Annotated in this window: 52 protein-coding genes (2 of these 52 running past the window's edge); 39 read left to right on the top strand and 13 right to left on the bottom strand. The window is 58.5% G+C overall.

The annotated features are described in order from the left end of the window. The 9 genes from J0G10_RS22005 to J0G10_RS21965 all read left to right on the top strand — a co-directional run. Nucleotides 1-485 carry the 3' portion of an electron transfer flavoprotein subunit alpha/FixB family protein gene (locus J0G10_RS22005; protein WP_220556696.1) on the top strand. It extends 445 nt beyond the left edge of the window, so the window shows 485 of its 930 coding nt (coding positions 446-930); its start codon lies off the left edge, out of view; it ends in the stop codon at nucleotides 483-485. A gap of 79 nt (nucleotides 486-564) precedes the next feature. Continuing rightward, complete coding sequence (locus J0G10_RS22000; protein WP_095048587.1) at nucleotides 565-1,386, top strand: substrate-binding periplasmic protein; 822 nt, start codon at nucleotides 565-567, stop codon at nucleotides 1,384-1,386. 9 nt (nucleotides 1,387-1,395) lie between these two features. After that, entirely contained in the window at nucleotides 1,396-1,752 is a 357-nt protein-coding gene (locus J0G10_RS21995) for a DUF4398 domain-containing protein (protein ID WP_093435356.1), read from the top strand. Further along, nucleotides 1,749-2,561 (top strand): OmpA family protein, encoded by an 813-nt coding sequence (locus J0G10_RS21990; protein WP_034155321.1) that lies wholly within the window; start codon nucleotides 1,749-1,751, stop codon nucleotides 2,559-2,561. Before J0G10_RS21995 ends, J0G10_RS21990 begins: the two co-directional genes overlap by 4 nt. Before the next feature lie 201 nt (nucleotides 2,562-2,762). After that, a complete protein-coding gene (locus J0G10_RS21985) occupies nucleotides 2,763-4,202 on the top strand; it encodes an aminotransferase-like domain-containing protein (protein WP_016985994.1) in 1,440 nt (479 codons plus the stop codon). Between the two features lie 79 nt (nucleotides 4,203-4,281). Then, nucleotides 4,282-4,752 carry a translation initiation factor 2 gene (locus tag J0G10_RS21980; protein WP_220556695.1) on the top strand — a complete coding sequence of 157 codons (471 nt, stop codon included), beginning with the start codon at nucleotides 4,282-4,284 and terminating at the stop codon, nucleotides 4,750-4,752. 166 nt (nucleotides 4,753-4,918) lie between these two features. Continuing rightward, complete coding sequence (locus J0G10_RS21975; RefSeq protein ID WP_007908349.1) at nucleotides 4,919-5,173, top strand: YkgJ family cysteine cluster protein; 255 nt, start codon at nucleotides 4,919-4,921, stop codon at nucleotides 5,171-5,173. A 41-nt stretch (nucleotides 5,174-5,214) separates the two neighbouring features. Next, a complete protein-coding gene (locus tag J0G10_RS21970) occupies nucleotides 5,215-5,820 on the top strand; it encodes an START domain-containing protein (protein ID WP_095048585.1) in 606 nt (201 codons plus the stop codon). Nucleotides 5,821-6,120: 300 nt separating this feature from the next. Beyond that, nucleotides 6,121-8,214: an LTA synthase family protein gene (locus tag J0G10_RS21965; protein WP_095048584.1), complete on the top strand. Its 2,094-nt coding sequence runs from the start codon at nucleotides 6,121-6,123 to the stop codon at nucleotides 8,212-8,214. A gap of 74 nt (nucleotides 8,215-8,288) precedes the next feature. Here the strand turns inward: J0G10_RS21965 and J0G10_RS21960 are convergent, their stop codons facing one another. Further along, nucleotides 8,289-8,447, bottom strand: a complete 159-nt coding sequence (locus J0G10_RS21960) for a DUF3309 family protein (RefSeq protein ID WP_169432680.1) — start codon at nucleotides 8,445-8,447, stop codon at nucleotides 8,289-8,291. Nucleotides 8,448-8,770: 323 nt separating this feature from the next. Here J0G10_RS21960 and J0G10_RS21955 point away from each other — a divergent pair, with 323 nt between their 5' ends. The 3 genes from J0G10_RS21955 (at nucleotide 8,771) to csrA (ending at nucleotide 10,303) form a co-directional block, all read left to right on the top strand. Then, a complete protein-coding gene (locus J0G10_RS21955; protein ID WP_095048583.1) occupies nucleotides 8,771-9,586 on the top strand; it encodes an SDR family oxidoreductase in 816 nt (271 codons plus the stop codon). Between the two features lie 63 nt (nucleotides 9,587-9,649). Continuing rightward, nucleotides 9,650-9,982 (top strand): YnfA family protein, encoded by a 333-nt coding sequence (locus J0G10_RS21950; protein WP_008088571.1) that lies wholly within the window; start codon nucleotides 9,650-9,652, stop codon nucleotides 9,980-9,982. A gap of 135 nt (nucleotides 9,983-10,117) precedes the next feature. After that, the gene (gene csrA / locus J0G10_RS21945; RefSeq protein ID WP_016985988.1) at nucleotides 10,118-10,303 is read left to right on the top strand and encodes a carbon storage regulator CsrA; all 186 of its coding nucleotides are present in this window, start codon (nucleotides 10,118-10,120) and stop codon (nucleotides 10,301-10,303) included. A gap of 5 nt (nucleotides 10,304-10,308) precedes the next feature. Here the strand turns inward: csrA and J0G10_RS21940 are convergent, their stop codons facing one another. The 5 genes from J0G10_RS21940 to mnmC all read right to left on the bottom strand — a co-directional run bounded on the left by J0G10_RS21940 (nucleotide 10,309) and on the right by mnmC (nucleotide 17,745). Further along, nucleotides 10,309-10,536 carry a YheU family protein gene (locus tag J0G10_RS21940; RefSeq protein ID WP_003199186.1) on the bottom strand — a complete coding sequence of 76 codons (228 nt, stop codon included), beginning with the start codon at nucleotides 10,534-10,536 and terminating at the stop codon, nucleotides 10,309-10,311. A gap of 198 nt (nucleotides 10,537-10,734) precedes the next feature. Further along, entirely contained in the window at nucleotides 10,735-11,925 is a 1,191-nt protein-coding gene (locus J0G10_RS21935) for an osmoprotectant NAGGN system M42 family peptidase (protein ID WP_077574040.1), read from the bottom strand. A 156-nt stretch (nucleotides 11,926-12,081) separates the two neighbouring features. Further along, nucleotides 12,082-13,827: an N-acetylglutaminylglutamine synthetase gene (gene ngg, locus J0G10_RS21930; protein ID WP_220556694.1), complete on the bottom strand. Its 1,746-nt coding sequence runs from the start codon at nucleotides 13,825-13,827 to the stop codon at nucleotides 12,082-12,084. 3 nt (nucleotides 13,828-13,830) lie between these two features. Next, entirely contained in the window at nucleotides 13,831-15,603 is a 1,773-nt protein-coding gene (locus J0G10_RS21925) for an N-acetylglutaminylglutamine amidotransferase (RefSeq protein ID WP_220556693.1), read from the bottom strand. A gap of 162 nt (nucleotides 15,604-15,765) precedes the next feature. Continuing rightward, nucleotides 15,766-17,745, bottom strand: coding sequence for a bifunctional tRNA (5-methylaminomethyl-2-thiouridine)(34)-methyltransferase MnmD/FAD-dependent 5-carboxymethylaminomethyl-2-thiouridine(34) oxidoreductase MnmC (gene mnmC, locus J0G10_RS21920; RefSeq protein ID WP_220556692.1), 1,980 nt, complete (start codon nucleotides 17,743-17,745; stop codon nucleotides 15,766-15,768). A 172-nt stretch (nucleotides 17,746-17,917) separates the two neighbouring features. Between mnmC and pap the strand changes: the two genes are divergently transcribed. Then, entirely contained in the window at nucleotides 17,918-19,432 is a 1,515-nt protein-coding gene (gene pap, locus J0G10_RS21915) for a polyphosphate:AMP phosphotransferase (RefSeq protein ID WP_220556691.1), read from the top strand. Nucleotides 19,433-19,534: 102 nt separating this feature from the next. Then, a complete protein-coding gene (locus J0G10_RS21910) occupies nucleotides 19,535-20,719 on the top strand; it encodes a thiolase family protein (RefSeq protein WP_220556690.1) in 1,185 nt (394 codons plus the stop codon). A gap of 135 nt (nucleotides 20,720-20,854) precedes the next feature. Here the strand turns inward: J0G10_RS21910 and J0G10_RS21905 are convergent, their stop codons facing one another. Next, nucleotides 20,855-21,049 carry a DUF6316 family protein gene (locus J0G10_RS21905; RefSeq protein ID WP_095125185.1) on the bottom strand — a complete coding sequence of 65 codons (195 nt, stop codon included), beginning with the start codon at nucleotides 21,047-21,049 and terminating at the stop codon, nucleotides 20,855-20,857. Nucleotides 21,050-21,259: 210 nt separating this feature from the next. Here J0G10_RS21905 and J0G10_RS21900 point away from each other — a divergent pair, with 210 nt between their 5' ends. Further along, nucleotides 21,260-22,213: a DMT family transporter gene (locus tag J0G10_RS21900; protein WP_220556689.1), complete on the top strand. Its 954-nt coding sequence runs from the start codon at nucleotides 21,260-21,262 to the stop codon at nucleotides 22,211-22,213. Between the two features lie 85 nt (nucleotides 22,214-22,298). On the opposite strand, the gene J0G10_RS21895 is transcribed toward J0G10_RS21900, so the two are convergent. Continuing rightward, nucleotides 22,299-23,693, bottom strand: coding sequence for a class II fumarate hydratase (locus tag J0G10_RS21895; protein WP_007908383.1), 1,395 nt, complete (start codon nucleotides 23,691-23,693; stop codon nucleotides 22,299-22,301). Nucleotides 23,694-23,886: 193 nt separating this feature from the next. Between J0G10_RS21895 and J0G10_RS21890 the strand changes: the two genes are divergently transcribed. From J0G10_RS21890 to J0G10_RS21860, 7 genes are all read left to right on the top strand, one after another. Beyond that, nucleotides 23,887-24,408: a DUF2059 domain-containing protein gene (locus J0G10_RS21890; protein ID WP_095048575.1), complete on the top strand. Its 522-nt coding sequence runs from the start codon at nucleotides 23,887-23,889 to the stop codon at nucleotides 24,406-24,408. A gap of 12 nt (nucleotides 24,409-24,420) precedes the next feature. Next, a complete protein-coding gene (locus J0G10_RS21885) occupies nucleotides 24,421-24,720 on the top strand; it encodes a BolA family protein (protein WP_220556688.1) in 300 nt (99 codons plus the stop codon). A gap of 101 nt (nucleotides 24,721-24,821) precedes the next feature. After that, a complete protein-coding gene (trhO, locus tag J0G10_RS21880) occupies nucleotides 24,822-25,763 on the top strand; it encodes an oxygen-dependent tRNA uridine(34) hydroxylase TrhO (protein WP_220556687.1) in 942 nt (313 codons plus the stop codon). Nucleotides 25,764-25,798: 35 nt separating this feature from the next. Further along, nucleotides 25,799-26,401 (top strand): DsbA family protein, encoded by a 603-nt coding sequence (locus J0G10_RS21875; protein WP_177409247.1) that lies wholly within the window; start codon nucleotides 25,799-25,801, stop codon nucleotides 26,399-26,401. Then, nucleotides 26,394-28,220 (top strand): ABC transporter ATP-binding protein, encoded by a 1,827-nt coding sequence (locus J0G10_RS21870; protein WP_095048572.1) that lies wholly within the window; start codon nucleotides 26,394-26,396, stop codon nucleotides 28,218-28,220. Before J0G10_RS21875 ends, J0G10_RS21870 begins: the two co-directional genes overlap by 8 nt. A 201-nt stretch (nucleotides 28,221-28,421) precedes the next feature. Beyond that, a complete protein-coding gene (locus J0G10_RS21865) occupies nucleotides 28,422-30,881 on the top strand; it encodes an EAL domain-containing protein (RefSeq protein ID WP_220556686.1) in 2,460 nt (819 codons plus the stop codon). A 79-nt stretch (nucleotides 30,882-30,960) separates the two neighbouring features. Then, the gene (locus tag J0G10_RS21860) at nucleotides 30,961-31,722 is read left to right on the top strand and encodes a TenA family transcriptional regulator (RefSeq protein WP_371857736.1); all 762 of its coding nucleotides are present in this window, start codon (nucleotides 30,961-30,963) and stop codon (nucleotides 31,720-31,722) included. Between the two features lie 135 nt (nucleotides 31,723-31,857). Here the strand turns inward: J0G10_RS21860 and J0G10_RS21855 are convergent, their stop codons facing one another. From J0G10_RS21855 to J0G10_RS21835, 5 genes are all read right to left on the bottom strand, one after another. Next, nucleotides 31,858-32,784, bottom strand: coding sequence for a GGDEF domain-containing protein (locus J0G10_RS21855; RefSeq protein ID WP_220556685.1), 927 nt, complete (start codon nucleotides 32,782-32,784; stop codon nucleotides 31,858-31,860). A 363-nt stretch (nucleotides 32,785-33,147) separates the two neighbouring features. Continuing rightward, entirely contained in the window at nucleotides 33,148-33,888 is a 741-nt protein-coding gene (locus J0G10_RS21850) for a YciK family oxidoreductase (RefSeq protein WP_095125179.1), read from the bottom strand. A 72-nt stretch (nucleotides 33,889-33,960) separates the two neighbouring features. Continuing rightward, nucleotides 33,961-34,632: an N-acetylmuramic acid 6-phosphate phosphatase MupP gene (gene mupP / locus J0G10_RS21845; RefSeq protein WP_093435311.1), complete on the bottom strand. Its 672-nt coding sequence runs from the start codon at nucleotides 34,630-34,632 to the stop codon at nucleotides 33,961-33,963. Between the two features lie 4 nt (nucleotides 34,633-34,636). Next, entirely contained in the window at nucleotides 34,637-35,335 is a 699-nt protein-coding gene (ubiG, locus tag J0G10_RS21840; RefSeq protein WP_093435309.1) for a bifunctional 2-polyprenyl-6-hydroxyphenol methylase/3-demethylubiquinol 3-O-methyltransferase UbiG, read from the bottom strand. A 56-nt stretch (nucleotides 35,336-35,391) separates the two neighbouring features. Continuing rightward, nucleotides 35,392-36,726, bottom strand: a complete 1,335-nt coding sequence (locus J0G10_RS21835) for a TRZ/ATZ family hydrolase (RefSeq protein WP_220556684.1) — start codon at nucleotides 36,724-36,726, stop codon at nucleotides 35,392-35,394. A 108-nt stretch (nucleotides 36,727-36,834) separates the two neighbouring features. Between J0G10_RS21835 and mtnA the strand changes: the two genes are divergently transcribed. From mtnA to J0G10_RS21750, 17 genes are all read left to right on the top strand, one after another. Continuing rightward, nucleotides 36,835-37,911: an S-methyl-5-thioribose-1-phosphate isomerase gene (mtnA, locus tag J0G10_RS21830; RefSeq protein ID WP_095048565.1), complete on the top strand. Its 1,077-nt coding sequence runs from the start codon at nucleotides 36,835-36,837 to the stop codon at nucleotides 37,909-37,911. A 434-nt stretch (nucleotides 37,912-38,345) separates the two neighbouring features. Continuing rightward, nucleotides 38,346-41,120 carry a DNA gyrase subunit A gene (gene gyrA / locus J0G10_RS21825; RefSeq protein ID WP_093435302.1) on the top strand — a complete coding sequence of 925 codons (2,775 nt, stop codon included), beginning with the start codon at nucleotides 38,346-38,348 and terminating at the stop codon, nucleotides 41,118-41,120. 231 nt (nucleotides 41,121-41,351) lie between these two features. Further along, nucleotides 41,352-42,437 (top strand): 3-phosphoserine/phosphohydroxythreonine transaminase, encoded by a 1,086-nt coding sequence (gene serC / locus J0G10_RS21820; RefSeq protein ID WP_095048564.1) that lies wholly within the window; start codon nucleotides 41,352-41,354, stop codon nucleotides 42,435-42,437. Beyond that, nucleotides 42,437-43,531: a prephenate dehydratase gene (pheA, locus tag J0G10_RS21815; RefSeq protein WP_016770924.1), complete on the top strand. Its 1,095-nt coding sequence runs from the start codon at nucleotides 42,437-42,439 to the stop codon at nucleotides 43,529-43,531. The genes serC and pheA overlap by 1 nt, the downstream gene beginning before the upstream one ends. Before the next feature lie 12 nt (nucleotides 43,532-43,543). Continuing rightward, nucleotides 43,544-44,656 carry a histidinol-phosphate transaminase gene (hisC, locus tag J0G10_RS21810; protein ID WP_186620523.1) on the top strand — a complete coding sequence of 371 codons (1,113 nt, stop codon included), beginning with the start codon at nucleotides 43,544-43,546 and terminating at the stop codon, nucleotides 44,654-44,656. Between the two features lie 28 nt (nucleotides 44,657-44,684). Then, nucleotides 44,685-46,892, top strand: coding sequence for a bifunctional prephenate dehydrogenase/3-phosphoshikimate 1-carboxyvinyltransferase (locus J0G10_RS21805; RefSeq protein WP_245398060.1), 2,208 nt, complete (start codon nucleotides 44,685-44,687; stop codon nucleotides 46,890-46,892). Next, a complete protein-coding gene (cmk, locus tag J0G10_RS21800; RefSeq protein WP_064391442.1) occupies nucleotides 46,889-47,578 on the top strand; it encodes a (d)CMP kinase in 690 nt (229 codons plus the stop codon). The genes J0G10_RS21805 and cmk overlap by 4 nt, the downstream gene beginning before the upstream one ends. Nucleotides 47,579-47,697: 119 nt before the next feature. Further along, nucleotides 47,698-49,386 (top strand): 30S ribosomal protein S1, encoded by a 1,689-nt coding sequence (rpsA, locus tag J0G10_RS21795; RefSeq protein ID WP_122609279.1) that lies wholly within the window; start codon nucleotides 47,698-47,700, stop codon nucleotides 49,384-49,386. 205 nt (nucleotides 49,387-49,591) lie between these two features. After that, a complete protein-coding gene (locus J0G10_RS21790; RefSeq protein ID WP_220556682.1) occupies nucleotides 49,592-49,870 on the top strand; it encodes a hypothetical protein in 279 nt (92 codons plus the stop codon). A 152-nt stretch (nucleotides 49,871-50,022) separates the two neighbouring features. Further along, complete coding sequence (ihfB, locus tag J0G10_RS21785; protein ID WP_003189779.1) at nucleotides 50,023-50,319, top strand: integration host factor subunit beta; 297 nt, start codon at nucleotides 50,023-50,025, stop codon at nucleotides 50,317-50,319. 27 nt (nucleotides 50,320-50,346) lie between these two features. After that, complete coding sequence (locus J0G10_RS21780; RefSeq protein WP_095048560.1) at nucleotides 50,347-50,607, top strand: lipopolysaccharide assembly protein LapA domain-containing protein; 261 nt, start codon at nucleotides 50,347-50,349, stop codon at nucleotides 50,605-50,607. Between the two features lie 203 nt (nucleotides 50,608-50,810). After that, on the top strand, nucleotides 50,811-51,887 hold the full coding sequence (gene rfbB, locus J0G10_RS21775) for a dTDP-glucose 4,6-dehydratase (protein ID WP_095048559.1): 1,077 nt from the start codon (nucleotides 50,811-50,813) through the stop codon (nucleotides 51,885-51,887). Further along, a complete protein-coding gene (gene rfbD, locus J0G10_RS21770; protein WP_220556681.1) occupies nucleotides 51,884-52,777 on the top strand; it encodes a dTDP-4-dehydrorhamnose reductase in 894 nt (297 codons plus the stop codon). Before rfbB ends, rfbD begins: the two co-directional genes overlap by 4 nt. Further along, nucleotides 52,774-53,670, top strand: coding sequence for a glucose-1-phosphate thymidylyltransferase RfbA (gene rfbA, locus J0G10_RS21765; protein ID WP_220556680.1), 897 nt, complete (start codon nucleotides 52,774-52,776; stop codon nucleotides 53,668-53,670). Before rfbD ends, rfbA begins: the two co-directional genes overlap by 4 nt. Before the next feature lie 438 nt (nucleotides 53,671-54,108). Next, nucleotides 54,109-55,551, top strand: coding sequence for a mannose-1-phosphate guanylyltransferase/mannose-6-phosphate isomerase (locus tag J0G10_RS21760; RefSeq protein WP_220556679.1), 1,443 nt, complete (start codon nucleotides 54,109-54,111; stop codon nucleotides 55,549-55,551). Between the two features lie 126 nt (nucleotides 55,552-55,677). Further along, nucleotides 55,678-57,048 carry a phosphohexomutase domain-containing protein gene (locus J0G10_RS21755; RefSeq protein ID WP_281062961.1) on the top strand — a complete coding sequence of 457 codons (1,371 nt, stop codon included), beginning with the start codon at nucleotides 55,678-55,680 and terminating at the stop codon, nucleotides 57,046-57,048. Next, on the top strand, nucleotides 57,045-57,671 hold the 5' portion of the coding sequence (locus tag J0G10_RS21750; RefSeq protein ID WP_220556678.1) for an ABC transporter permease. 168 nt of this gene lie beyond the right edge of the window; the window shows 627 of its 795 coding nt (coding positions 1-627); the start codon lies at nucleotides 57,045-57,047; the stop codon falls past the right edge of the window. The genes J0G10_RS21755 and J0G10_RS21750 overlap by 4 nt, the downstream gene beginning before the upstream one ends.

Genomic DNA, 57,671 nt, shown 5'->3' with positions numbered 1-57,671 from the left:
CTACCGGTTTCGACCCGGTTGCCGCTGAAGGTGGTTCGGCTGCCGTTGAAGCAGTTGCTGCTGCGCACAACGCGGGCACTTCCAGCTTCGTCAACGAAGAACTGGCCAAGTCCGATCGTCCTGAGCTGACCGCTGCCAAGATCGTCGTTTCCGGCGGCCGCGGCATGCAGAACGGCGACAACTTCAAACACCTGTACGCTCTGGCCGACAAGCTGGGCGCTGCTGTCGGTGCTTCGCGCGCCGCGGTCGACGCAGGTTTCGTACCGAACGACATGCAGGTCGGTCAGACCGGCAAGATTGTTGCGCCACAGCTGTACATTGCCGTCGGTATCTCCGGCGCGATCCAGCACTTGGCCGGTATGAAAGACTCCAAAGTGATCGTTGCGATCAACAAGGACGAAGAAGCGCCGATCTTCCAGGTGGCCGATTACGGTCTCGTGGCTGATCTGTTCGAAGCCGTCCCTGAGCTGGAGAAGCTGGTCTAATCCAGCGGCTTCACTTATAAAGAGCCCGACCTTTTGGTCGGGCTTTTTTTGTCTCGGATTTGAGTGGGAGTGTGTTGCCATGGATCTGCGCTGCGGATGGTTGTTGGGGTTGGCCCTGTTGCCGGGGTTGGCGATGGCCGCTGGCAAATGCGAGCGCCTCGTCGTCACCGGTAGCCCGGATGCGCCGCCGTACCTGTGGCAGGACCCGCAGAATCCCAAGCAGTTGATCGGTGCCAGCGCTGATCTGCTGCAACAAGTCGCCAAAGACCTCGGCATCAAAGTCGAATTGCTCTACGCCGGCAAACGTTCGCAAGCCCTCGATGAAGTGCGCAGCGGGCGCATGGACATGCTCGCCGACGCGCCGCTGACCCTCAATGAGCTGGAAAACCTCGACTACATCCATCCGCCGTTGCTGGAAAACGACTATCTGGTGTGGACCCGCAAAGGCTCGACGCTGGTCTACAGCGAGGCCAAAGACCTGCACGGTCACGTCGGTGCGTTGTCGGAAAAGTCTCGTATGACCCAGGCATTTGGCACTTTCGCCGAGCAGAATCTGACCCTGACCCGGACAGCCAACCTCACTCAGGCGCTACAGAAACTGCTCTTGGGCGAAGTGGAATATGTACTCGCCGGCCGATACTCGGGCATGGCCGCCGCGCAGGCATTGGGTATGGCCAATGACCTGTTGGTGTTCGAGCAACCGGTCGACCGGCCGGGGCTGTTCCTCGCGGTTTCGCATAACTCGGCATGCAACGATCCGTGGTTGCGCGGACAGTTGGCCAAAAAGATGACAGAATTGCCCGCGTCCGGACTGACGGAAGCCGCGCTGCAACGCAATATCGAGCGCTGGAAGGCGCAGCAGCAACAGCCGCCACAACCTGTCAGTGCCCCAAAACAGTAGGGATTCTTAGTGAGTATTCGACCTCTTTTCGCGGCTGTGGCCGTTCTGGCCCTGGCCGGTTGCGCGACCGATCCGGCACCCAATGAACAAATGCGCCTGACCGAGCAAGCCATCACCCAGGCCAAGGCTGTTGGCGCCACCGCCGATGAAGTGCCGGAAATGAAACTGGCCGAAACCAAGTACAACCGCGCCAAAGGCAACATGGCTGACCAGTCCTACCGGAATGCGCGCATGCGCTCCGAACAGGCCGAGCTGGATGCACGTCTGGCCGAAGCCAAAGTGCTGACGCAAAAAAGTCAAGAACAGGTGAATGTGCTTAACACCCGCATCGTCCGTCTGCGCAAGCAACTGGGAGATGCCCAATGAGCCTCAAGTCGAAAGTTGTAGGCGGCCTGATCCTCGCCGGTTGCGTCAGCCTGTACGGCTGCGCCGGTCAGCACAGCGAATCCGCTCTGCAGGAAGCCAGCGCCGACTTTCAGAAGGTCAAGGAAGACTCCAACGTGCTGCGCATCGCGCCGAAAGACGTGATCCGCGCCGGTGAGTCCCTGGCTCGTGCCGATCGCCTGTCGACCTATTGGGGCAGCGGTTCCGATGTTGTGCACTACGCCTACCTGAGCCAGCGCTACAGCGAAATCGCCCGCGAGCATACCAATCAGGTGCTCAATGAGGAGCGCGCAGCCAAACTTGAGCTGGAGCGTCAGCGCCTGCAACTGGCCTTGCGTGAATCGAAGTTGCTCAGCGTGCAGCAACAGGGCAAATGGCTGGAAGAACAGATCGTAGCACTGGCCACCACGCAGACCGACCGTGGTCTGGTGATGACCCTCGGCGATGTGCTGTTCGACACCGGTGAAGCGGAGCTGAAAAACTCGGCCAACCGTGTTGTGCTGAAAATCGTCCAGTTCCTGCAACTGAACCCCAAACGTGTAGTGCGCATCGAGGGCTACACCGACAGCACCGGCGGCAAACAGGAGAACCTCAAGCTGTCCCGTGACCGCGCGCAATCGGTGGCGGACGTGCTGATGGACCTGGGCATCGACGACAAACGCATTCAGGTCGAAGGCTACGGCGACGAATACCCGGTGGACGCCAACGCTTCCGAGCGTGGGCGGGCACAGAATCGTCGGGTTGAAATTGTCTTCTCCGATGAAAAAGGCCAGCTCGGCGCCGCCCGTTAAGGGTTGCGTCTCTGGAAAGCCCGGGCTGTCATGCAGTGCCGGGCTTTTTTACGTCTGTCGATTGGCTCGCAATCCGTACAGTAGGGGGCAGACACCGCACTGTATGGTCGAGTAATGTGGCAACTGTCCCAGTACACTTCTAAACTGTTCCGGTATTGTTTCACACAAGAATAAAATGCCCGTGAAATCGAGTGCTGCGTCATGACCAATCTCTTGCTCTACCAACGTATTGCTCAGCAACTGGCCGAAGACATCCGCCGTGGGGTCTATCAACCGGGGGAGCGCGTGCCTTCGGTACGCAAGATGAGTTCGCAGCTCAACGTCAGCCATGCGACGGTGTTGCAGGCCTACGCCAATCTCGAAGATCAGGGGCTGATTCGCGCACGTCCGCAGTCCGGATATTACGTACACCAAACGCCTGCGCTGACTGCACCGACACCGGACATTGCGCGGGTTGAACGTCCCGGTCTGGTCACTCGCAGCAGCATCATTCAACAGGTGCTGGTCGAATCACGCCGTGAAGGTGTGTTCCCGCTCGGCGCTGCCGTGCCAAGTGTCGATTACTTGCCGGTGCGCGCCTTGCATCAGCAACTGGCCAAGGTCACGCGTTTTCATAGCCCACGCGCCTTCAGCTACATGTTCAGCCCCGGTTTCGAACCGCTGCGCCGGCAAGTGGCGATCCGCATGCGTGATGCCGGTGTAGTGGTCGATCCGTCGGAAGTCGTGATCACCCACGGTTGCGTCGATGCTCTGCAGATGTCGTTGCGTGTGCTGACCCGTCCGGGCGATCTGATCGCTGCCGAGTCGCCGACCTATTACGGTTTGCTGCAACTGGCCGATCTGCTCGGCCTGAAAGTCATCGAAATCCCCAGCGATCCTGCCACCGGCATGAGCCTCGAAGCCTTGCAACTGGCGGCCAACCAGTGGTCGATCAAAGCGCTGGTGCTGACCACGCGCCTGAGCAATCCACTGGGCGGCACCATGCCCGAAGAGCGGCAGAAACAGTTGCTGCGTCTGGCCTCGGACTTCGACATCCAGATTGTCGAAGACGACATCTATGGCGAGTTGATGTTCGAGCAGGGCAAAACCAAAGCGCTCAAGGCTTATGACCGACTGGATCGGGTGATCTACTGTTCGAGCTTCTCCAAAACCTTGTCACCCGGTGTGCGCATCGGCTGGATGATCGCTGGCAAGTACCAGCAGGAAATCCAGCGACTGCAGACCTTCAGCACCCATTCGGCGTGCAGCGTGACGCAGATGGCGATTGCCGCTTATCTGGAAAACGGCGGTTATGACCGGCATTTACGGTACATCCGCCAGGAATACCGAAAAAACCTCAGCGCGTTCCAGTTGGCGGTGCAGCAGTACTTCCCCGAAGGCACGCAAATGACCCGGCCTACGGGCGGTTTCATCCTCTGGGTGAGCTTGCCGGGTAGGGTGAATACTCAGGAATTGCATGTGCGCGCCCTGCAGCAGGGCATCAGCATTGCGCCGGGACTGATCTTCAGTAATACCGAGCAGTTCAACCACTGTATTCGCCTGAACTGCGGGATTCCGTGGAACCGCGAGGCGGAGCGGGCGTTGATGACCCTTGGGTTGCTGGCGACGCAACTGTGTCAGGAAACCGCTGGCGGATTCTGAACGAGCGGTGGGTGATGCTTGTCTTGTGGCGCCCAACAAGCGAGCATATGGCCATCTGCCGTTTGCCACTGTTGGGTTCATGAAAGCGATTGCTCCTGCCGCTTGGGTTTTGCTGGGTTTGCTGATGATCGGTCATGCGCCTGGCGTCGTGGCCGCTGCGGCTCAGGAAAAACTGGCGGCGACGAGCCCGGCAAAAAAATACACGCCAGCGCAAAAGGCAACTCCCGCGAAGAAACCTCAGCAAAAAGTCATCAAGAAGCGCAAGCCAGTCGCCTCGAAATCGAAACCCGCCAGTGAAGTGGTAAAAACCAAGTTGCCGTCGGCCAAACTCGATTTGAGCCTGCCCAAGGACATGGTCGAGGAATTGAAGCCCAAGGGCACAGTTGAATTGCCCAAGCGCGAGCCGATCCTGCCGCAGATGTTTGGCGAGAAAAACAACGGATTCCAGCTCAACGGCCGCTTGCTCAGCAACGAAATGCAGTTGCAACTGCGCAATGAAGAGCGCCGTGAAGTCGAAGGTGCGGCGCTGGACTTTGAATTCAAGCAGTAAACTCAGCTCATCTGTGACCCGCAGACCAGACGCTTTGTCGGAGACTGGTCAGTCACATTCAGTTATCGGTGAAAACCCCGGTTCCGGGAATTTGAAACAGCCGTTTTAGCGGTTACTCTGTTCCGCGTCCCTTTTACACATCGCCCGTCGCGAGGAATTGTTCGTCATGAAATGCCGTGAAGGCTGTGGCGCTTGCTGCATTGCCCCTTCCATCAGTTCGCCAATTCCCGGCATGCCTGATGGCAAACCTGCCGGCGAACGTTGCGTGCAACTCTCGGTCGAAAACCTGTGCAGCATTTTCGGCCGCCCCGAGCGCCCGGCAGTCTGTTCCGGCTTCGCGGCGGATGTCGAAGTCTGTGGCAGCAGCTCGGAAGAAGCGATCAGGCTGATTGGCTGGTGGGAGCAGATGACGGCGGCGTGATGTGTCAAACGAACGGAACTTCAACAATAAGGAATAAGACTATGGGTTCGCTGCATCGTATCGCTGTGTTGTGTGGTTTGACCGCTGTGCTGGCCACCTCCGTCGCTCAGGCTGAAGACTGGAAAGTCGCCAAGAACGAGGACGGTATCAAGGTGTCCCTGAGTGAAGTGCCAGGTTCGGACTACAAGTCCTACCAGGGTGTTGCGCTGATGAAAACCACCGTCGCCAAATTGCGCGCACTGCAGGAAGACGTCGCTGGCGCCTGCGCCTGGATTCACGAGTGCAAGACCCAGAAACTGCTCAAGCACGAGGGCGATCAGAGCTGGACCTACACCCAGTTCAACACCCCTTGGCCAGTCACCCCGCGTGACTCGGTGATCGAAGTCACCACCGTCGAAGGCGCCGACGGCAGCTTGACCCGCAACCTCAAAGGTCTGCCGACGTACGTTCCTGAAGAAAAAGGCTTTGTCCGCGTGCAGCAGGTCAAAGGCTTCTGGAAGTTCGTACCGAAGGGCGACCAGGTTGAAGTCACTTATCAAGTGCACACCGAACCAGGTGGCAGCGTGCCGGCAATGGTTGCCAACAAATTTGTCGTCGATGCTCCGTTCAACACCCTCAAAGCTTTGAAAGAGCGCGCCGAGAAGTAATCGGCCCGCGTTCAACGAAACGCCCCGAACAAGTCGGGGCGTTTTGTTTTGTATCTATATTGTGTTTCCAGATATGCGTTGCACGAAATTTTCACAAAGTGTTCCTGACAATTCGCCCGCGCTGTTTGTCCGCTGCTGTAAATGAAAGTGTCTAGCGGCGGGGCAGTAATCAATGGCAATGGTGCGGGTGATCGTGCAACATTTGCGCACCGCGCAAGCCCCGGGGTCTGGAATGACCAATAGAGGGCATGGCGCCGCTGTATTTTTGCAACTTCAACTTCCAATGGGTCCTAAAACGACATGGCAAACCCGGACGCCCTGAATCAGCAGCGATCTTCTGCTCGCCTGCTGCAACCGACCGTCAAATCGCATCTGGCCTACACGCTGCTTTGCGCGCTGGTCATGATGGTGATGTTTTCCGTGCTGCGCCTCGCGCTGCTGGTCTACAACCGCGAGATGATCCTCGATACCCCGGCTTCGACCTTCCTCGAAGCTTTCGCCAACGGCCTGCGTTTTGACCTGCGCCTGGTGGTTTACCTGTGCATTCCGCTGGTGCTGGCGCTGTTCAGTGCCCGCGCCATGGCCGCACGCGGCTTCTTCCGCTTGTGGCTGACCATCGCCTCAAGCATCGCGCTGTTCCTCGGCCTGATGGAGATGGACTTCTACCGCGAGTTCCACCAGCGCCTCAACGGCCTGGTGTTCCAGTACGTGAAGGAAGACCCGAAAACCGTGATGAGCATGCTCTGGTACGGTTTTCCGGTAGTGCGCTATCTGCTGGCGTGGGCCATCGGCACTGTCATCCTGACCCTTGCGTTCAAAGGCGCCGATCGTGCCACGCGTCCACGCGGACCGTTCAGCGGCGGCAGCGTGGGTACTCGTCAAGTTGCGCCGTGGTACACCCGTCTGGCGGTGTTCATGGTCTGCCTGCTGATCTGCGTGGCTGCCGCCCGTGGCACCTTGCGTCAGGGCCCGCCGATGCGCTGGGGTGATGTCTACACCACCGATTCCAACTTCGCCAACCAGCTCGGCCTCAACGCCACGCTGTCGCTGATCGAGGCCGCCAAATCTCGCATGGGCGAAGATCGCGACAACATCTGGAAAGCGACGTTGCCGCAAGAGCAGGCGCAGAAAGTCGTGCGCGACATGCTGCTGATGCCAGACGAAAAACTGGTCGATGCCGATATTGCCGCTGTGCGCCGTGATTACACGCCGCCGGCCGACAAGACCCTGCCGATCAAGAACGTCGTCGTGATCCTGATGGAAAGCATGGCCGGTCACTCGGTCGGTGCACTGGGCGCGCCAGGCAACATCACGCCATACCTGGACAAACTGTCGAAGGAAGGTCTGCTGTTCGATCGCTTCTTCTCCAACGGTACGCACACCCATCAGGGCATGTTCGCGACCATGGCCTGCTTCCCCAACCTGCCAGGTTTCGAATACCTGATGCAGACCCCGGAAGGCAGCCACAAACTGTCCGGCTTGCCGCAGGTGCTCAGCGCCCGCAACTACGACGACGTATACGTCTACAACGGCGACTTCGCCTGGGACAACCAGTCGGGCTTTTTCAGCAACCAGGGCATGACCAACTTCGTTGGCCGTAACGACTTCGTCAACCCGGTGTTCTCCGATCCGACCTGGGGCGTGTCCGACCAGGACATGTTCGACCGTGGTCTGCAGGAGTTGAAGGCGCGGGAAAACGGCAAGCCGTTCTACGCGCTGCTGCAAACCCTGTCTAACCACACGCCATACGCCTTGCCGACGCCATTGCCGGTCGAGCGCGTGACCGATCGCGGCAGCCTCAACGAACACTTGACCGCCATGCGCTACTCCGACTGGGCGCTGGGTCAGTTCTTCGAGAAGGCGCGCAAAGAGCCGTACTTCAAGGAAACCCTGTTCGTCATCGTCGGCGACCACGGCTTCGGCAACGAGCGCCAGATCACCGAAATGGACCTGGGCCGCTTCAACGTACCGATGCTGATGATCGCACCTGGCATTCAGGAGAAGTTCGGTACGCGTGACCACACAGTGGGTACGCAGATCGATATCGTGCCAACCATCATGGGCCGTCTCGGCGGCGAAGTGCGTCACCAGTGCTGGGGCCGCGACTTGCTCAACCTGCCGGAAGGCGACACCGGTTTCGGTGTGATCAAGCCGTCGGGCAGCGAGCAGACCACTGCTATCGTCACCGCTGACCAGATTCTGGTGTTGCCGAGAGACAAGGATATGGGGCCGAAGATGTGGCAGTACCAACTGGGGGCCAATCCGCACGCCGAAGTGGTACCGAATGCGCCGCGCACCGCCGAGTTGAAACTCAAACTCGAAGCGTTCCTGCAAACGGCAACCAAGAGCCTGATGGATAACACCGCCGGTGTCATCCACGGCAAGCCGGACTGATCGATCTATAACAGAAAGATCCGCGCAATAAAAAAGAGGCCCTTAACAGGGCCTCTTTTTTTACGCGTGAATCGTTATATCCGACCGAGTAACAGCAGCACCAACAGCACCACCAACACCACGCCGATAATGCCCGATGGACCGTAGCCCCAACTTCTGGAGTGCGGGAAGACCGGCAGACCACCGATCAGCAACAGGATCAGGATAATGATTAGAATTGTGCCCATGTCGATTTCCTTGTTGATAGTGTTCGAGAAGTCTTGGTATTCAAGGGCGACTGGAGACTAAGTAATTCCAGACGGCTTACAAATTCCGACCGGTGCGCGTGAAAGAAAATTCAATGTTTTTTTAATGTATTTGGATTGCTCGTTTATTTCCTTTGAAGCACAAGATCAAAAGATCGCAGCCTTCGGCAGCTCCTACATTGAACGCGTGTAGGAGCTGCCGAAGGCTGCGATCTTTTGATCTTGCATTCAGCAACTTGATGGAGCGTGGGCGCGCGCCGATCCTTCGCTACACTCGGCGCATCTTTCCCAGAACAACAAGGCTGTGTGCTATGCAAAATCGCATGATGATCACTGGTGCGGGCTCGGGCCTGGGTCGCGAAATCGCGCTGCGCTGGGCACGTGAAGGCTGGCAACTGGCCTTGTCCGACGTCAGCGAACCCGGTCTTCAGGAAACCCTGAAAATGGTCCGCGAGGCCGGTGGCGACGGTTTTACCCAGCGCTGTGATGTACGTGATTACAGCCAGCTCACCGCGTTCGCTCAGGCCTGTGAAGAAAAGCTCGGCGGCATCGACATCATCGTCAACAACGCCGGCGTGGCCTCGGGTGGCTTTTTCAGCGAACTGTCCCTGGAAGACTGGGATTGGCAGATCGCGATCAACCTGATGGGCGTGGTCAAGGGCTGCAAGGCGTTCTTGCCGCTGCTTGAACAAAGCAAAGGCAAAATCATCAACATCGCCTCCATGGCGGCACTGATGCAAGGCCCGGCGATGAGCAACTACAACGTGGCCAAGGCCGGCGTGGTAGCACTGTCGGAAAGTCTGCTGATCGAACTGGCGCAGCAGGAAGTCGGCGTGCACGTGGTCTGCCCCTCGTTCTTCCAGACTAACTTGCTCGATTCGTTCCGTGGGCCGACCCCGGCGATGAAAGCGCAGGTCGGCAAGTTGCTGGAAAGTTCGCCAATTACGGCGGCGGATATCGCTGACTACATCTATCAGCAAGTCGCCGCTGGCGAGTTCATGATCCTGCCCCACGAACAAGGGCGCATGGCCTGGGCGCTGAAGCAGAAGAACCCGCAACTGCTCTACAACGAAATGACCTCAATGGCGGAGAAAATGCGCGCCAAAGCCAAACAGAGCAACGGCTGAGCTTGCCCGTCGGAGACAGCGTCGCTAGGGTGGCCGCAATGGTCACCCTGTCGAGACACGTCAATGCTCAATTACCTGTGGTTCTTTCTTGCGGCGCTGTTTGAAATCGCCGGTTGTTTCGCCTTCTTCATGTGGCTGCGTCAGGGCAAAAGTGCCTTGTGGGTGATTCCTGCGCTGCTCAGCCTGACCCTGTTCGCACTGTTGCTGACCCGTGTTGAAGCCAACTATGCCGGTCGTGCCTACGCCGCTTATGGCGGCATCTACATCGTCGCTTCGATTGGCTGGCTGATGGTGGTCGAGCGCGTGCGTCCCTTGGGTTCGGACTGGATCGGCGTGGCGCTGTGCGTGATCGGCGCCAGCGTGATTCTGTTCGGGCCACGCTTTTCTGCTGCCTGAAGACCTTTTGTGGGAAGTGTCTGACAGCTCGCGGCGATCATGGGTGTAAGGCAAAACTGATTTGCGCGCCGTGCATTGAAGAGGCGCGGCAAGCCGCGCATCTTCAGGGTTCGCTAACCCTGAAGGACGAATCTCATGCTTGTACTCAGCCGTGTCGTTGGTGAGTTGATTTCAATCGGTGATGACATCACCTTGCGCGTTCTGTCAGTGAACGGTGCCAGCGTGCGATTTGGCGTCGAGGCGCCACAAAAGGTCAACGTGCACCGCGCGGAGGTCTATGAGCGGATTCAGCGCAAGCAAGCCACGCAGAAAGTTCGCTGAGGATTTCAGTCGAACAGGTGCTTGGGCACGTCGTGCTTGAGCATCAACTGGCACTGCTCGCTTTCCGGGTCGAAGACGATCAGCGCCTGGCCTTTAGTCAATGCCTGACGCACGCGCAGCACGCGGGTTTCCAGCGGCGTGTCATCACCGTTGTCGGTGCCGTCGCGGGTGACGAAATCCTCGATGAGGCGGGTGAGGGTGTCGACTTCAAGTTGGTCGTGGGGAATAAGCATGGGCACCTCGGCTGAATCAATGGCGGGATGCTACGGCGATTGCGGTTTGCCTGCCAGTTTTGTGTTGCCTGTACCGACCTCATCGCTGGCAAGCCAGCTCCCACAGTAATTGGGGCAACACAAATTTGTGTACACCTCCGATACCTGTGGGAGCTGGCTTGCCAGCGATGGGGCCAGTCCTGTCATCACAAAGCCGGATCAACTATCGGAACGCTGCCCCACCAGACTGTCCACCGACGGCACTCGCGTATCGCTCTCCATCTGCGTGTCATGTTCAATCTGATGACTGAAGCGATCAAGCGAGGCATTGGCCGGCGCCGCATCACTGGCAAACACCGGCGGGCTCAGAATATAAGCGCCCAGCAAACGACTCAACGCCGCCAGACTGTCGATGTGCGTGCGCTCATACCCATGGGTCGCATCGCAGCCAAACGCGAGCAGGGCGGTGCGGATGTCGTGGCCGGCGGTCACCGCCGAGTGCGCATCGCTGAAGTAATAGCGGAACAGGTCGCGGCGCACCGGCAGTTCGTTTTCACCGGCCAGACGCAGCAAATGTCGCGACAGGTGATAATCGTACGGGCCGCCAGAATCCTGCATCGCCACACTCACCGCATGCTCGCTGGAGTGCTGTCCGGGAGCGACCGGCGCGATGTCGATGCCGACGAATTCGCTAACGTCCCAAGGCAGCGCCGCCGCCGCGCCGCTGCCGGTTTCCTCGGTGATGGTGAACAGCGGGTGGCAGTCGATCATCAGCTCCTGGCCGCTGTCGACGATGGCTTTGAGTGCCGCGAGCAGCGCGGCAACGCCGGCCTTGTCATCGAGGTGACGGGCGCTGATGTGACCGCTTTCGGTGAACTCCGGCAGCGGATCGAATGCCACCACGTCGCCGATGCTGATGCCCAGCGAGTCGCAGTCAGCCTTGGTCGCACAGTAGGCATCCAGACGCAGTTCAACGTGATCCCAACTGATCGGCATTTCATCGACGGCAGTGTTGAAGGCATGCCCGGACGCCATCAACGGCAAGACACTGCCGCGAATCACGCCGTTGTCGGTAAACAGGCTGACGCGGCTGCCCTCGGCAAAGCGGCTCGACCAGCAGCCGACCGGGGCGAGGGTCAGGCGGCCGTTGTCCTTGATCGCACGAACGGCGGCGCCGATGGTGTCCAGGTGCGCGGAAACGGCGCGGTCGGGGCTGTTCTTCTTGCCTTTGAGCGTGGCGCGAATGGTGCCGCGTCGAGTCATTTCAAAGGGGATGCCGAGCTCTTCCAAACGCTCGGCGACGTAACGCACGATGGTGTCGGTGAACCCGGTGGGGCTGGGAATGGCGAGCATTTCCAGCAAGACTTTTTGCAGGTAGTTGAGATCCGGTTCGGGGATTTGCGTGGTCATGGAAACTCCTGATGGGTTGAGCACTGATCGTTCCCACGCTCTGCGTGGGAATGCAGCCGGGGACGCTCTGCGTCCCAAGAGTGGACGCAGAGCGTCCGGTGAGGCGTTCCCACGCAGACGGTTCGACGCCTCGACGTGGGAACGATCAGGAAAGGGTTAAATAGCCGGCTGACTGTGCGGAAACAACAAATCGACAAAGCGTTCCGCCGTCGGCTGCGGCTCATGGTTGGCCAGACCGGCGCGTTCGTTGGCCTCGATAAACACGTACTCCGGTTGATCCGCCGCTGGCACCATCAAGTCGAGCCCGACCATCGGAATATCCAGCGCCCGCGCCGCGCGCACGGCGGCATCAATCAACGTCGGATGCAGAATCGCGGTGACATCCTCCAGCGTGCCACCGGTGTGCAGATTTGCCGTACGGCGGACAAACAGATGCTCGCCCGCCGGCAGAATGCTGCTGTAGTCATAGCCCGCCGCATGCAGGGTGCGCTGGGTTTCGTGATCCAGCGGGATCTTGCTTTCGCCACTGGTCGCCGCTTGCCGACGACGGCTCTGCGCCTCGATCAACGCGCCCACCGAATGCTGGCCATCGCCGACTACTTCCGCCGGCTTGCGAATCGCCGCGGCCACCACTTCAAAGCCAATCACCAGAATCCGCAGATCAAGCCCTTCGTGGAAGCTTTCGAGCAGCACGCGGCTGTCAAATTGCTTCGCCGTTTCGATGGCTTGCTGCACCTCTTCGATGCTCTGCAAATCCACCGCTACGCCTTGGCCCTGTTCACCGTCGAGCGGTTTGACCACCACCCGTTGATGCTCATCGAGGAAGGCCAGATTGTCGTCGGCATTACCGGCCAGTTGCTGCGAGGGCAGGTTCAGTCCGGCGCCTTTGAGCACTTTGTGGGTCAGGCTTTTGTCTTGGCACAGGCTCATGCTGATCGCGCTGGTCAGGTCGCTCAGCGATTCGCGGCAACGCACGCGACGCCCGCCGTGGCTGAGAGTGAACAGCCCGGCATCGGCGTCATCCACTTGCACGTCGATGCCGCGTCGATGAGCTTCTTCAACGATGATCCGCGCATACGGATTGAACTGCGCTTCTGGCCCCGGGCCGAGGAAAAGCGGCTGGTTGATGCCGTTTTTGCGCTTGATGGCGAAGGTCGACAGATTGCGAAAGCCGAGCTTGGCGTAGAGGTTTTTCGCCTGCCGGTTGTCATGCAGAACTGACAGATCCAGATAGCTCAAGCCGCGACTCATGAAGTGCTCGATCAGGTGCCGCACCAGCACTTCACCAACACCCGGCCGCGAGCATTGCGGATCAACCGCCAGGCACCACAGGCTGCTGCCGTTTTCCGGGTCGTTGAAAGCCTTTTGATGGTTCAGGCCCATGACGCTGCCGATCACCGCGCCGCTGTCTTCATCCTCGGCCAGCCAGTACACCGGGCCGCCCTGATGATGCGGCGTCAGCCGCGTGGCGTCGATCGGCAACATGCCGCGCGCCTGGTACAACAGATTGATCGCCTGCCAGTCCGCCTCACTTTGCGCGCGGCGAATACGAAAGCCGCGAAACACACGGGTGGCCTGGCGGTAATCGCTGAACCACAGGCGCAGGGTGTCCGACGGGTCGAGAAACAGTTGCGTCGGTTCCAGGCCGAGGATCTGCTGCGGCGCCGCGACGTACAGCGCGATATCACGCTCGCCGGGCTGCTCTTTGAGCAGCTCCTGCGCCAGCGATGCCGGGTCGGGAAACGTGTGGCCGATCAGCAACCGGCCCCAGCCGCAATGTACGGCAATCGGGTCGGCGGCCAGCGTGCTGCCGTCTTCGGCCAGACGCGCCTGCAAGCGTTCATAGGACGGCGTCTGACCGCGTAGCAGCCGTTGGTTGATGGCCGTGGCGTGGGGTTTCATCAATCAGATTCCTTGTTCACTGAGCCACAGGTTCAGGGCAGCCAGTTGCCACAACTTCGAACCGCGCAACGGCGTCAGTTGGCCTTGCGGATCGGTTAGCAATTTGTCGAGCATGGCCGGGTTGAACAGACCGCGATCCTGACTCGGATCGAGCAGCAGTTCGCGCACCCAGTTCAGCGTGTCGCCCTGCAAATGCTTGAGGCCCGGCACCGGGAAGTAGCCTTTTTTACGGTCGATCACCTCACTCGGGATGACTCGGCGCGCGGCTTCTTTGAGCACTTGTTTGCCGCCGTCAGGCAGCTTGAATTGGCCAGGCACTCGGGCCGAGAGTTCTACCAGTCGATAGTCGAGAAACGGCGTACGCGCCTCCAGACCCCAGGCCATGGTCATGTTGTCGACGCGTTTGACCGGGTCATCGACCAGCATCACCGTGCTGTCCAGACGCAAGGCTTTGTCCACCGCCGCATCGGCGCCGGGCTGGGCGAAATGTTCTCTCACAAAGTCGCCTGCGGCATCGTTCGCGGTCAGCCATTTCGGCTGCACGGTGGCGGCGTAGTCATCGTAGCTGCGGTCGAAAAACGCATTGCGATACGCCGCGTACGGATCCGCCGCACCGTCGACTTGCGGATACCAGTGATAACCGGCGAACAACTCGTCAGCACCCTGGCCGCTCTGCACCACTTTGCAGTGCTTGGCCACTTCGCGCGACAGTAGATAGAAGGCGATGCAGTCATGGCTGACCATCGGCTCGCTCATCGCGCGGAACGCGGCGGGCAATTGCTCGATGATCTCTTTCTCGTCGATGCGCAGTTGATGATGCTGAGTGCCGTAGTGTTTGGCGATCAGATCCGAGTATTGGAATTCGTCACCGCGTTCGCCGCCGGCATCCTGGAAACCGATGGAAAAGGTCGAAAGGTTGTCGACGCCGACTTCACGCAACAGGCCGACGAGCATGCTCGAATCGACGCCGCCGGACAGCAGTACACCGACATCTACTGCCGCGCGTTGACGAATCGCCACCGCTTCGCGGGTGCTGTCGAGGACGCGATCAACCCAATCTTCGAGGGTCAGATTTTTCTCATCATCGTGTGGGCCGTAAGGCAGCGTCCACCAGGTTTTCTGTTCGGTGGTGCCATCGGCTTCAACGCGCATCCAGGTCGCCGGTGGCAGTTTTTCGATGCCGGCCAGCAGGGTGCGTGGCGCGGGGACCACGGCATGGAAATTCAGGTAATGATTGAGCGCCACCGGATCGAGGATCGGGTTGATGTCGCCGCCCTTGAGCAGCGCCGGCAAGGCCGAAGCAAAGCGCAAACGCTGACCGGTGCGCGACAGGTACAACGGCTTCACGCCGAGACGGTCGCGAGCGATGAACAGGCGTTTGGCGTCGCGTTCCCAAATGGCAAACGCGAACATGCCATTGAGCTTCGGCAGCAGCGCTTCGCCCCAGGCGTGGTAGCCCTTGAGCAGCACTTCGGTGTCGCCACCGGAGTAGAAGGCGTAACCCAGCGCTTCAAGTTCGGCACGCAGTTCCGGGAAGTTGTAGATCGCGCCGTTGAAGGCCAGGGACAAGCCCAACTGGCTGTCGATCATCGGCTGCGCCGAGCCGTCCGACAGGTCCATGATTTTCAGGCGACGGTGACCCAGGGCAATCGGCCCTTGGGCATGGAAACCCCACGCGTCGGGGCCGCGAGGGGCCAGGTGATGGGTGATTCTCTCGATCGCTGCAAGGTCTGCAGGTTGTTGATCAAAACGTAACTCGCCAGCTAATCCGCACATAAAGTCCTTACCGGTTTTTCCGTTGGGGAGGGTGTTTCTTCAGCGGCCAAAATGGCCGGTACTCAGAAACTGACCCGGTGCGGTTGTGGGAGTTTTAGAACGATAAGTTATAAGCGGCGCCGTCAGACCAGTGGGCCACCGTCATGGCCCGTGGTCTTCAGTTCATTTGCCGCGAATCAACCGACGTAATGCAAAGCGGTTGGGGTGACAGGCTTCGGCGACACTGCGTGGCAGCGGTAGCGGTTCGTTGTCCAGCCACGCAGCGAGCAGTTCGCCGGACAATGGCGCGGTGATCAGTCCGCGTGAGCCGTGGCCGCTGTTGACGTATAAACCGTCCAGCCAAGGGCAGGCGATGTCCGGCACTTGGCGGGCGTCTTTGCTCAGCACCGAGTAGGTGTCGAGGAACGCTTCGCGGTCGGCGAGGGGGCCGACAATCGGCAAATAGTCAGGGCTGGTGCAGCGGAAGGCTGCGCGGCCCTGAAGATTTTCGACGGGCTGTTCGCTGATGTGCAGACGCGTAACCAGATCGCTTGAGATCTCTTCGAGCATCGCCAGATTGCCCACGTGTTCGGCGGTGGTCGGCGTCAGGTCATCGCTGTTGAAGTCGAAACTGGCGCCGAGGGTATGTTCGCCCAGACGGGCAGGCGCGACGTAGCCTTCGGCGCAGACCACAGTGGCCAGTGCCTGGCTTTCTGCAGTTTCGGCGAGACGGGTGATCTGCCCGCGAATGCGCTTGAGCGGTAACTCGGCGCTCTGCGCAAAACATTTGATGTCGGCGGCACCGGCCAACACCACGACCGGCGCGCTGGCGAGCAAGCGGTCACCGTCGAGGGCTTGCCACTGGTCATCGACCCTGCGCAGTTGCAGTGCTTGGCAATGGTTGAGCAGTTCGATGTTCGCCTGCGCCGCTTGCGCCTGACACAGCGCCGGCGGATGCACCCAACCGCCTTCGGGATAGTACAAGCCGCCATGGGCCAGACCGACTCCGGCACGGGCCTGCGCCTCGGGCTGATCCAGCCACTGCAACAGGTCTTCCGGGAAGGCTTCGGCCAACTGGGCGTGACGCTCGGCTTCCTTGGTATTGAACGCCAGTTGCAGCACGCCGCAAGCGTCCCAGTCGGTGCCGCGTTGCAGGGTTTCCAGCAGGCGTCGGGTGTAACCGAAACCGCTGACGATCAGTTGCGACAGTGCCGTGCCGTGGGCAGACAATTTCAGGTACAGCACGCCCTGCGGATTGCCCGAGGCTTCTTGCGCCAGCGCCGCATGGCGTTCGAGCAACGTCACCTGCCAGCCACGTGCGGCCAGGCTGGACGCGGTGGCGCAGCCGGCGAGACCGGCGCCAATCACCAGCGCTCGACGTTCAGCCGCGATCGGTGCAGGACGAGCGAACCAGGGTTTTTCCGGTGTCGGCGGCGTCACTTCCGCCGGCCAGCCGAGAAACTCGCCACGGAGGATTTCCCACTTGTGACCGATGCCCGGCGTGCGCTTCATTTTGAACCCGGCGGCGTTGAGCAAACGGCGGACCCAACCGGTACTGGTGAAGGTGCTGATGGTTGAGCCGGGCGCTGCCAGTCGCGCCAGCTCGACAAACAGTTCGGCAGTCCACATGTCGGGGTTTTTTGCCGGGGCGAAACCGTCGAGAAACCACGCATCAATCTGCGCGTCGAGCTGCGGCAGTTGTTCCAGGGCATCGCCGATCAACAGCGTCAGCGTCACGCGGCCGTGGGCCAGGGTGATGCGCTGAAAGCCGGCATGGATCGCCACGTAATGCCGTAGCAACTGATCGGCCAGCGGCTTGAGTTCCGGCCACAGGGCCAAGGCACGTTTCAGGTCGGCGGGGCTCAGCGGGTATTTTTCGACGCTGACGAAATGCAGGCGCGCACCCGCCATGGCGTGTTGCTCGAACAACTGCCAGGCGCAGAGAAAATTCAGCCCGGTGCCAAAACCGGTTTCACCGATGACCAGTCGCCCACCCGCCGGCAGCGCGGCAAAACGCTCGGCCAGGCGGTTCTGTTCGAGGAACACGTAACGAGTTTCTTCCAGCCCCGACTGATCGGAAAAGTAGACGTCATCGAACACCCGCGAACGCGGGCGTCCGTGGTCATCCCAATCGAGTTGGGCGTGGGGCAATACAGGTTTCATGGCAGGCTCGGCAACGACAAGGCGGCCATTCTAGCCGATCGCGCAGGGGCTGCTTGATCCATGGCAAGGCTTGCGCCCGTTGACTCACGGACAATCCGCCAGCCGCGGGAATTTCTGCGCCGCTGCTGTGCCCAATCCGCTAGTCTTGCTGAATCCTGGAAGGAGCCGTCCCATGTTTGAATCCGCTGAAATCGGTCACGCCATCGACAAAGACACCTTTGATGCGGCCGTCCCGGCATTGCGTGAAGCCTTGCTCGAAGCTCAGTTCGAACTGCAGCAGCAGAAGCGTTTTCCGGTGATCATCTTGATCAACGGCATTGAAGGCGCGGGCAAGGGCGAGACGGTCAAGTTGCTCAACGAGTGGATGGACCCGCGCCTGATCGAAGTGCGCACCTTCGATCAGCAGACCGATGAGGAGTTGTCACGGCCTCCGGCGTGGCGCTACTGGCGAATGCTCCCGGCCAAGGGGCGCATGGGCATTTTTTTCGGCAACTGGTACAGCCAGATGCTGCAGGGGCGGGTGCAGGGCCTGTTCAAGGATCCGCGTCTGGATCAGGCGATCGCCGGCGCCGAGCGTCTGGAAAAGATGCTCTGCGATGAAGGCGCACTGATTTTCAAATTCTGGTTTCACCTGTCCAAAAAACAGATGAAGGCCCGGCTCAAGGCGCTGGCTGATGACCCGCTGCACAGCTGGCGCATCAGCCCGCTGGACTGGCAGCAATCGGAAACCTACGACAAGTTCGTCAAATACGGCGAGCGCGTGCTGCGCCGTACCAGTCGCGATTACGCGCCGTGGCATGTGATCGAAGGCGCCGACGCCAACTATCGCAGCCTGGCGGTCGGCAAGATTCTCCTCGAAGGTTTGCAAAATGCGCTGAAGCGTCCGGACGTGCATCCGCACGATGTCAGCGCCGCGCCGTTGGGCACGCCGGTCGATCAGTTGAACCTGCTCGACAGCCTCGACCTGACCCAGCGTCTGGAGAAGAAAGACTACGAAGAACAACTGATCACCGAGCAGGCGCGCTTGTCTGGGCTGATGCGCGACAAACGCATGCGCCGCCACGCCCTGGTGGCGGTGTTCGAAGGCAACGATGCCGCCGGCAAGGGCGGGGCGATCCGTCGGGTCGCGGCGGCGCTCGATCCACGGCAATACAACATCGTGCCGATCGCCGCACCGACTGAGGAGGAGCGCGCTCAGCCGTACTTGTGGCGCTTTTGGCGGCACATTCCGGCGCGCGGCAAGTTCACCGTGTTCGACCGCTCTTGGTACGGCCGGGTGCTGGTAGAGCGGATTGAGGGCTTCTGCACGCCGGCCGACTGGTTGCGTGCCTACGGCGAAATCAACGATTTTGAAGAGCAGCTGTCCGACGCCGGAGTGATCGTCGTCAAGTTCTGGCTGGCGATTGATAAAGACACGCAGATGGAGCGATTTCAGGCGCGCGAAGCGATCCCCTTCAAACGCTTCAAGATCACCGAAGACGACTGGCGCAACCGCGACAAGTGGGACGCCTATCGCGCTGCCGTCGGCGATATGGTCGACCGCACCAGCTCGGAAATCTCGCCATGGACGCTGATCGAGGCCAATGACAAGCGCTGGGCTCGGGTGAAGGTGTTGCGCACGATCAACCGTGCACTGGAAGAGGCCTTCGAGAAATCCGACAAGCACGCGAAGAAACACAAGGACTGAGCCGATAGACGCGCATACGCGGGGTGAATGATTGTCGCGGTGGTTGATGCGGTGGACTTATGCTCGGTCCACTCTCAACCGACTAAAACAATGAGGTATGCCATGCGTGAAGTGGTGATCGTCGACAGCGTGCGGACTGGCCTGGCCAAATCCTTTCGCGGCAAGTTCAACCAGACCCGCCCCGATGATATGGCGGCCCATTGCGTCAACGCGCTGCTTGAGCGCAACGACATCGATCCGGCCAGCGTCGAGGATTGCATCGTCGGCGCCGGCTCCAACGAAGGCGCGCAGGGTTACAACATCGGCCGTAACGTCGCGGTGCTGTCGCGTTTGGGCACCGGCACCGCCGGCATGACCCTCAACCGTTTCTGTTCATCGGGCTTGCAGGCGATTGCGATTGCTGCCAACCAGATTGCCTCGGGTTGCAGCGACATCATCGTTGCCGGCGGCGTCGAGTCGATCAGCCTGACGATGAAAAGCGTCAACACCGATCACCTGATCAACCCGTTGCTCAAACAGCAAACGCCGGGCATCTACTACACGATGGGCCAGACCGCCGAAGTGGTCGCGCGGCGTTATGGCGTCAGCCGTGAAGCGCAGGATCGCTATTCATTGCAGAGCCAGATCCGCACCGCTCAGGCGCAGGCTGCGGGACTGTTCAACGATGAAATCGTGCCGATGGCGGTGAAGTACCGCGTCGAGGACAAAAACACCGGTGAATTGCAGATTCTCGACGGTGTGGTTGATCGCGACGACTGCAATCGCCCGGACACCACCTATGAAAGTCTCGCCGGGTTGAAACCGGTGTTTGCTGAGGATGGTTCGGTCACGGCGGGCAACTCGTCGCAGCTGTCCGACGGTGCGTCGATGACGCTGGTGATGAGCCTGGAGAAAGCCTTGCAGTTGGGCCTCAAGCCGAAAGCATTTTTTCGCGGCTTCACCGTGGCCGGTTGCGAGCCGGACGAAATGGGCATCGGCCCGGTTTTCTCGGTGCCGAAGCTGCTCAAAGCCAAAGGCTTGCAGGTGGCGGATATCGATCTGTGGGAACTGAACGAGGCGTTTGCTTCGCAGTGCCTGTACAGCCGGGATCGGCTGGAGATCGATAATGAGAAATACAACGTCAATGGCGGCTCGATTTCCATTGGTCACCCGTTTGGTATGACCGGGTCGCGGCAGGTCGGGCATCTGGTGCGGGAGTTGCAGCGGCGTAATTTGCGTTATGGCATTGTCACCATGTGCGTGGGTGGCGGGATGGGCGCGACCGGGTTGTTTGAGGCGGTTAGCTAAGCCAGAGCATTTTTGTTGTCTGTTCCATTGCTATCGCTGGCAAGCCAGCTCCCACAGGTTTCGTAGCGGTCGCACAAATTGTGTACGCCACTAATCCTGTGGGAGCTGGCTTGCCAGCGATTGGATCACTACCGCTTAACGACTGGAATTCAGTCCTTGCATCCGCGCGATGTAAGCCTGGATTTCCTTCTCAATCTGTACGGCACTCTCAAACGGCCCCTCAAGGGTATTTTCCCGTGTACTGAAATAAAGTTCACCATTGACCCGACACACCCGGTCGCTGCGAAAGTGCGTAGCAGGTGCTGGGTCCTGGGCGCGCATTGCTAACATGATCGGTCTCCTTGGCGGATGTGCTGGAAGGGATCCAATGAGCTTATGCCTGAAGCATTTGGCGCGCCTGTGCAGCCGATCAACGGCACGACGTCAATTTAATGCTGCGACCTGCACAGTTTCATTCACGTCCTGACCTTAACTGTCCCTGTGTGTCGGTTAATGGCGCGCCTAGAATGAGCGCACTTGTCAGCAGGCTTTGGGGTTTCCATGCACATTTCATCGGGTCGCTGGGTGTACGGCTTGTTCCTGGCGCTGCTGACCGCGTTTCTGTGGGGCATCCTGCCGATCAAGCTCAAACAGCTGTTGCTGGTGATGGACCCGGTCACGGTGACCTGGTTTCGTCTGCTGGTGTCCGGTGGCTGTCTGTTCATCTATCTGACGGCGGTGAAACGTCTGCCCAGTCGCAAAGTGCTGGGTCCCAGGGGCGGTTGGCTGGTGCTGATGGCGGTGCTCGGGCTGGTCGGCAACTATGTGTTGTACCTGATGGGGCTCAATCTGCTCAGCCCCGGCACCGCGCAACTGGTGGTGCAGATGGGCCCGATCATGTTGTTGATCGCCAGTCTGTTTGTGTTCAAGGAGCGTTTCAGTATTGGTCAGGGAATCGGGTTGGCGGTGCTGTTGATCGGTTTCGTGCTGTTTTTCAATCAGCGTCTGGCGGAGCTGCTGACCTCGTTGTCGGATTACACCGCCGGGGTTTTGCTGGTGCTGTTGGCGTCGACGGTGTGGACCTTCTATGCGCTGGGCCAGAAGCAATTGCTGACGGTATGGAATTCGTTGCAGGTGATGATGGTGATCTACCTGTTCTGCGCACTGTTGCTGACGCCGTGGGTGCATCCGCTCGAAGCGCTTAACCTCAGCCCGTTACAGGGCTGGCTGCTGCTGGCGTGCTGTATGAACACGCTGATTGCCTATGGCGCGTTCGCTGAAGCGCTGGCGCATTGGGAGGCGTCGCGGGTCAGTGCGACGTTGGCGATCACGCCGTTGGTGACCTTTGGCGCAGTGGCCATTGCGGCTGGGATCTGGCCGGACTATGTGCATGCCGAGCAGATCAATGGGCTTGGCTATGGCGGGGCGGTGTTAGTGGTGTTGGGTTCGGCGCTGGTGGCGTTGGGGCCTTCGTTGATTGCCGGGCTCAAGGCGCGGCGCATGCGTATGGCTTGAAGATCAAAAGATCGCAGCCTGCGGCAGCTCCTACAGAGGACGCATTCCAATGTAGGAGCTGCCGCAGGCTGCGATCTTTTGCTGTTTAGCCCTTGGCGCCAGCCTCGATCATATTCTCCGGCCGCACCCACGCATCAAACTCTTCATCCGTCAGATAGCCCAACGCCAACGCCGCCTCACGCAAAGTCAGCCCTTCGCTGTAAGCCTTCTTGGCGATCTCCGCCGACTTGTCATAACCAATATGCGGATTCAGTGCCGTCACCAGCATCAGCCCTCGTTCCAGATGTCTGGCCATGACTTCGGCATCTGGTTCCAGCCCGGCAATGCAGTGCTGCTGGAAGTTGCTGCAGCCATCGGCGAGCAGGCGAATCGATTGCAGCAGGTTGTGGATGATCACCGGTTTGAACACGTTCAACTGCAAGTGACCCTGACTCGCGGCAATGCCGATAGTTACGTCATTGCCCAGTACCTGACAGGCGAGCATCGACAGCGCTTCGCACTGGGTCGGGTTGACCTTGCCCGGCATGATCGAACTGCCCGGCTCATTCGCCGGCAGCCGCACCTCGGCAAAACCTGCGCGGGGACCGGAGCCGAGCAGGCGCAGGTCGTTGGCGATTTTCATCAGCGCCACGGCGAGGGTTTTCAGCGCACCGGACAGGCTGGTCAGCGGTTCGTGGCCGGCGAGGGCGGCGAACTTGTTCGGCGCGGTGACGAAGGGCAGGCCGGACAGCGCCGCCAGTTCTGCAGCAATCGCCTCACCAAAACCATGCGGCGAATTCAGCCCGGTGCCGACCGCGGTGCCGCCCTGAGCCAGTTCACACACCGCTGGCAATGCAGCGCGGATTGCGCGTTCGGCGTAATCCAGCTGCGCGATAAAACCGGAAAGCTCTTGGCCAAAGGTGATCGGTGTCGCGTCCATCATGTGCGTACGACCGGTCTTCACCAGTTTCATGTGCCGCGCCGCCAGTTCGGCGAGACCACCGGACAGCTCGGCGATCGCCGGCAGCAGTTGTTCCTGCACAGCCTGGGCGGTGGCAATGCTCATGGCGGTAGGGAAGCAGTCGTTGGAGCTTTGCGAGCGGTTGACGTGATCGTTCGGGTGCACCGGCGTCTTGCCGCCGCGCGGATTACCGGCCAGCTCGTTGGCGCGCCCGGCAATCACCTCGTTGACGTTCATATTGCTCTGCGTGCCGCTGCCGGTCTGCCACACGACGAGCGGAAACTGGTCGTCGTGCTGGCCGTCGAGCACTTCGTCGGCAGCTTGCTCGATCAGGCGGGCGATGTCGGCGGGCAAATCGCCGTTACGGTCGTTGACTCGTGCAGCGGCTTTCTTGATCAGGGCCAGAGCGTGCAGTACCGGCAGCGGCATGCGTTCCTGACCAATGGCGAAGTTGATCAGCGAGCGTTGCGTCTGAGCACCCCAGTAGGCGTCGTCCGGGACTTCGATCTGGCCCAGGCTGTCGGTTTCGATACGGCTCATCGTGCACACTCCTGTTGGTCTGTTTGCGCAGTTTAGGCCGGCATCGGCCGTGGTGGTTCCCTCGAACCGATTGTTGACCGGTAAAACCCGGCCAATCAAGCACGGCAAGGCTCGGGGGTTGAGCCACGAGGTTTTTTAGGCGCAGAATGGTCGCCCTTGGGGTTTTACCTCGCCTAGCTGAAAAGGAAACTCGATGACTCGTCTTCGTGCCATCTGCACCGCGGTTGCACTGGTTTGCGCCAGCGGCCAGGTGCTTGCCGATACCGCCAGCCACAACGCCAGTGCTGAAGCTTTCCTGACCCTGGCGCACGCTGACAAGCTGGGCACTCCGGTGTACATGCAAGTGCAGCAAATGTTCGCTCAGCGTTTTGAACAGACCAAAGCCCCGGAAGCCAAGAAAGCCGTTCTGGAAACCTACCAGGCCAAGGCCAACGCCGCCCTGGACCAGGCCATCGGCTGGAACAAGCTCAAGCCTGACATGGTCAAGCTTTACACCAGCAACTTCAGCGAATCCGAGCTGAAAGATCTGGTCGCGTTCTACAAGTCGCCACTGGGCAAGAAAGTCCTGGAAAAAATGCCGCAGCTGACTCAGCAATCGGCCCAGATGACCCAGGCCAAACTGGAAAGCGCCGTGCCTGTCGTCAACAAGCTGCTCGACGACATGACCAAAGAGCTGGACCCGAAAAGCGCTGCTGCGCCGGCCAAGAAGAAGTAAGCGGAGTTCGTGATGACCATGCAACAACGCATCGAATCGACGCTGGCCCTGCTTCGGCCTGAGCACCTGCAAGTGCTGGATGAAAGCCACATGCACAGTCGCGGGTTGCAGACGCACTTCAAGGCCGTAGTGGTCAGCGCGCAGTTCGACGGCCTGAACCGGGTCAAGCGCCACCAGAAAGTCTACGGCACGCTCGGTGAGCTGATGGGCGAGTTCCATGCGTTGGCGCTGCACACCTACACCCCGCAGGAATGGGCAGAGATCGGCGCCGCTCCGGCATCGCCGACCTGTGCTGGCGGCAGTAAGCATTAAGCTTCGGTTTTTTGCTAGAATCCGCAACGCGCCGCTCACCCGGCGCGTTTTTTTTGAATCCGGTTCACCCTTTGCGAGGGTAGCCACCTGGAGAAATACCCATGACACAACCGATTGTCGTGGCGGCACTGTATAAGTTCGTCACCCTCGAAGATTACGTCAACCTGCGCGAGCCGCTGCTGCAAGCGATGGTCGACAACCAGATCAAAGGCACCCTGCTGATCGCCGAAGAAGGCATCAACGGCACGGTGTCCGGCACTCGCGAAGGCATCGACGGTCTGCTCGCCTGGCTGAAGAACGACCCACGCATGATCGACATCGATCACAAAGAGTCGTACTGCGACGAGCAGCCGTTCTATCGCACCAAGGTCAAACTGAAGAAAGAGATCGTCACCCTCGGTGTCGAAGGCGTCGACCCGAACAAAAAGGTCGGCACCTACGTTGATCCGCAAGACTGGAACGCGCTGATCAGTGACCCGGAAGTGCTGTTGATCGACACCCGTAACGATTACGAAGTATCGATCGGCACTTTCGAAGGCGCCATCGATCCGAAAACCACCAGTTTTCGCGAATTCCCCGACTACATCAAAGAACACTTCGACCCGGCCGTGCACAAGAAGGTCGCAATGTTCTGCACCGGTGGCATTCGCTGCGAGAAAGCTTCGAGCTACATGCTCGGCGAGGGTTTCGAAGAGGTTTACCACCTCAAGGGTGGCATCCTGAAGTACCTCGAAGAGGTGCCGCAGGAAGAAACCAAGTGGCAGGGCGACTGCTTCGTGTTCGACAACCGCGTGACCGTGCGTCACGACCTCAGCGAAGGCGACTACGATCAATGTCATGCCTGCCGCATACCGGTCAGCGTTGAAGATCGCACCAGCGAGCATTACGTTGCCGGCATCAGCTGCCCGCATTGCTGGGACACGTTGAGCGAGAAAACCCGCCGCAGCGCCATCGATCGGCAGAAACAGATCGAACTGGCCAAGGCGCGTAACCAGCCGCACCCGATCGGCTACAACTACAAGCAAGCATCCACCGAGGCTTAACCATGTCTGCGCGCCTGCTCTATGTGATGGATCCGATGTGTTCGTGGTGCTGGGGTTTTGCTCCGGTGGCCAAGGCATTGGTCGAGCAGGCGCAAGCAGCCGGGGTGGAGTTGCATCTGGTGGTCGGTGGTTTGCGCACCGGCAGCGGCTCGGCGCTGGAGCCGACCACGCGTCGCTACATTCTTGAACATTGGCAAGCGGTCACCGAGGCCACCGGCCAGCCGTTCAAATTTGACGGCGCGTTGCCCGACGGTTTTGTCTACGACACTGAGCCTGCCTGCCGCGCAATCGTCACGGCGCGCAGTCTGGCGCCGGATTGCGCGTGGAAGTTGGTCGGGCTGATCCAGCAGGCGTTTTACGCTGAAGGCCGCGATGTCACCCAAGCCAGTGTACTGGTCGAGTTGGCGGAGCAGGCGGGTGTGCCGCGCATCGAGTTCGCGGCGTTGTTCGATCATGCCGATCAACACAAAGCCACTCAGGCCGATTTCAGTTGGGTGCAAGATCTGGGCATCGCCGGTTTCCCGACCCTGCTCGCCGAACGCAATGGCCAACTGGCGCTGCTGACCAATGGCTATCAACCGCTCAGCGAACTGTCGCCATTGCTCGGCCGCTGGCTGGAGCGCGCCGCCTGTGCCTGACCTGGCCGATGACACGCCAGCCGTAAAGCGTGTCGACCGGCTGAGCTGGGCAGAAGTCCGGCGACTGGCACTCACTCACAAAAAATCCCTATGGATTGCCAACGGCGTGGCTGTGCTGGCGACGCTGTGCAGCGTGCCGATCCCATTGCTGCTGCCATTGCTAGTGGACGAAGTCCTTCTCGGCCATGGCGATGCCGCGCTGAAAGTCATGAACCATGTGCTGCCGACGATGTGGCAGCAAGCGGCCGGCTATATAGGCCTGATGCTGCTGGTGACCCTTACCCTGCGTTGCAGTTCGCTGTGCTTCGGCGTGTTGCAGTCGCGGCTGTTTGCACGGCTGGCCAAGGACATCGTCTACCGTATCCGCGTGCGTTTGATCGAACGCCTCAAGCGGATTTCCCTCGGCGAATACGAAAGCCTTGGTAGCGGCACAGTAACGACGCACCTGGTCACTGATCTGGATACCCTCGACAAATTCGTCGGCGAAACCCTCAGTCGCTTTCTGGTGGCGATGCTGACGCTGGTCGGCACCGCGAGCATCCTGCTGTGGATGCACTGGAAACTGGCGCTGCTGATTCTGCTGTTCAACCCGCTGGTGATCTACGCCACGGTGCAGTTGGGCAAACGCGTCAAACACCTGAAGAAACTCGAGAACGACAGCACCTCGCGCTTCACCCAGGCGTTGAGCGAAACCCTTGATGCGATTCAGGAGATCCGTGCCGGCAACCGTCAGGGTTTCTTCCTCGGGCGGCTCGGTCTGCGGGCGCAGGAAGTGCGCAACTACGCGGTCAACTCGCAGTGGAAAACCGACGCTTCCAACCGTGCCAGCGGTTTGTTGTTCCAGTTCGGTATCGACATCTTCCGCGCGGCGGCGATGCTCACGGTGTTGTTCTCCGACCTGTCGATCGGCCAGATGCTCGCGGTGTTCAGTTACCTGTGGTTCATGATCGGCCCGGTCGAGCAACTGCTCAATCTGCAATACGCCTATTACGCGGCGGGCGGGGCGCTGGCGCGGATCAACGAACTGCTGGCGCGCGCCGATGAGCCGCAATATCCCGGCGGTGTCGATCCGTTCAAGGGCCGTGACACCGTAGGTATTCAGGTACAGGGCCTGAGCTTCGGCTACGGCGATGACCTAGTGCTGGATCAGCTGAATCTGTCGATTGCTCCCGGTGAAAAAGTCGCGATTGTCGGCGCCAGTGGCGGCGGCAAAAGTACCCTCGTGCAATTGCTGCTCGGGCTGTATACGCCACTGTCCGGCACCATCCGCTTCGGCGGTTCGACCCAGCAGGAAATCGGTCTGGACACGGTTCGCGAAAACGTCGCGGTGGTGTTGCAGCACCCGGCGCTGTTTAACGACACCGTGCGCGCCAACCTGACCATGGGCCGCACCCGCAGTGACGAGGCGTGCTGGCAGGCGCTGGAAATCGCTCAGCTCGAAGCGACCATCCGCGCCTTGCCCAATGGTCTGGACAGTATCGTCGGCCGCTCCGGCGTGCGCCTGTCCGGTGGGCAGCGGCAACGTCTGGCCATCGCGCGGATGATCCTCGCCGAACCGAAAGTCGTGATCCTCGACGAAGCCACCTCGGCCCTCGACGCGGCCACCGAGTACAACCTGCACCAGGCCATGGCGCGCTTCCTCAATGGCCGCACCACGCTGATCATTGCCCACCGACTGTCGGCGGTGAAACAGGCTGATCGCGTGCTGGTGTTCGATGGTGGCCAGGTCGCTGAAGACGGCGATCATCAGCAGTTGATTGCCGACGGTGGCCTGTATGCCAAGCTCTATGGTCATCTGCAGCAGATCCAGCGCCCTTGAGTTTCGTGCCGGTTTCTGTGCTTAGTGCTTGAATTGCATTAAGTAAAATCACTCGGAACTCCCGCACAGTCCCGCCATTTGCACAATCGACCTAGTGGACGGCAGAGCTGTCCCTTTGACTTGGCGAAAATTAGCCTAGGCTGAGCTGTCAGGAGCGGGATTTTCCGGTGTTCATCTGGCAGTGCTTGCGCAAGGGATCTCATGAAGCAAAAGCGGACTCTCGGAACGCCACGGTTGTTGGGCATCGTCTGGCCATTTATTGCCGTCGTGTTGTTTCAAGCGTTATTGGGCGGCGTGAGTCTTTACGTGCTCTCGGCGGTTCGCGGTTACGTCGCTGGTGAAAGCCTCTGGTCCAAGGGCCAGAAAGACGCGATTTACTACCTCAATCTCTACGCCGACAGCCGTGACGAGGCGATTTTCCTCAAGTACCGCACTGCGATCGGTGTGCCGCAAGGCGGGCATCAGTTGCGTCTGGCGCTGGATCATCAACCGCCGGATCTGGCCGCGGCGCGCGAAGGCATTCTAAAGGGTGGTAACCACCCGGACGACGTTTCCAGCCTGATCTGGCTGTACCTCAACTTCCACCATTTCAGTTATCTGGAAACCGCAATTGACCGCTGGACGGTCGGTGACGCCTACCTGGTCGAGCTGGATGACGTGGCGCAGGAGATGCACCGCAGCATTTCGCAAAACAGTGCCAGCAGCACTGATATCCAGCACTGGAAGGCACGGATTTTCGCCATCAACGATGGCGTGACTCCGGCTGCGAAAGCCTTCAGCGATGCCTTGGGCGAAGGCTCGCGGATGATCCTGCGGCTGCTGCTGTTGACCAATCTCGCCACGGCGCTGGGGTTGATCGTGCTGGCCCTGTGGCGTACGCACAAGTTGCTAAAACAGCGCCATGCCTTTGCCGAGGCGCTGCAACTGGAGAAGGATCGGGCGCACGTTACCTTGCATTCGATCGGTGATGGCGTCATTACCACCGACGTCAGCGGCGCTATCGATTACATGAACCCGGCCGCTGAAGCCATGACCCACTGGAAAGCCGAACAGGCGGCGGGTTTGCCGCTGGCGGCATTGTTCAATCTGCTCGACGACAACGCCCAGTCCGAAGGGCTGACCCTGATCGAGCACATTCTCAGCGGCAAGCTTAGTGGCGGCAGCGAGCACTCGAAGCTGATCCAGCGCCTCGATGGCACGACATTGTCGGTGACCCTGGTCGGCGCGCCGATCCGTAATGCCGGAAAGGTCAGTGGCACGGTGCTGGTCTTGCACGATATGACCCAGGAACGGCAATACATCGCCAATCTGTCGTGGCAGGCCACCCATGACGCGCTGACCGGGCTGGCTAACCGTCGCGAGTTCGAATATCGCCTGGAGCAGGCGCTGCACAATCTCACGCGCCATACCGGGCGGCATGCGCTGATGTTCCTCGATCTTGATCAATTCAAACTGGTTAACGACACCTGCGGCCATGCCGCCGGCGATGAGTTATTGCGGCACATTTGTACGCTGCTGCAGTCCGGACTGCGCGAGGGCGATACGCTGGCGCGACTGGGTGGTGACGAGTTCGGCATCTTGCTGGAGAACTGCGCGCCGGATGCGGCGGAAAAGATTGCCGAGGCGCTGCGTCAGACTGTGCAGAATCTGCACTTTGTCTGGAAGGGGCGGCCGTTCCTGACCACCGTGAGCATTGGCCTGGTGCATATCGCACAAATCCCGACGACCCTCGAAGCCTCATTGCGTGCCGCAGATATGGCCTGTTACATGGCCAAGGAAAAGGGCCGTAACCGCGTGCAGGTCTATCACGCTGACGATTCCGAACTGTCCCTGCGCTTTGGTGAGATGGCCTGGGTGCAACGCTTGCACATGGCCCTGGAAGAAAACCGTTTTTGTCTGTACGCCCAGGAAATCGCTCCGCTCAAGTCGGGTGACAACAACGGTGGGCATATCGAGATTCTGCTGCGTCTGCACGATGAAGCCGGGCGGATGATTCTGCCGGACAGTTTCATTCCCGCAGCCGAGCGCTATGGTTTGATGAGTCAACTGGATCGTTGGGTAGTTCAGAATGTATTTAAGGTTATTGCTCAATGTATTGCACAAGAACATCAACAACCTTTAGCAATGTGTGCGATTAATCTGTCAGGCATTACTATAGGAGATGACGCGTTTTTGCACTTTCTGCGGGAACAGTTTGTTAACTATGCAATACCGCCTGAAATGATTTGTTTTGAAATTACAGAAACCAGTGCAATTTCAAATCTGGGCAGTGCAATAAGATTTATTAATGAACTCAAAGACTTAGGTTGCTATTTTTCGTTAGATGATTTTTGCGCCGGAATGTCTTCATTCGCTTATCTGAAACATTTGCCTGTAGACTTCCTGAAGATCGACGGGAGTTTCGTAAAGGATATGCTGGACGACCCGATTAACCGCGCAATGGTCGAAGTGATCAATCACATCGGGCATGTCATGGGTAAAAAGACAATTGCCGAGTTTGTTGAAACAACCCAGATCGAGCAGGCCCTGCTTGAAATTGGTGTGGATTACGCTCAGGGTTATGTTATAGAACGCCCACAGTTGTTTACCTGCGACAGTTTGCAAAGTCGGCCCGCCAGACCGCAACCGCTGTTATTCAAAGCGCCTGGCACGTTCCGTTGAAGTCTCTCGCCGATCCTTACAATCACAAATCAAAAGGAGCCGAACAGTGATCGACACATTCAACCGAACCGGACCACTCATGGAAGCTGCAAGTTATCCTGCCTGGGCACAACAGCTCATTGAGGATTGCAGCGAGAGCAAGCGCCGGGTTGTCGAACATGAACTTTACCTGCGCATGCGTGATAACAAACTCAGCGCCAGAACCATGCGTCAGTACCTGATCGGGGGCTGGCCGGTGGTTGAGCAGTTTGCGTTGTACATGGCGCAGAATCTCACCAAAACCAGGTTTGCCCGGCATCCGGGCGAAGACATGGCGCGGCGCTGGCTGATGCGCAATATCCGCGTCGAACTCAATCATGCGGATTATTGGGTGCACTGGAGTCGTGCACATGGCGTCAGTCTGGAAGACCTTCAGGCCCAACATGTGCCGCCCGAACTGCATGCCTTGAGTCATTGGTGCTGGCACACCAGCTCAGCCGATTCGTTGATTGTGGCCATCGCGGCCACCAACTATGCCATCGAAGGCGCGACCGGGGAGTGGTCGGCGCTGGTCTGCTCCACCGGCGTGTATGCCGCAGCGTTTCCCGAAGAGGATCGCAAGCGCGCGATGAAGTGGTTGAAGATGCATGCCCAGTACGACGATGCCCATCCGTGGGAGGCGCTGGAAATCATCTGCACCCTGGCCGGGATGAACCCTAGCAAGGCCTTGCAGGCCGAGTTGCGTCAGGCCGTCTGCAAGAGCTATGACTACATGTATCTGTTTCTGGAGCGTTGCATGCAACTGGAGACGTCGGAACGCTTGCTGGTCAACCGAGAGCGCAGGGCGGTAGTCGAGAGCTGATATTCGTCTTCACGCAAAACCAATGTGGGAGCGAGCCTGCTCGCGAAAGCGGTATGCCAGTCAACTCATGGTTGAATGTCAGATCGCATTCGCGAGCAAGCTCGCTCCCACACTGTTTTGTGTTGCCTGAAAGGCTTAGCCCGCCATCGCCAGGCGGTTGCGACCTTCACGCTTGGCCACATACAACGCACTGTCAGCGCGGCGCAGCAAGCTGTCGGCCGATTCCCCCGGCAACAACGTCGAGCAGCCCAGGCTCACCGTCAATTCAATCAAATGTCCATCCGCATAGTATTCGGCCGCCTGCGTCGCATAACGCAGTCGTTCGCCGACCATCGCTGCCGCTTCCCGGCTGGTGTTGGACAGCAGCACCAGAAACTCTTCGCCACCGTAACGGAACACCATATCGACGTTGCGCAGTTGCGCCTTGATTGTCGCGGCGATGGCTTTAAGCACGTCATCGCCGGCGCTGTGGCCATGGCTGTCGTTGACCCGCTTGAAGTGGTCGATATCGAGCATCAGCAGCGACAACGGTTGTTGATGTCGGCGAGACATATCGATCTCCCGCTGCAGGGTTTGCTCCATGGCGATGCGGTTACCGGCGCCGGTCAGCGGGTCGCGCAGGGCACTCTGAGTCGCCTCGCGATAAAGCAGCGCGTTGCGCATCGGGTACAGCAAGGATGAGAGTAACGACTCCAGCTGACCTTGTTCCGTGTCGTTGAAACGCTGATTGCGACGGAACACCAGTTCGCCCATGTGCTCGCCTTCGTGGCTCAGGGTATAGCTGATCGAGTGGTGGCCGCGGGCACCGAATTCCAGGCGCAGGTCGCTGCCCTGATGCACGTAGCTGAGCGCGTCCAGGGGCACGAGGCGCTGAACTTCGCGGAAAAACAGACCGAGGATGCGTTGCGGTTCGAGGCTGGTTTGCAGTTGCAGGCTCATTTGCTGGCGCAATTGCGCAAGACTGGCCGGTCGCTCCAGAAGGGGAGGCAGCTGACCAAAGCCCAGGCGTTGCAATTTGGCACTGTCAAAGTCAATTGCATTGGTCTGGGAGGGTGATTTCATATGGCGTGAGCCCCTAAAGCAGTAAGTCTGTCTTACAGGCTGGGTGAGAGCGGCTATGGGCTGCGCGTCATACTGATCCATCAGTCCCGTAGGACATTTGGCGTAAGTTTAGTCTGCCTGAAGACGATTAGTCAGCTATCGAAATCGGCTTTGCCCCACTGCCTTCACACGGCATGCTTTGAGGAAATTTAGAGCGAAAGTCGTGCCATTCGGTTCGGTTTTATTTAAACCGTTTTGAATCAATAAGTTGGCTGATCAAGGGGGAGGAGTGTGCTGGAAAATTGACTGAAATATGACGGTCGCCAGCGGCAAATGCATGCCGCGACAGGAATCTGCCGCGGCAACAAAAGCGACGTATGGCAGTTATTGCGCGTTGAAGGCCTGGCCGTTGATGCCCGAGCTGTCCGGGCCCATCAGGTACAGGTAGACCGGCATGATCTCCTCCGGCGTCGGGTTGTTCAGCGGGTTTTCCCCCGGATACGCCTGGGCGCGCATGCTGGTGCGCGTGCCGCCCGGGTTGATGCTGTTGGAGCGTACCGGCGCGACACCGTCGACTTCATCGGCCAGGGTTTGCATCAAGCCTTCGGTGGCGAACTTCGATACGCCATAAGCGCCCCAGTACGCACGGCCTTTGCGACCGACGCTGCTGGAGGTGAACACCACCGAGGCATCCTGCGACAGTTTGAGCAGCGGCAGCAGGGTGCTGGTCAGCATGAACATGGCGTTGACGTTGACTTGCATCACGCGCATGAAGTTTTCACCGGACAACTGTTCGATCGGCGTGCGTGGACCGATGATCGAAGCGTTGTGCAGCAGACCGTCGAGGTGGCCGAACTCGGTCTCGATCATCGCGGCCAACTCATCGTACTGATGGGGCAGGGCGGTTTCCAGATTGAACGGAATCACCGCCGGTTGCGGATGTCCGGCAGCTTCGATCTCGTCATACACCTGCGTCAGATTGGCCTCGGTCTTGCCCAGCAGCAGTACCGTAGCGCCATGGGCGGCGTAGGTTTTCGCGGCCGCCGCGCCAATGCCACGACCGGCACCGGTGACTAGAATGACCCGATCCTTGAGCAATTCGGGACGAGCGGAGTAATCAAACATAAAAACCTCATCAAGTCAGATCGTTCCCACGCTCTGCGTGGGAATGCAGCCAATGACGCTCTGCGTCAGGTCTCAGCAACTGCAAAGCGCGCTATCGAGCACCTTGCGCAGCTCCGACGGATGATCCACCACCACGTCCGCCCCCCAATGCCGCGGGTTGTCGTCCGGGTGGATGTAGCCGAACGTCACCGCTGCCGTTTTCGTACCGGCATCGCGCCCCGATTCGATATCACGCAGATCATCGCCGACAAACAGCACCGTCGCCGGATCCAGATCAAGCATCTTGCACGCGAGGATCAACGGCTCCGGATCCGGCTTGCTGTTCTTCACGTGATCCGGGCAGATCAGCAGCGCCGAACGCTCAGCCAATCCCAGTTGCTGCATGATCGGCTCGGCAAAGCGCAGTGGCTTGTTGGTCACCACGCCCCAGATCAGCTTGGCCTTTTCGATATCGGCCAGCAGTTCACCCATGCCGTCAAACAGTTTGCTGTGCACGGCGCAGCCAACCAGATAGCGCTCAAGGAACTCCAGACGCAGTTCTTCGAAGCCCGGCGATTCCGGGTCCATCGAAAACGTCACCGCGACCATGGCTTTGGCGCCACCGGAAATCTCGTCGCGGATGTGCTTGTCGTTGATCGGCGGCAAGCCGCGATCTGCACGCATGGCCTGGCAGATGGCGATGAAGTCCGGCGCCGTGTCGAGCAGGGTGCCGTCCATGTCGAAGAGAACTGCTCTGATCGCCATCGGCTTACTCCTCGCGCAGGGTCTGGATCATGTAGTTGACGTCAACGTCGCTGGCCAGCTTGTAGTGCTTGGTCAGCGGGTTGTAGGTCAGGCCGATGATGTCTTTGACGGTCAGGCCGGCCATGCGGCTCCAGGCGCCGAGCTCGGACGGGCGGATGAATTTCTTGAAGTCGTGGGTGCCGCGCGGCAGCAACTTCATGATGTATTCAGCGCCGATGATGGCGAACAGGTACGCCTTCGGGTTGCGGTTGATGGTCGAGAAGAACACCTGACCGCCCGGCTTGACCATGCGGAAGCAGGCGCGGATCACTGACGACGGATCCGGCACGTGCTCGAGCATTTCCAGGCACGTGACCACGTCAAACTGCTCCGGCATTTCTTCGGCCAGAGCTTCGGCGGTGATCTGGCGGTACTCAACGCTGACGCCGGATTCCAGCTGATGCAGTTGCGCGACCGCCAGCGGCGCTTCGCCCATGTCGATGCCCATCACCGTGGCACCGCGTTGCGCCATGGCTTCGCTGAGGATGCCGCCGCCGCAACCGACGTCGAGGACTTTCTTGCCGGCCAGATTGACCCGCTCGTCAATCCAGTTGACCCGCAGCGGGTTGATGTCGTGCAGTGGTTTGAACTCGCTTTCGCGGTCCCACCAGCGATGGGCCAAGGCTTCGAATTTGGCGATTTCGGCGTGGTCGACGTTGCTCATGTTAAATCCTCTAAAACTTTAAAAGTGCTGTAGCCCTGGCGTTTGCGCCAAGGTGTTTACGATTCGGTGTGGCCGCTGATGCGCTGGCCCCAGGTCCGGGCGGTGGCGCCCAGTTGCTCTTCGTCCATGCGCGTCAGGCGGCGGTCGTCGAGCAGTTGCTTGCCAGCGACCCACAGGTGTTTCACGCAATCGCGACCGGTGGCATATATAAGCTGCGAGACCGGGTCATATACCGGTTGCTGGGCCAGGCCGGACAGGTCGAAAGCGACGATGTCGGCAGCTTTGCCAATTTCCAGCGAGCCGACTTGCGCCTCGATCCCCAGTGCGCGCGCGCCATTCAGCGTGGCCATGCGCAGTGCTCGATGGGCATCCAGCGCAGTGGCCGAGCCGGCGACGGCTTTGGCTAGGAGTGCAGCGGTACGGGTTTCGCCGAGCAGATCGAGATCGTTATTGCTGGCGGCGCCATCGGTGCCAACGGCCACGTTGACGCCAGCCTGCCACAAACGCTCGACCGGGCAGAAGCCGCTGGCGAGTTTGAGGTTCGATTCCGGGCAGTGGATCACGCTGGTGTTGCTTTCTACCAGCAACGCCAGGTCGTCATCGCTGATCTGGGTCATGTGCACGGCCTGGAAGCGCGGGCCAAGCAGGCCGAGACGACCGAGGCGCGCGAGCGGACGTTCGCCGCGCTGCTCCAGCGCTTGCTGAACTTCGAAAGCGGTTTCGTGCACGTGCATATGGATCGAGGCGTCCAGCTCCTCGGCAATCACGCGGATTTTCTCCAGGTTTTCGTCGCCGACGGTGTACGGTGCATGGGGGCCGAAGGTGATCTTGATCCGTTCATGGTGCTTGAGATCGCCGAACAACTCGACGCCCTGACGAATGGCTTCATCGGCGCTGCTGGCGCCCGGAATCGGGAAATCAAGGATCGGAATGGCGATCTGCGCGCGAATGCCGCTGTTGTGCACACGCTCGCTGGCGACTTTCGGGAAGAAATACATGTCCGAAAAACAGGTGATGCCGCCCTTGATCTGCTCGGCGATAGCCAAATCAGTCCCATCGCGAACGAAATCTTCATCGACCCACTTGGCCTCGGCCGGCCAGATGTGATTTTCCAGCCAGATCATCAGCGGCAAATCATCGGCCAGGCCACGAAACAGCGTCATCGCCGCGTGACCGTGCGCATTGATCAGACCGGGGGCGAGCAGCACATCCGGCAATTCCCGGATCTCAGTGGCGTTACACTTCAATGCTTCGGCGCGCGGGCCGATAAACACGATGCGACCGTCGCGAATGCCCAGGCCGTGCTCCTTGAGCACAACGCCTGCAGGTTCGACGGGTACCAGCCAGGTCGGCAGCAATAATAAGTCGAGCGCAATGGCAGGTTTCGGCATCGAGGGTCGGTTCCAGTGCTTTTGTAAAGGATGGCGAAGTATACCCGAGCGTCTTCGCGGGGGGATCGCTATAATCGGCGGCTTTTGTTCATGAGTGCGGGGTGAGGGATGCGCGATCGACTGTTGGCTGCGGAGAAAGTAAAGGCCATCGATTGGCGAGATGGCGCGCTCCACCTGCTGGATCAGCGTATTTTGCCATTCGAGGAAACCTGGATTGCCTACACCAGCGCCGCCGGCGTGGCTGAGGCGATTCGTTCGATGGTGGTGCGCGGTGCGCCGGCCATCGGCATCAGCGCGGCCTATGGCATTGTGCTGGCGGCCCGTGCCCGTCTGGCCGAAGGTGGCGACTGGGCTGCGGCGCTGGAAGAAGATTTCGCCTTGCTGGCCGATTCTCGTCCGACCGCAGTCAATCTGTTCTGGGCGTTGGGCCGTATGCACGATCGACTGGATCGTCTGAAAGGCAACGCCGACCCGTTGGCGGCGCTGGAAGCCGAAGCCATTGCCATTCATGAAAGCGACCGCGAAGCCAACCTGACCATGGCCCAGCTCGGCGTTGACCTGATCCGCAAGCACCAGGGCAATGCGCAGGCGATTCTGACTCACTGCAACACCGGTGCGCTGGCTACCGGCGGGTTCGGTACGGCGCTGGGGGTGATTCGCGCGGCTTATCTGGAAGGCATGGTCGAGCGTGTTTACGCCGATGAAACCCGTCCGTGGCTGCAGGGTTCGCGCCTGACCGCTTGGGAACTGGCCAACGAAGGCATTCCGGTCACCCTGAATGCCGACTCCGCCGCTGCGCACATCATGAAAACCAAAGGCGTGACCTGGGTGATCGTCGGTGCGGACCGCATCACCGCCAACGGTGACGTGGCAAACAAGATCGGCACCTACCAACTGGCGGTCAACGCCATGCACCACGGTGTGCGTTTCATGGTGGTGGCGCCAAGTTCGACCATCGACATGAATCTGGCCAGCGGTGACGACATCCCGATCGAGGAGCGTGATGGCGCCGAGTTGCTCGAAGTGGGTGGCAAGCGCGTCGGCGCGGACGTTGAAGCGTTCAACCCGGTATTTGACGTGACGCCGGCCGACCTGATCGACGCGATTGTCACCGAAAAAGGCATCGTCGAGCGCCCGGATACCGCGAAAATGGCCCAGTTGATGTGCCGCAAACGCCTGCATTGATGCTGGCCTGCTCAATGTAGGAGCTGCCGAAGGCTGCGATCTTTTGATCTTGCTTTTTACAGGTCAGGATCAAAAGATCGCAGCCTTCGGCAGCTCCTACAGGTGTTTGGGGTCCTAAATGTCAATAAACATCGCTAAACCAAGCCCCAATTCTGCATTCAAAGAAGCTCTGAGCCTCTCTCGTCCCCGTTAAGCCTGTCACCGGTCAACTAACTATGCTCCATGCGCATCAGGGGGATAGGTGCGTGGCGGCTCTTGTGATAACATCCGGCGTTTTCCGAGGCAGCTCCACGGAGCTGTCTTTACTGCGCAAATCCGCGATCCAATGTTGATTTGTCGTAAGTCGGTGCATGGCACTCGGTCTGCCCCGACGAGCTTCGTTGGTCCCATATGGATATGACGAAGTTTCACCAGAAAAAGGAATCAGGCTTCTCATGGGCGAACTGGCCAAAGAAATCCTCCCGGTCAATATCGAAGACGAGCTGAAACAGTCCTACCTCGACTACGCGATGAGCGTGATCGTCGGCCGTGCACTGCCGGATGCGCGCGATGGCCTCAAGCCCGTGCACCGTCGCGTACTGTTCGCGATGAGCGAGCTGGGCAACGACTTCAACAAGCCGTACAAGAAATCTGCCCGTGTTGTCGGCGACGTGATCGGTAAGTATCACCCGCACGGTGATACCGCGGTGTACGACACCATCGTTCGTATGGCACAGCCTTTCTCCCTGCGCTACCTGCTGGTAGACGGTCAGGGCAACTTCGGTTCGGTCGACGGCGACAACGCTGCGGCCATGCGATATACCGAAGTGCGCATGACCAAGCTGGCGCATGAGCTGCTGGCTGACCTGCACAAAGAAACCGTGGACTGGGTGCCGAACTACGACGGCACCGAAATGATCCCGGCGGTCATGCCGACCCGTATCCCCAACCTGCTGGTCAACGGCTCCAGCGGTATTGCCGTGGGCATGGCGACCAACATTCCGCCGCACAACCTCGGTGAAGTCATCGACGGTTGCCTGGCGCTCATCGACAACCCTGAGCTGACCGTCGATGAACTGATGCAATACATCCCCGGTCCGGACTTCCCGACCGCCGCGATCATCAACGGTCGCGCCGGCATCATCGAAGCCTACCGTACCGGTCGTGGCCGTATTTACATGCGCGCCCGCTCGATCATCGAAGACATCGACAAGGTCGGTGGCCGTCAGCAGATCGTCATCACCGAGCTGCCGTACCAACTGAACAAGGCGCGTCTGATTGAGAAGATCGCCGAGCTGGTCAAAGAGAAGAAGCTGGAAGGCATCACCGAACTGCGTGACGAGTCCGACAAGGACGGTATGCGCGTCGTGATCGAACTGCGTCGCGGCGAAGTGCCTGAGGTGATCCTCAACAACCTCTACGCCCAGACCCAGCTGCAATCGGTATTCGGCATCAACATCGTTGCGCTGATCGACGGCCGTCCACGCATCCTTAACCTCAAGGATCTGCTGGAAGCCTTCGTTCGTCACCGTCGCGAAGTCGTCACCCGTCGTACCGTGTTCGAACTGCGCAAGGCGCGCGAGCGTGGGCACATCCTCGAAGGCCAGGCCGTTGCCCTGTCGAACATCGACCCGGTCATCGCCCTGATCAAGGCTTCGCCGACGCCGTCGGAAGCCAAAGAAGCGCTGGTCAGCACGCCGTGGGAATCCTCGGCAGTGGTGGCGATGGTTGAGCGTGCAGGTGCCGACTCGTGCCGTCCGGAAAACCTCGATCCGCAATACGGTCTGCGTGAAGGCAAGTACTTCCTGTCGCCAGAACAGGCGCAAGCCATTCTGGAACTGCGTCTGCACCGTCTGACCGGTCTGGAACACGAAAAACTGCTGGCCGAGTATCAAGAGATCCTCAACCAGATCGGCGAGCTGATCCGCATCCTCAACAGCGCCGTGCGCCTGATGGAAGTGATCCGCGAAGAGCTGGAAGTGATCCGCGCCGAATACGGCGATCAGCGTCGCACCGAGATTCTCGATGCCCGTCTCGATCTGACCCTGGGTGACATGATCCCGGAAGAAGAACGCGTCGTGACCATCTCCCACGGTGGCTACGCCAAGACCCAGCCACTGGCTGCGTACCAGGCTCAGCGTCGTGGCGGTAAAGGCAAGTCGGCCACCGGCGTCAAGGATGAGGACTACATCGCTCACCTGCTGGTTGCCAACAGCCACACCACGCTGCTGCTGTTCTCCAGCAAAGGCAAGGTTTACTGGCTCAAGACCTACGAGATTCCGGAAGCGTCCCGCGCCGCCCGTGGTCGTCCGCTGGTCAACCTTCTGCCATTGAGCGAAGGTGAATACATCACCACCATGCTGCCGGTCGATCTCGAAGCCATGAAGCGTCAGGCTGATGAAGAAGAAGCCGAAGGCGCCGAGGCTGATGTAGAAGAAATCGAAAACAGCAACGAGACCGATGAAGAACGTCGTGCTCGCATCAAGGCTGCTGACCGCAAGAAAGCCCCGTTCATCTTCATGTCGACCGCCAACGGTACCGTGAAGAAGACCCCGCTGGTGGCCTTCAGCCGTCAGCGCAGCGTTGGTCTGATCGCGCTGGAACTGGACGAAGGCGACATCCTGATCTCCGCCGCCATTACCGATGGCGAGCAGGAAATCATGCTGTTCTCCGACGGCGGCAAAGTGACTCGCTTCAAGGAATCCGAAGTTCGCGCCATGGGCCGTACCGCCCGCGGTGTGCGTGGCATGCGTCTGCCAGAAGGGCAGAAGCTGATCTCCATGCTGATTCCAGAAGAAGGCAGCGAGATTCTCACTGCTTCCGAGCGCGGCTACGGCAAGCGTACGGCGATCACCGAGTTCCCTGAATACAAGCGTGGCGGTCAGGGCGTTATCGCCATGGTCAGCAACGAGCGTAACGGCCGTCTGGTCGGCGCGGTTCAGGTGCAGGACGGTGAAGAAATCATGCTGATCTCCGATCAGGGCACTCTGGTGCGTACCCGTGTCGACGAAGTGTCGAGCCTGGGTCGTAACACTCAGGGCGTCACACTGATCAAGCTGGCCAAGGATGAAACCCTGGTTGGGCTGGAGCGGGTTCAGGAGCCTTCGGAAGTTGAAGGTGAAGAGCTTGAGGGTGAAGAGGGCGAGGAGTTCGAAGGCAACGTCGTGATCGACGATGCTGCCGAAGACCAGCAACTCGACGCCGCAGCAGACGAAGAACCGCAAGAATAAGCGGACAAACGAGGGGGCGGATGAGAATTCGCCCCCTTGTTATTTGTCCGGTATGAAATTTCGACATCATGGAGATCCCCTGTGGGAGCGAGCCTGCTCGCGAATGCAGGCGCTGCGGTACCTCTGACGCACCGCGGTGATGCATTCGCGAGCAGGCTCGCTCCCACAGGGCCGTGTTGATCGGTAGTGTGATTTATTGCGTGATACCACCAAATCAGAGCGAGATTGGATGTGAGCAAGCGAGCCTATAACTTCTGCGCCGGTCCTGCGGCGCTTCCTGAAGCTGTCCTGCAACGTGCCCAGGGTGAACTCCTTGATTGGCACGGCAAGGGTCTGTCGGTCATGGAAATGAGCCATCGCAGCGATGAGTTCGTGTCCATCGCCACTCAGGCCGAGCAGGATCTGCGTGACCTGCTGAATATCCCGTCGAACTACAAAGTGCTGTTTCTGCAAGGTGGCGCCAGCCAGCAATTCGCGCAGATTCCACTGAACCTGCTGCCGGAAAACGGCTCGGCCGACTATATCGACACCGGTATCTGGTCGCAGAAAGCCATCGAAGAAGCCTCGCGCTACGGTCACGTCAATGTTGCCGCCACCGCCAAGCCTTACGACTATTTCGCCATCCCGGGCCAGAACGAGTGGAAACTGTCGAAAGACGCCGCTTACGTTCACTACGCGCCGAACGAAACCATCGGCGGTCTGGAATTCCAGTGGATCCCGGAAACCGGTGACGTGCCGTTGGTAGCGGACATGTCTTCGGACATCCTCTCGCGTCCGGTCGACATCTCGCGTTTCGGCATGATCTACGCCGGCGCACAGAAAAACATCGGCCCGAGCGGCATCGTCGTCAACATCATCCGCGAAGACCTGCTCGGCAAGGCGCGTTCGCTGTGCCCAACCATGCTCGACTACAAAGTCGCGGCCGATAACGGCTCGATGTACAACACCCCGCCGACGCTGGCCTGGTACCTGTCTGGTCTGGTGTTCCAGTGGCTGAAAGAGCAGGGTGGCGTTGAAGCGATCGCCAGGCTCAACGACGTCAAGCAGCGCACGCTGTACGACTTCATCGACGCCAGCGGCCTCTACAGCAACCCGATCAACAAGTCGGACCGCTCGTGGATGAACGTGCCGTTCCGTCTGGCTGATGATCGTCTGGACAAGCCTTTCCTGGTCGGTGCCGAAGAGCGCGGCTTGCTCAATCTGAAGGGCCACCGCTCCGTGGGCGGCATGCGCGCCTCCATCTACAACGCCGTCGACATCACCGCCGTTAACGCGCTGGTGGCGTACATGGCTGAATTCGAGAAGGAACACGGCTGATGTCCGAGCAAGAACTCAAGGCACTGCGCGTTCGTATTGACGCTCTGGACACCAAAGTCCTTGAGCTGATCAGTGAGCGTGCGCGTTGCGCCCAGGAAGTCGCGCGAGTAAAGATGGCCTCGCTGGCCGAAGGCGAAGTGCCGGTGTTCTATCGTCCTGAGCGCGAAGCTCAGGTGCTCAAGCGCGTGATGGAGCGCAATCAGGGGCCGCTGGGCAACGAAGAGATGGCGCGGCTTTTCCGCGAAATCATGTCCTCGTGCCTAGCGCTGGAGCAGCCGCTGAAAGTGGCTTACCTCGGCCCTGAAGGCACCTTCACCCAGGCTGCAGCGATGAAACACTTCGGTCACGCGGTGATCAGCAAGCCGATGGCGGCGATCGACGAAGTGTTCCGTGAAGTGGCGGCCGGTGCGGTGAATTTTGGCGTGGTGCCGGTGGAAAACTCCACCGAGGGCGCGGTCAACCACACGCTGGACAGCTTCCTCGAACACGACATGGTCATCTGTGGCGAAGTCGAGCTGCGCATTCACCATCACCTGTTGGTCGGTGAAAACACCAAGACCGACAGCATCAGTCGTATCTATTCCCACGCGCAGTCGCTGGCCCAGTGCCGCAAGTGGCTGGACGCGCATTACCCGAATGTCGAGCGCGTCGCGGTGTCGAGCAACGCTGAAGCGGCCAAGCGGGTCAAGGGCGAGTGGAACTCGGCGGCGATTGCCGGCGACATGGCGGCCGGTCTGTATGGCCTGACCCGTCTGGCCGAGAAGATCGAAGACCGTCCGGATAACTCGACGCGCTTCCTGATGATCGGTAACCAGGAAGTGCCGCCGACCGGCGACGACAAGACCTCGATCATCGTTTCGATGAGCAACAAGCCGGGTGCGCTCCACGAGCTGCTGGTGCCGTTCCATGACAACGGGATCGACCTGACCCGCATCGAAACCCGTCCGTCGCGCAGCGGCAAATGGACCTACGTGTTCTTTATCGACTTCGTCGGCCACCACCGTGATCCGTTGATCAAAGGTGTGCTGGAAAAGATCAGTCAGGAAGCAGTAGCACTCAAAGTGCTGGGTTCCTACCCGAAAGCAGTTCTCTAAGGGCGGTAGCAAATGAGTGGCAATTTCCTCGCTCTGGCACAGCCGGGCGTGCAACAACTTTCGCCGTACGTTCCGGGCAAGCCTGTGGATGAACTGGCGCGCGAGCTGGACCTGGATCCGGCCAAAATCGTCAAACTGGCGAGCAACGAAAACCCGCTAGGCGCCAGTCCGAAAGCTTTGGCAGCCATCCGCGAAGAGCTGGCCGAGCTGACCCGTTACCCGGATGGCAACGGTTTTGCGCTGAAATCCCTGCTGGCCGAGCAATGCCGTGTCGAGCTGAGCCAGGTCACTCTGGGTAACGGCTCCAACGACATTCTTGAGCTGGTCGCGCGTGCCTATCTGGCGCCGGGCCTGAATGCCGTGTTCAGTGAGCACGCGTTCGCGGTGTACCCGATCGCCACTCAGGCCGTCGGCGCACAAGCCAAAGTGGTGCCGGCCAAGGATTGGGGGCATGACCTGCCGGCGATGCTCGCGGCCATCGATGCCAATACCCGTGTCGTGTTCATCGCCAATCCGAACAATCCGACCGGCACCTGGTTCGGCGCAGAAGCGCTGGACGAGTTCCTGCAGGATGTTCCGGAGCATGTACTGGTGGTGCTGGACGAGGCTTACATCGAGTACGCCGAAGGCAGCGATCTGCCGGACGGTCTGGATTTCCTCGCGGCTTACCCCAATCTGCTGGTTTCGCGCACTTTTTCCAAGGCTTATGGTCTGGCGGCATTGCGTGTTGGCTACGGTCTGTCGACCCCGGTGGTGGCGGACGTGCTGAACCGTGTTCGCCAACCGTTCAACGTCAACAGCCTCGCCTTGGCGGCAGCCTGTGCGGCGCTGAAGGATGAGGAATATCTGGCGCAAAGCCGCCAGCTCAACGAGGCGGGTATGCAGCAGCTGCAAGCCGGTTTCCGTGAGTTGGGCCTGAGCTGGATCGAATCCAAAGGCAACTTCATCTGCGTCGACCTCGGCCAAGTCGCGGCTCCAATATTTCAGGGCTTGCTGCGCGAAGGCGTGATCGTGCGTCCGGTGGCCAACTACGGCATGCCGAACCACCTGCGGGTGACCATTGGTCTGCCGGCGGAAAACAGCCGCTTCCTCGAAGCGCTGCGCAAGGTTCTGGCTCGTGGGTGATGTCACTGCACTGCAATCTGCTGCACCTATGATCGGGCGCCTTGTGGTGGTCGGTCTGGGGTTGATCGGTGGTTCGTTTGCCAAAGGCTTGCGTGAAAGTGGCATCTGCCGCGAAGTGGTCGGGGTCGATCTCGATCCGCAATCGCGCAAGCTGGCGGTCGAGTTGGGTGTGGTCGACCGTTGTGAAGATGATCTGGTGGTGGCCTGTCAGGGCGCTGACGTAATTCAGTTGGCGGTGCCGATTCTGGCCATGGAAAAAGTGCTCGCGCGTTTGGCGAGTATTGATCTGGGGGCGGCGATTCTGACTGATGTTGGCAGCGCCAAAGGCAATGTGGTGCGCGCGGCGACCGAGGCGTTTGGCGGTATGCCGGCGCGTTTCGTGCCGGGCCATCCGATTGCCGGCTCCGAGCAGAGCGGGGTGGAAGCCTCCAATGCCGAGCTGTTCCGTCGCCACAAAGTGATCCTCACGCCGCTTGAGCAAACCGACCCGGCCGCATTGGCTGTGGTCGATCGTCTGTGGCGCGAATTGGGTGCCGATGTCGAGCACATGCAAGTCGAGCGTCATGATGAAGTGCTGGCCGCGACCAGTCATCTGCCGCACCTGCTGGCCTTCGGTCTGGTCGATTCATTGGCCAAGCGCAATGAAAATCTTGAGATCTTCCGTTACGCTGCGGGCGGTTTCCGCGATTTCACAAGAATCGCCGGAAGCGACCCGGTGATGTGGCACGACATCTTCCTCGCCAACCGCGAGGCTGTCCTGCGCACACTCGATACATTTCGCAGCGACCTCGACGCTTTGCGCGACGCGGTCGATGCAGGGGATGGGCACCAATTGTTGGGCGTCTTCACGCGCGCCCGGGTTGCCCGCGAGCATTTCAGTAAAATCCTGGCCCGCAGGGCCTATGTGGACGCTATGAATTCCAACGATCTGATCTTCCTGGCTCAACCTGGTGGCCGCCTGTCCGGTCGGATTCGCGTACCGGGTGACAAATCCATTTCCCACCGTTCGATCATGCTCGGCTCGCTGGCCGAAGGTGTCACCGAAGTCGAAGGTTTCCTTGAGGGCGAAGACGCCCTGGCGACCTTGCAGGCATTCCGCGACATGGGCGTGGTCATCGAAGGCCCGCACCACGGCCGCGTGACCATTCACGGTGTCGGCCTGCACGGCCTGAAACCGGCGCCGGGCCCGATCTATCTGGGCAACTCCGGCACGTCGATGCGTCTGCTGTCCGGCCTGTTGGCTGCGCAAAACTTCGACAGTGTTTTGACGGGTGATGCCTCGCTTTCGAAGCGCCCGATGAACCGCGTGGCCAATCCGCTGCGCGAAATGGGCGCCGTGATCGAAACTGCTGCCGAAGGTCGTCCACCGATGACTATTCGTGGCGGGCATAAACTCAAAGGCCTGACTTACACCATGCCGATGGCCAGTGCTCAGGTGAAATCCTGCCTGCTGCTCGCCGGTCTGTACGCGGAAGGCAAGACCACAGTGACCGAGCCGGCACCTACCCGTGACCATACCGAACGCATGCTGCGTGGTTTTGGTTATTCGGTAAGCGTTGATGGCGCTACGGCATCGGTTGAGTCCGGTGGCAAGCTGACTGCGACCCATATTGAAGTGCCGGGCGACATCTCATCGTCGGCGTTCTTCCTGGTCGCAGCGTCGATCGCTGAAGGTTCGGAACTGGTGCTTGAGCACGTCGGCATCAACCCGACCCGTACCGGCGTGATCGACATCCTGCGCCTGATGGGTGCTGACATCACCCTGGAAAACCAGCGTGAAGTCGGCGGCGAGCCTGTGGCTGACCTGCGCGTGCGGGCAGCTAAACTCAAAGGTGTCGAGATTCCCGAAGAGCTGGTTCCGCTGGCCATCGACGAATTCCCGGTGCTGTTCGTGGCGGCTGCCTGCGCCGAAGGGCGTACCGTGCTGACTGGCGCTGAAGAGCTGCGGGTCAAGGAATCGGATCGTATCCAGGTGATGGCGGACGGTCTGTTGGCGCTGGGCGTGAAATGCCAGCCAACCCCGGACGGTATCATCATCGACGGCGGCCAGATCGGCGGCGGCGAAGTGCATGGTCACGGCGATCACCGTATCGCGATGGCTTTCAGTGTGGCCTCCCTGCGCGCCACCGCACCGATCCGCATCCATGATTGCGCCAACGTCGCGACGTCGTTCCCCAACTTCCTCGCGCTGTGCGGGCAGGTCGGCATTCGTGTGGCACAAGAGGCTCAGTCGTGAAAAACATTGCACCGGTCATCACCATTGATGGGCCAAGCGGCTCGGGCAAAGGCACCGTAGCCGGAATACTGGCCAAGCGTCTGGGCTGGAACCTGCTGGATTCCGGTGCGTTGTACCGCTTGCTGGCATTTGCTGCGCATAACCATGGTGTCGACCTGACCAATGAAGAGCTGCTGAAGAAGCTTGCCGCTCATCTGGATGTTCAGTTCATTGCGGCGACCGAAGGTCAGTTGCAACGGATCATTCTGGAAGGTGACGAAGTCAGCGATGTGATCCGCACCGAAAGCGTCGGCTCCGGCGCTTCGCAAGTGGCTGCATTGCCGGCCGTACGCGAGGCGCTGCTGCAGCGCCAGCGTGCTTTTCAGGAAGCGCCGGGTCTGGTGGCCGATGGTCGCGACATGGGCACGGTGGTTTTTCCGGATGCACCGCTGAAGATTTTCCTGACCGCCAGTGCCGAGGAGAGGGCGCGCCGTCGATATTTGCAGTTGAAGGGCAAAGTCGAGGGTGTTAGTCTGTCGAGTCTGCTAGATGAGATCCGTGCACGCGACGAGCGTGACACCCAGCGAGCGGTAGCCCCGCTTAAGCCGGCGGCTGACGCCATACAGCTGGATTCCACGGAGTTGTCCATCGATCAGGTGCTTGAACGCATCATGAGCGAGATCGCCATTCGCGATATCGCCGGGTGACCAAGAAGGCCGCAGGGGACCAGTCATAGTCCTGCGACGCTTCTTCTATATGAAACTAACCCACACCGTCTGGGGTGTGGAGATGGGCGTATCCTTCGCCCTCATTTACAGGAATTAAAATGAGCGAAAGCTTTGCGGAACTCTTTGAAGAAAGCCTAAAAACCCTGAACCTTCAGGCAGGCTCCATCATCACCGGTGTTATCGTTGATATCGATTACCAAGCTCGCTGGGTAACCGTTCACGCTGGCCTGAAGTCTGAAGCACTCATCCCGCTTGAGCAGTTCTACAACGACGCTGGCGATCTGACTATCAATGTCGGTGACGAAGTTCACGTTGCGCTGGACTCGGTTGAAGACGGTTTCGGTGAAACCAAGCTGTCCCGTGAAAAAGCCAAGCGCGCTGAATGCTGGATCGTTCTGGAAGCAGCCTTCGCAGCCGAGGAAGTGGTCAAGGGCGTTATCAACGGTAAGGTTAAAGGCGGCTTCACTGTCGACGTTAACGGCATCCGTGCGTTCCTGCCAGGTTCCCTGGTTGACGTCCGTCCAGTGCGCGACACCACGCACCTGGAAGGCAAAGAGCTGGAATTCAAGGTCATCAAGCTGGACCAGAAGCGCAACAACGTTGTCGTTTCCCGTCGCAGCGTCCTGGAAGCCGAGAACTCCGCCGAGCGTGAAGCTCTGCTGGAATCCCTGCAGGAAGGCCAGCAAGTCAAAGGTATCGTCAAAAACCTCACCGATTACGGCGCATTCGTCGATCTGGGTGGCGTGGACGGCCTGCTGCACATCACCGACATGGCTTGGAAGCGCATCAAGCATCCTTCCGAGATCGTCAACGTTGGTGACGAAATCGACGTTAAGGTTCTGAAATACGATCGCGAACGCAACCGTGTTTCCCTGGGCCTGAAGCAACTGGGCGAAGATCCATGGGTTGCTATCAAAGCCCGTTACCCAGAAAGCACTCGCGTTACCGCTCGTGTAACCAACCTGACCGACTACGGCTGCTTCGCTGAGCTGGAAGAAGGCGTTGAAGGTCTGGTACACGTTTCGGAAATGGACTGGACCAACAAGAACATCCACCCTTCGAAAGTCGTACAAGTCGGCGACGAAGTGGAAGTTATGGTTCTGGACATCGACGAAGAGCGTCGTCGTATCTCCCTGGGCATCAAGCAGTGCAAATCTAACCCATGGGAAGATTTCTCTGGCCAGTTCAACAAGGGCGATAAAATCTCCGGCACCATCAAGTCGATCACCGATTTCGGTATCTTCATTGGTCTGGACGGCGGCATCGACGGTCTGGTTCACCTGTCCGACATCTCCTGGAACGAAGTTGGCGAAGAAGCTGTTCGTCGTTTCAAGAAGGGCGACGAGCTGGACACCGTTATCCTGTCGGTTGACCCAGAGCGCGAGCGTATCTCCCTGGGTATCAAGCAACTGGAAAGCGATCCGTTCTCCGAGTACGTCTCGGTTAACGACAAAGGCGCAATCGTTACTGGCACCGTGAAAGAAGTTGACGCCAAAGGCGCCATCATCGTTCTGGCCGACGATATCGAAGCGACTCTGAAAGCCTCCGAAATCAGCCGTGACCGCGTTGAAGACGCGCGCAACGTTCTGAAAGAAGGCCAGGAAGTAGAAGCCAAGATCATCAGCGTTGATCGTAAGAGCCGCGTGATCCAACTCTCCATCAAGTCGAAAGATGATGCTGAAGAGAAAGAAGCTATCCAGAGCCTGAAATCGGCTCCGGAAGGTGAAGCAGCTGACACCACCATGGCTGGCCTGCTGCGCCAGGCAATGGCGGCCAAACAGAACTAAGTTCTGATTGGGCAATAAAAAGGGCGACTTCGGTCGCCCTTTTTTGTGCCCGCTATTTAGTGTTTCGAGTCATGCATGAAGGTTTTAGTGAAACCAATCCCGCTTCTGGGCGGTCTGTTTCTTTAATCGGATCAATCGCCTATTCACGACTAAGCTTGGTCTTAAGCGTGTAGTCGTCGGGCAGTTGCCTGGCATAAGGAAGTGGATGAACAAGTTTATTGTCCTCATAGCTGTGTTGTTTTTGGCTGGCTGTACGACCAGTGCCAAAACTCATGCGGTGCGTGGCGTCAGTGGCATAGAGGTCGACTGCTCTGGATTGGGCTCTGGCTGGGAGAAATGCCAGAAGCGCGCGGCGAAGGAGTGCAAGGGCGCGGGCTACAAAGTGATCACGAGGTCAGATGATGCCAAGGATGAAGATGAGTTTCCTTTTGGCTTCAACCCGGCGGGCTACGTGACGCGAACCATGCTGGTGATATGCCGTTAAGCATGCTGTGCCCTGTTTGTTGCTGTGATGCCCTGAAAACGGGCGTTTCGACGCGGAGGAAGATATGTCAATCCCTGGGCTGTTCAAAATCTTCCGGGCGTGCTAAAACCTTTCAAGCGCTGATCTAGCTGCTTGAAAAAGAAGGGAAAAATATGACGAAGTCGGAGTTGATCGAACGAATTGTCACCCATCAAGGGCTACTCTCATCCAAGGATGTGGAGCTGGCCATCAAGACCATGCTTGAACAAATGTCCCAGTGCCTCGCCACCGGTGATCGTATCGAGATCCGTGGGTTTGGCAGCTTCTCCCTGCATTACCGCGCGCCGCGCGTCGGTCGTAATCCGAAGACCGGCCAATCCGTCAGTCTTGACGGTAAATTCGTTCCGCATTTCAAGCCGGGTAAAGAATTGCGTGACCGGGTGAATGAGGAAGAGGAGGAGGGGGTTTGATCTTCGCTATTTTTCAAGGGGGCGCTGATGCGTAACCTCAAGCGCATACTTCTTGGCGTTTTTATTCTTTTACTGATTTTGGTGATTCTGGCGTTTGTTCTCGAGAATCAGCAGTCGGTTTCGTTATTGTTTCTGGGGTTGTCTGGGCCTCAGTTGCCGATTTCGTTGATCGTGGTTTTGGCTTTGCTTGTCGGGATGCTGATCGGGCCGGTGTTAGGCTGGTTTTTGGGGCGCTCATCAAGAGTCGCGAGTAAAAACAGAGCTGCGCGCAAGCATTTGACAGAGTGAAAGCCTCATATGCTTGCTTCCAGGCTTAGCTATATCCAATAGTAAAACGCCTATGAAGCTGTAAAATGCGATCCTCTTTTGGTTGTGAGGTTTTCACACCCATTCAGACTGAATTTGATAAAAGCTACGATTGGTAGCTTTTGCATTCGTGGATTGGACAGCGCTCCCGAATCGCTGTCAGCAGCTCAAAGGCATGGTACCGCGTGAAAATTCTAGTAACCGGCGGCGCCGGGTTTATCGGCTCAGCAGTTATCCGTCACATCATTTCCAATACCGGCGATTCTGTCGTTAACGTCGATAAGCTGACCTATGCCGGCAATCTGGAGTCTCTGGCTGATGTGAGTCAGAGCTCGCGCTATGCATTTGAGCGCGTAGACATTTGTGATCGCGGTCAAATGGATCGAGTTCTGCGTGAGCACCAGCCTGACGCGATCATGCATTTGGCGGCAGAGTCGCACGTTGACCGCTCCATATCGGGTCCGTCGGAATTCATCCAGACCAACATCATTGGCACCTACACGCTTCTGGAATCAGCGCGTCATTACTGGAGCGGCCTGGAGCAAGGTCGTAAAGCCGTTTTTCGCTTTCATCATATCTCTACTGATGAAGTGTACGGCGATCTGGAAGGGCCTGAAGATCTGTTTACCGAAACCACGCCCTACCAGCCAAGTTCGCCTTACTCTGCCAGCAAGGCTAGCTCCGATCACCTGGTTCGCGCGTGGTCTCGCACCTATGGTCTGCCGACCCTGGTTACCAATTGTTCGAACAACTATGGTCCGTACCACTTTCCGGAAAAGCTGATTCCGCTAATCATACTTAACGCTCTGGAAGGCAAGGCGCTACCGGTTTACGGCAAGGGCGACCAGGTACGTGACTGGCTGTATGTGGAGGATCACGCTCGCGCGCTCTACAAAGTCGTCACCGATGGCGTCATCGGCGAGACTTACAACATTGGTGGCCACAACGAGAAACAAAATATCGAAGTAGTGCATGCTCTCTGCGCGCTGCTTGATGAGTTGCGCCCGGCTTCGCCTCATTGCCCCCATGCGAGTCTGATCACTTACGTGCAGGACCGCCCCGGTCATGATCAGCGTTACGCGATTGATGCAAGCAAGATACAGCAAGAGCTTGGTTGGGCGCCGGAAGAAACGTTTGATAGTGGTATCCGCAAAACGGTGGAGTGGTATCTGAACAATACTGAATGGGTCGCGCATGTGAAGAGCGGCAGCTATCAGCAGTGGATTGATCAGAACTACGCAGATCGTACGGGCAAGGCATGAAAATCCTTCTTCTGGGAAAAAACGGCCAGGTCGGTTGGGAGTTGCAGCGATCTCTCGCGCCCCTCGGTGAGTTGGTGGCACTGGATCGTCAAGTAACCGATGGCTTGTGCGGTGACCTGAGCAATATTGATGGGTTACGGGCAACTCTCCGCGCAATCAGGCCAGATGTCGTGGTCAATGCGGCTGCTTACACCGCAGTCGACAAGGCTGAGGTCGAGACTGAGCTGGCAGATCTTGTGAACGCGCGTGCTGTTGGAGTATTGGCGCAAGAGGTCAGAGCGCTTGGCGGGTGGCTGGTTCATTACTCTACAGATTATGTCTTCGATGGGCATGGATCTGCACCATGGCGGGAGAGTGACGCCGTGGCTCCGGTGAATCACTACGGTGCCAGCAAACTTGCGGGAGAGCGATTGATCATCGAATCCGGCTGCAAGCATCTTATCTTTCGCGCCAGCTGGGTTTATGGCGCTCGTGGCAATAATTTCGCCAAAACCATGTTGCGTCTGGCAAAAGAGCGCGAAAGTCTGAGTGTCATCGCTGATCAGATCGGGGCGCCAACCGGTGCAGACCTGATTGCGGACATCAGTGCCTTGACCCTTCGACAGGTTTTTCTGCGTCCTGAATTGTCGGGTCTTTATCACTTGGCGGCCGCTGGCGAAGTCTCTTGGCATGGATATGCAACTCACGTGATTGACTTCGCCAAAGCGCATGGGGAAGAGCTCTGTGTGAAAGGCATCAATGCGATCGAAACGTCTGTCTACCCAACGCCAGCCTGTCGCCCACTGAACTCCCGGTTGAATACGGGAAAGCTGCGCGACAATTTTTCTTTGCACTTGCCGGATTGGCGCAGTGGCGTAACCCGAATGCTTACGGAAGTTCTCAATAAATGACCACGATAAATCGTAAAGGCATCATCCTCGCTGGCGGTTCGGGTACTCGTTTGCACCCGCTGACCCTTGGCGTGTCCAAGCAGATGCTGCCGATCTACGACAAGCCGATGATCTTCTATCCCTTGTCCGTGCTGATGTTGGCGGGGATGCGCGAAATTCTGATTATTTCCACGCCTGAAGATTTGCCGTGCTTTCAAAAGCTGTTGGGCGACGGTAGCCAATATGGCATCAAGCTGTGTTACGCCGAACAGCCAAGCCCGGACGGGCTGGCTCAGGCTTTCATTATCGGTGAGGAGTTCATCGGCGATGATCCGTGCTGTCTGATCCTGGGAGACAACATTTTCTACGGTCAGCACTTCTCGGACAACCTGCGTTCGGCCGGTCTGCAGGAGGACGGTGCAACTATCTTCGGATATCACGTATCCGATCCCGAGCGCTTTGGTGTGGTTGAGTTTGACGCTAATGGATCAGCATTGAGTATCGAGGAAAAGCCGATAGTGCCCAAGTCCAGCTACGCTGTGACAGGTCTATATTTCTACGATAATCAGGTTGTCGATATTGCCAAGAAGATCAAGCCGTCCGCGCGCGGCGAGCTCGAAATTACCGATGTCAATCTCGCTTATCTTCAACAGAAGTCGCTGAAGGTTGAAATGCTCGGTCGAGGCTTCGCATGGCTTGATACCGGTACGCATGATTCGCTGCTAGAGGCCAGTCACTTCGTGCATACCATCGAAAAGCGCCAGGGCTTGAAGGTCGCCTGCCTTGAAGAGATTGCTTACAGTAATGGCTGGATTGACATGGCGCAGTTGCGTGCTCAAGCCGAGCGTCTGAAGAAAACCGGCTATGGGCAGTACCTGGAGAAGCTTCTGGATTCCGCAGTGCGCGAGGGCTGACATTGTTGGCGCAGTAGCCATTTTTCGTAGAGATTGTGATGTGGTTACGCCGAGCCGGGTTGATGTCGGTTTGATATCGATCTTGTTCGGATGCTTTCAATTTTAAGGGCGTTTTTTTGTGCCTTCCGCCGGGAGGGAGTTATTAATGTCCAAGCACAAGCTGTAGAATGATCAGCAATCATACCGGTTCTTACGACTCGCGGTCGTGGGCGGGCAGCTTCGCCTCATTGGGTACGCCTCATAAAAGAAGCCCTGCCCCAATCGTTGATCGGCAAGGATCCGGGTGTTGCGTATTGATTTGGATTTAGGCCGAGCGGCTGTTTTTTTCTTGCGGCTTGGGGCAAGTATTTGCGTCAGTCAGGACGCACAAATGACCGGAAATATAATTGAACCCGTTTCTGGAAGTATCCACTGGAGAGGGGACTAAGGATTGAGAGCATGGAACTGATTCCCGTAATTATGTCTGGCGGAGTGGGCAGCCGGTTGTGGCCTGTTTCTCGAGAAACCCATCCAAAGCCGTTCATGGCACTGCCAGATGGCCAGAATCTAATCCAGAAAACGTTCCTTCGTGCTTCGCGTCTGGAAGGTGTCGTGGAAGTTCTGACGGTGACCAACCGCGAACTCTTGTTCAAGACTGAAGATGAGTACAGCGCAGTCAATTCTGCCAAGCATGCTCAGGCTTTCATTCTTGAACCCTTTGGTCGCAATACAGCGGCGGCCGTTGCCGCAGCGGCACTTCAACTCGAATCCACCCACGGCCCCGATGCCCAGATGCTGGTGTTGGCTGCTGATCACCTGATCAAAGACGAAAAGGCTTTCGCTGCGGCCGTTTCCAGCGCCATGGCGCTGGCTGCCGACGGCTGGTTGGTAACGTTTGGTATTCAGCCAACCTACCCTGAGACTGGGTTCGGTTACATTGAAGCGCAGAAGGATGCCCCTCTTAAAGGTGGCTTGAAAGTCGCGCGTTTTGTCGAAAAGCCTAATCTTGAAACCGCTCAAAACTACGTCAGCGCGGGGAACTACTACTGGAACTCCGGGATGTTCTGCTTCCGTGTGGGCTCCGTCCTGGAAGAGCTTCGTCAGCATGCTCCGGATGTAGTCGAGGCGGTTAGCAAAACGATCGATAGCTCGCGTCTGACCTCGTCCGCCAAATACCGTTGCCTGGCCCTTGATGCCGAAGCATTCGCAGCGGTGCCGGATATTTCCATCGATTACGCGTTGATGGAGCGCTCTTCCAAAGTTGCGACTGTTCCCTGTGACATTGGTTGGAGTGATATCGGTTCGTGGAACGCTGTCAGCGAATTGACCGAGCCCGACGAGAACGGTAACCGCTTTGAGGGCGAGGTACTGTCCCATGATTCGCGCAATAACTATGTCAACAGTGAAGACAGGTTGACTGCGCTTGTCGGCGTTGAGGACTTGCTGGTCATTGATACTCCCGACGCGGTGATGATTGCTCACAAGGATCACGCTCAAGACGTGAAGCATATTGTCAATCAGCTAAAGGCCTGCAGTCATACGGTACATTTGCTTCACCGTACGGTGCATCGTCCTTGGGGTACTTACACCACGCTGGAAAACGGCGAGCGTTTCAAGATCAAGCGCATTGTGGTCAAGCCAAAAGCTTCTCTTTCACTGCAAATGCATCACCACAGAAGTGAGCATTGGATCGTTGTGAGCGGTATGGCAATCGTGGTCAACGATCAGCAGGAGCTGATGCTGAACACCAATGAGTCCACGTTCATTCGCGCCGGCCACCAACATCGCCTGATGAACCCGGGAGTCATCGATCTGGTGCTGATCGAAGTGCAGAGTGGTGATTACCTGGGTGAAGACGACATCGTGCGTTTTGAAGATAACTATGGTCGTGTCGACAAATAACGACACTGAACCCGATGCGAGCCCTGCGCCTTGCAGGGTTCAAGCGCCAGTGACATCAAGCCTGGCGGTCCATTCTTGCCGTTGCCGCCTCAGGGCGGCATCGGACATTTCAGCTATGTGAGTAGAATGTATCCTCCTATCGTGACGCAGTGTTTCAAAGCCTATGACATTCGTGGTCAGGTTCCCGCTCAACTCAACGAAGATATTTCCTACCGCATTGGTCGCGCGCTCGTAGTTGAATTACGTGCGAAAAATTTCGTGGTTGGTCAGGATATGCGGCTTGAAAGTCCATCCTTGGCTGCAGCGCTGATGCGGGGCATTACCGAGGCCGGCGGCGATGTCATCGATATCGGGCTTTGCGGCACGGAGGAAGTTTACTTCGCCACAAGCCACTACAAAGTTGATGGCGGCGTGATGATTACCGCCAGCCACAATCCCAAAGGCTACAACGGGATGAAACTCGTCAAAGCAGAGTCTCGCCCTATCAGTGGTGACACGGGTCTTGATGCCATCCGCCAACGCGTCGAACAGGGTGACCTGGGTGACCTGGTGGCAGAAAAGGGGACAGTCCGTCAGGCGTTCGATAAGAGTGCCTACATCGACCATTTGCTGACTTACGTCGACATCAGCGCACTGAAACCTTTGAAAATCCTCGCAGACCCAGGTAATGGCGCAGCCGGCCCTGTACTCCAGGCGCTGGCCGCGCGACTACCTCTGAAGTTGCTGTTTATCAATGAAGAGCCTGATGGCACCTTCCCAAACGGCGTCCCAAATCCATTATTGCCTGAGAATCGCGAGTTGACGCGTGATGCACTACTGGCGAACCAGTGCGATATCGGACTGGCCTGGGATGGCGATTTTGACCGCTGCTTTTTCTTCGATGCGAATGGGCGTTTTATCGAGGGTTATTACCTGGTTGGCCTTTTGGCCGAAATGCTGCTCATAAAGCACCCTGGCAGCAAGATCATCCACGATCCTCGACTGACTTGGAACACCATCGAGCGCGTTGAGAAAGCGGGTGGTATCGCCGTGCAAAGTAAAACCGGCCATGCATTTATCAAGGAGCGTATGCGCGAGGAGGATGCAGTGTATGGCGGCGAAATGAGCGCTCACCACTACTTCCGTGATTTTGCGTACTGCGACAGCGGCATGATTCCGTGGTTGCTGGTAGCCGCTTTGATGTCGGCTAATGGAAAGAGCCTGGCTCAGTTAGTTGACGAACGAATTTCCGATTTTCCATGCAGCGGTGAAATCAATTATCGCGTTGATGATGTGCCGACGATTATTGAAAAAATACGCAAGGCCTATCTTCCGCTGAATCCAGCGATCGATATGACTGATGGCTTGAGCATGGACTTTGGTGACTGGCGTTTCAATCTTAGAGAGTCCAATACGGAATCTCTATTGCGATTGAACGTCGAATCTCGCGCCAATGAAGCCACGCTTTCATCGCAGCTTGCACTGCTTGAGGGGTTGATTTTAGGAGAGAACCAATGAGTTCTATGCTTAAAGCGCTCTGGAACTATCGCGGGTTTATCTCAGGAAGTGTCAAACGAGAGTTTCAGTCCAAATACAGAAATTCTTTGCTGGGTGCGTTGTGGACGATACTCAATCCGTTGGCGATGATTATCGTATATACCGTTATTTTCGCTGAGGTGATGAGAGCCAAGTTGCCGGGTGTCGAAGGCACCTTTGGATACAGTATCTACCTGTGCGCGGGGATACTTACTTGGGGGCTGTTTGCCGAACTGGTCGGGAGAAGTCAGACTGTTTTTCTCGATAATGCCAACTTGTTGAAGAAAATCAGTTTTCCACGGTTGTGCCTTCCAGTCGTGGTTGTCGCGAATGCCGGCATAAATTTCATCATCACATTCGGTCTTTTTACTGCTTTTCTAATCATTAGCGGTAATTTTCCTGGTTTGGCATTTCTTGCCTTGGTCCCGTTGCTGTTGATTCTGATCCTCTTTTCAATAGGGCTCGGCATTACATTGGGGGTGCTCAATGTGTTTTTCCGCGATGTCGGACAGTTCTTTGGGATCTTCATTACATTCTGGTTTTGGCTGACTCCCATCATCTATCCGATTACCGCGCTCTCCAAAGAGTTGCGCGTGTTTATTGAC

The sequence above is a fragment of the Pseudomonas germanica genome (assembly GCF_019614655.1).
GTDB lineage: Bacteria > Pseudomonadota > Gammaproteobacteria > Pseudomonadales > Pseudomonadaceae > Aquipseudomonas > Aquipseudomonas neuropathica.
This window is presented reverse-complemented; position numbering and strand designations above follow the sequence as displayed.

Bases quoted from the DNA above. Each gene is read 5' to 3' on its own strand.
- J0G10_RS22000 (WP_095048587.1), top strand. From the start codon at position 565: ATGGATCTGCGCTGCGGATGGTTGTTGGGGTTGGCCCTGTTGCCGGGG.
- J0G10_RS21990 (WP_034155321.1), top strand. From the start codon at position 1,749: ATGAGCCTCAAGTCGAAAGTTGTAGGCGGCCTGATCCTCGCCGGTTGC.
- J0G10_RS21985 (WP_016985994.1), top strand. From the start codon at position 2,763: ATGACCAATCTCTTGCTCTACCAACGTATTGCTCAGCAACTGGCCGAA.
- J0G10_RS21980 (WP_220556695.1), top strand. From the start codon at position 4,282: ATGAAAGCGATTGCTCCTGCCGCTTGGGTTTTGCTGGGTTTGCTGATG.
- J0G10_RS21975 (WP_007908349.1), top strand. From the start codon at position 4,919: ATGAAATGCCGTGAAGGCTGTGGCGCTTGCTGCATTGCCCCTTCCATC.
- J0G10_RS21970 (WP_095048585.1), top strand. From the start codon at position 5,215: ATGGGTTCGCTGCATCGTATCGCTGTGTTGTGTGGTTTGACCGCTGTG.
- J0G10_RS21965 (WP_095048584.1), top strand. From the start codon at position 6,121: ATGGCAAACCCGGACGCCCTGAATCAGCAGCGATCTTCTGCTCGCCTG.
- J0G10_RS21955 (WP_095048583.1), top strand. From the start codon at position 8,771: ATGCAAAATCGCATGATGATCACTGGTGCGGGCTCGGGCCTGGGTCGC.
- J0G10_RS21950 (WP_008088571.1), top strand. From the start codon at position 9,650: ATGCTCAATTACCTGTGGTTCTTTCTTGCGGCGCTGTTTGAAATCGCC.
- csrA (WP_016985988.1), top strand. From the start codon at position 10,118: ATGCTTGTACTCAGCCGTGTCGTTGGTGAGTTGATTTCAATCGGTGAT.
- J0G10_RS21940 (WP_003199186.1), bottom strand. From the start codon at position 10,536: ATGCTTATTCCCCACGACCAACTTGAAGTCGACACCCTCACCCGCCTC.
- J0G10_RS21935 (WP_077574040.1), bottom strand. From the start codon at position 11,925: ATGACCACGCAAATCCCCGAACCGGATCTCAACTACCTGCAAAAAGTC.
- ngg (WP_220556694.1), bottom strand. From the start codon at position 13,827: ATGAAACCCCACGCCACGGCCATCAACCAACGGCTGCTACGCGGTCAG.
- J0G10_RS21925 (WP_220556693.1), bottom strand. From the start codon at position 15,603: ATGTGCGGATTAGCTGGCGAGTTACGTTTTGATCAACAACCTGCAGAC.
- mnmC (WP_220556692.1), bottom strand. From the start codon at position 17,745: ATGAAACCTGTATTGCCCCACGCCCAACTCGATTGGGATGACCACGGA.
- pap (WP_220556691.1), top strand. From the start codon at position 17,918: ATGTTTGAATCCGCTGAAATCGGTCACGCCATCGACAAAGACACCTTT.
- J0G10_RS21910 (WP_220556690.1), top strand. From the start codon at position 19,535: ATGCGTGAAGTGGTGATCGTCGACAGCGTGCGGACTGGCCTGGCCAAA.
- J0G10_RS21905 (WP_095125185.1), bottom strand. From the start codon at position 21,049: ATGTTAGCAATGCGCGCCCAGGACCCAGCACCTGCTACGCACTTTCGC.
- J0G10_RS21900 (WP_220556689.1), top strand. From the start codon at position 21,260: ATGCACATTTCATCGGGTCGCTGGGTGTACGGCTTGTTCCTGGCGCTG.
- J0G10_RS21895 (WP_007908383.1), bottom strand. From the start codon at position 23,693: ATGAGCCGTATCGAAACCGACAGCCTGGGCCAGATCGAAGTCCCGGAC.
- J0G10_RS21890 (WP_095048575.1), top strand. From the start codon at position 23,887: ATGACTCGTCTTCGTGCCATCTGCACCGCGGTTGCACTGGTTTGCGCC.
- J0G10_RS21885 (WP_220556688.1), top strand. From the start codon at position 24,421: ATGACCATGCAACAACGCATCGAATCGACGCTGGCCCTGCTTCGGCCT.
- trhO (WP_220556687.1), top strand. From the start codon at position 24,822: ATGACACAACCGATTGTCGTGGCGGCACTGTATAAGTTCGTCACCCTC.
- J0G10_RS21875 (WP_177409247.1), top strand. From the start codon at position 25,799: ATGTGTTCGTGGTGCTGGGGTTTTGCTCCGGTGGCCAAGGCATTGGTC.
- J0G10_RS21865 (WP_220556686.1), top strand. From the start codon at position 28,422: ATGAAGCAAAAGCGGACTCTCGGAACGCCACGGTTGTTGGGCATCGTC.
- J0G10_RS21860 (WP_371857736.1), top strand. From the start codon at position 30,961: ATGGAAGCTGCAAGTTATCCTGCCTGGGCACAACAGCTCATTGAGGAT.
- J0G10_RS21855 (WP_220556685.1), bottom strand. From the start codon at position 32,784: ATGAAATCACCCTCCCAGACCAATGCAATTGACTTTGACAGTGCCAAA.
- J0G10_RS21850 (WP_095125179.1), bottom strand. From the start codon at position 33,888: ATGTTTGATTACTCCGCTCGTCCCGAATTGCTCAAGGATCGGGTCATT.
- mupP (WP_093435311.1), bottom strand. From the start codon at position 34,632: ATGGCGATCAGAGCAGTTCTCTTCGACATGGACGGCACCCTGCTCGAC.
- ubiG (WP_093435309.1), bottom strand. From the start codon at position 35,335: ATGAGCAACGTCGACCACGCCGAAATCGCCAAATTCGAAGCCTTGGCC.
- J0G10_RS21835 (WP_220556684.1), bottom strand. From the start codon at position 36,726: ATGCCGAAACCTGCCATTGCGCTCGACTTATTATTGCTGCCGACCTGG.
- mtnA (WP_095048565.1), top strand. From the start codon at position 36,835: ATGCGCGATCGACTGTTGGCTGCGGAGAAAGTAAAGGCCATCGATTGG.
- gyrA (WP_093435302.1), top strand. From the start codon at position 38,346: ATGGGCGAACTGGCCAAAGAAATCCTCCCGGTCAATATCGAAGACGAG.
- pheA (WP_016770924.1), top strand. From the start codon at position 42,437: ATGTCCGAGCAAGAACTCAAGGCACTGCGCGTTCGTATTGACGCTCTG.
- hisC (WP_186620523.1), top strand. From the start codon at position 43,544: ATGAGTGGCAATTTCCTCGCTCTGGCACAGCCGGGCGTGCAACAACTT.
- J0G10_RS21805 (WP_245398060.1), top strand. From the start codon at position 44,685: ATGATCGGGCGCCTTGTGGTGGTCGGTCTGGGGTTGATCGGTGGTTCG.
- rpsA (WP_122609279.1), top strand. From the start codon at position 47,698: ATGAGCGAAAGCTTTGCGGAACTCTTTGAAGAAAGCCTAAAAACCCTG.
- J0G10_RS21790 (WP_220556682.1), top strand. From the start codon at position 49,592: ATGAACAAGTTTATTGTCCTCATAGCTGTGTTGTTTTTGGCTGGCTGT.
- ihfB (WP_003189779.1), top strand. From the start codon at position 50,023: ATGACGAAGTCGGAGTTGATCGAACGAATTGTCACCCATCAAGGGCTA.
- J0G10_RS21780 (WP_095048560.1), top strand. From the start codon at position 50,347: ATGCGTAACCTCAAGCGCATACTTCTTGGCGTTTTTATTCTTTTACTG.
- rfbD (WP_220556681.1), top strand. From the start codon at position 51,884: ATGAAAATCCTTCTTCTGGGAAAAAACGGCCAGGTCGGTTGGGAGTTG.
- rfbA (WP_220556680.1), top strand. From the start codon at position 52,774: ATGACCACGATAAATCGTAAAGGCATCATCCTCGCTGGCGGTTCGGGT.
- J0G10_RS21760 (WP_220556679.1), top strand. From the start codon at position 54,109: ATGGAACTGATTCCCGTAATTATGTCTGGCGGAGTGGGCAGCCGGTTG.
- J0G10_RS21755 (WP_281062961.1), top strand. From the start codon at position 55,678: ATGTATCCTCCTATCGTGACGCAGTGTTTCAAAGCCTATGACATTCGT.